The organism is uncultured Mucilaginibacter sp. (assembly GCF_903893715.1).
Lineage (GTDB): Bacteria > Bacteroidota > Bacteroidia > Sphingobacteriales > Sphingobacteriaceae > Mucilaginibacter.
Map to the genome: position 1 here is coordinate 1 of NZ_CAITNG010000086.1, position 49294 is coordinate 49294.

At 45.8% G+C, this 49294-nt stretch carries 45 protein-coding genes and 1 tRNA gene; 22 read left to right on the forward strand and 24 right to left on the reverse strand.

What is annotated here, in order from left to right:
• Positions 1–457: 457 nt before the first annotated feature.
• Positions 458–979, reverse strand: coding sequence for a hypothetical protein (locus tag QZX97_RS09955; RefSeq protein ID WP_295664618.1), 522 nt, complete (start codon positions 977–979; stop codon positions 458–460).
• Positions 954–1559, reverse strand: coding sequence for a hypothetical protein (locus QZX97_RS09960; RefSeq protein WP_295653875.1), 606 nt, complete (start codon positions 1557–1559; stop codon positions 954–956). The genes QZX97_RS09955 and QZX97_RS09960 overlap by 26 nt, the downstream gene beginning before the upstream one ends.
• A 143-nt stretch (positions 1560–1702) precedes the next feature.
• Between QZX97_RS09960 and QZX97_RS09965 the strand changes: the two genes are divergently transcribed.
• Both QZX97_RS09965 and QZX97_RS09970 read left to right on the forward strand, forming a co-directional pair.
• Positions 1703–3259 carry a B12-binding domain-containing radical SAM protein gene (locus QZX97_RS09965; protein WP_295653876.1) on the forward strand — a complete coding sequence of 519 codons (1557 nt, stop codon included), beginning with the start codon at positions 1703–1705 and terminating at the stop codon, positions 3257–3259.
• A 122-nt stretch (positions 3260–3381) separates the two neighbouring features.
• Complete coding sequence (locus QZX97_RS09970; RefSeq protein ID WP_295653878.1) at positions 3382–3855, forward strand: hypothetical protein; 474 nt, start codon at positions 3382–3384, stop codon at positions 3853–3855.
• 335 nt (positions 3856–4190) lie between these two features.
• Here the strand turns inward: QZX97_RS09970 and ilvA are convergent, their stop codons facing one another.
• The 12 genes from ilvA to QZX97_RS10030 form a co-directional block, all read right to left on the reverse strand.
• Positions 4191–5432 (reverse strand): threonine ammonia-lyase IlvA, encoded by a 1242-nt coding sequence (ilvA, locus tag QZX97_RS09975; protein ID WP_295653879.1) that lies wholly within the window; start codon positions 5430–5432, stop codon positions 4191–4193.
• A gap of 62 nt (positions 5433–5494) precedes the next feature.
• Complete coding sequence (gene leuB, locus QZX97_RS09980) at positions 5495–6553, reverse strand: 3-isopropylmalate dehydrogenase (RefSeq protein ID WP_295653882.1); 1059 nt, start codon at positions 6551–6553, stop codon at positions 5495–5497.
• Positions 6554–6662: 109 nt separating this feature from the next.
• On the reverse strand, positions 6663–8180 hold the full coding sequence (locus QZX97_RS09985) for an alpha-isopropylmalate synthase regulatory domain-containing protein (RefSeq protein WP_295653883.1): 1518 nt from the start codon (positions 8178–8180) through the stop codon (positions 6663–6665).
• Positions 8181–8285: 105 nt separating this feature from the next.
• Positions 8286–8882, reverse strand: coding sequence for a 3-isopropylmalate dehydratase small subunit (leuD, locus tag QZX97_RS09990; RefSeq protein WP_295653885.1), 597 nt, complete (start codon positions 8880–8882; stop codon positions 8286–8288).
• A 95-nt stretch (positions 8883–8977) separates the two neighbouring features.
• On the reverse strand, positions 8978–10384 hold the full coding sequence (gene leuC, locus QZX97_RS09995; RefSeq protein ID WP_295653887.1) for a 3-isopropylmalate dehydratase large subunit: 1407 nt from the start codon (positions 10382–10384) through the stop codon (positions 8978–8980).
• A 43-nt stretch (positions 10385–10427) separates the two neighbouring features.
• The gene (locus tag QZX97_RS10000; RefSeq protein WP_295653890.1) at positions 10428–11594 is read right to left on the reverse strand and encodes a 2-isopropylmalate synthase; all 1167 of its coding nucleotides are present in this window, start codon (positions 11592–11594) and stop codon (positions 10428–10430) included.
• Positions 11595–11718: 124 nt separating this feature from the next.
• Positions 11719–12474: a class I SAM-dependent methyltransferase gene (locus QZX97_RS10005; protein ID WP_295653892.1), complete on the reverse strand. Its 756-nt coding sequence runs from the start codon at positions 12472–12474 to the stop codon at positions 11719–11721.
• 123 nt (positions 12475–12597) lie between these two features.
• Positions 12598–13656 (reverse strand): ketol-acid reductoisomerase, encoded by a 1059-nt coding sequence (ilvC, locus tag QZX97_RS10010; protein WP_295653893.1) that lies wholly within the window; start codon positions 13654–13656, stop codon positions 12598–12600.
• Between the two features lie 110 nt (positions 13657–13766).
• Entirely contained in the window at positions 13767–14369 is a 603-nt protein-coding gene (ilvN, locus tag QZX97_RS10015) for an acetolactate synthase small subunit (RefSeq protein ID WP_295653895.1), read from the reverse strand.
• 24 nt (positions 14370–14393) lie between these two features.
• Complete coding sequence (gene ilvB, locus QZX97_RS10020; protein WP_295653898.1) at positions 14394–16130, reverse strand: biosynthetic-type acetolactate synthase large subunit; 1737 nt, start codon at positions 16128–16130, stop codon at positions 14394–14396.
• An 81-nt stretch (positions 16131–16211) separates the two neighbouring features.
• Positions 16212–17921 (reverse strand): dihydroxy-acid dehydratase, encoded by a 1710-nt coding sequence (gene ilvD, locus QZX97_RS10025; protein WP_295653900.1) that lies wholly within the window; start codon positions 17919–17921, stop codon positions 16212–16214.
• Positions 17922–18007: 86 nt separating this feature from the next.
• Complete coding sequence (locus QZX97_RS10030) at positions 18008–18136, reverse strand: hypothetical protein (RefSeq protein WP_295653903.1); 129 nt, start codon at positions 18134–18136, stop codon at positions 18008–18010.
• Positions 18137–18467: 331 nt separating this feature from the next.
• On the opposite strand from QZX97_RS10030, the gene QZX97_RS10035 reads away from it, so the two are divergent.
• Positions 18468–19844, forward strand: a complete 1377-nt coding sequence (locus QZX97_RS10035; protein ID WP_295653905.1) for an alpha/beta hydrolase — start codon at positions 18468–18470, stop codon at positions 19842–19844.
• Between the two features lie 66 nt (positions 19845–19910).
• On the opposite strand, the gene atpC is transcribed toward QZX97_RS10035, so the two are convergent.
• Positions 19911–20159 carry an ATP synthase F1 subunit epsilon gene (atpC, locus tag QZX97_RS10040; RefSeq protein WP_295653908.1) on the reverse strand — a complete coding sequence of 83 codons (249 nt, stop codon included), beginning with the start codon at positions 20157–20159 and terminating at the stop codon, positions 19911–19913.
• 81 nt (positions 20160–20240) lie between these two features.
• Positions 20241–21743 (reverse strand): F0F1 ATP synthase subunit beta, encoded by a 1503-nt coding sequence (atpD, locus tag QZX97_RS10045; RefSeq protein WP_295653911.1) that lies wholly within the window; start codon positions 21741–21743, stop codon positions 20241–20243.
• Positions 21744–21990: 247 nt separating this feature from the next.
• On the opposite strand from atpD, the gene QZX97_RS10050 reads away from it, so the two are divergent.
• Together QZX97_RS10050 and QZX97_RS10055 are read left to right on the forward strand one after the other, a co-directional pair.
• Entirely contained in the window at positions 21991–23214 is a 1224-nt protein-coding gene (locus QZX97_RS10050; RefSeq protein ID WP_295653914.1) for an outer membrane protein transport protein, read from the forward strand.
• A gap of 16 nt (positions 23215–23230) precedes the next feature.
• Complete coding sequence (locus QZX97_RS10055; RefSeq protein ID WP_295653917.1) at positions 23231–24547, forward strand: SGNH/GDSL hydrolase family protein; 1317 nt, start codon at positions 23231–23233, stop codon at positions 24545–24547.
• A 316-nt stretch (positions 24548–24863) separates the two neighbouring features.
• Here QZX97_RS10055 and QZX97_RS10060 read toward each other — a convergent pair whose 3' ends face one another.
• The 3 genes from QZX97_RS10060 to QZX97_RS10070 form a co-directional block, all read right to left on the reverse strand.
• On the reverse strand, positions 24864–25730 hold the full coding sequence (locus QZX97_RS10060; RefSeq protein ID WP_295653919.1) for an alpha/beta fold hydrolase: 867 nt from the start codon (positions 25728–25730) through the stop codon (positions 24864–24866).
• 70 nt (positions 25731–25800) lie between these two features.
• Positions 25801–26214 carry a hypothetical protein gene (locus QZX97_RS10065; protein ID WP_295653922.1) on the reverse strand — a complete coding sequence of 138 codons (414 nt, stop codon included), beginning with the start codon at positions 26212–26214 and terminating at the stop codon, positions 25801–25803.
• Positions 26215–26243: 29 nt separating this feature from the next.
• Positions 26244–27227: an NAD(P)H-quinone oxidoreductase gene (locus tag QZX97_RS10070; protein ID WP_295664619.1), complete on the reverse strand. Its 984-nt coding sequence runs from the start codon at positions 27225–27227 to the stop codon at positions 26244–26246.
• A 439-nt stretch (positions 27228–27666) separates the two neighbouring features.
• Between QZX97_RS10070 and QZX97_RS10075 the strand changes: the two genes are divergently transcribed.
• The 4 genes from QZX97_RS10075 to obgE all read left to right on the forward strand — a co-directional run bounded on the left by QZX97_RS10075 (position 27667) and on the right by obgE (position 30010).
• Positions 27667–28128: a redoxin domain-containing protein gene (locus tag QZX97_RS10075; RefSeq protein WP_295653927.1), complete on the forward strand. Its 462-nt coding sequence runs from the start codon at positions 27667–27669 to the stop codon at positions 28126–28128.
• A 59-nt stretch (positions 28129–28187) separates the two neighbouring features.
• Positions 28188–28261 (forward strand) — tRNA-Arg (locus QZX97_RS10080).
• A 57-nt stretch (positions 28262–28318) separates the two neighbouring features.
• Entirely contained in the window at positions 28319–28891 is a 573-nt protein-coding gene (locus QZX97_RS10085; RefSeq protein WP_295653930.1) for an adenylate kinase, read from the forward strand.
• 114 nt (positions 28892–29005) lie between these two features.
• Complete coding sequence (gene obgE, locus QZX97_RS10090; RefSeq protein WP_295664620.1) at positions 29006–30010, forward strand: GTPase ObgE; 1005 nt, start codon at positions 29006–29008, stop codon at positions 30008–30010.
• Here obgE and QZX97_RS10095 read toward each other — a convergent pair.
• The 3 genes from QZX97_RS10095 to QZX97_RS10105 are packed head-to-tail and all read right to left on the reverse strand — an operon-like array spanning position 30007 to position 32344.
• Entirely contained in the window at positions 30007–31587 is a 1581-nt protein-coding gene (locus tag QZX97_RS10095) for a hypothetical protein (RefSeq protein WP_295664621.1), read from the reverse strand. The two genes, obgE and QZX97_RS10095, sit on opposite strands and share 4 nt — an antisense overlap.
• Before the next feature lie 24 nt (positions 31588–31611).
• Positions 31612–32106 (reverse strand): hypothetical protein, encoded by a 495-nt coding sequence (locus tag QZX97_RS10100; RefSeq protein WP_295664622.1) that lies wholly within the window; start codon positions 32104–32106, stop codon positions 31612–31614.
• A 19-nt stretch (positions 32107–32125) separates the two neighbouring features.
• Positions 32126–32344, reverse strand: coding sequence for a hypothetical protein (locus tag QZX97_RS10105; RefSeq protein WP_295648206.1), 219 nt, complete (start codon positions 32342–32344; stop codon positions 32126–32128).
• On the opposite strand from QZX97_RS10105, the gene QZX97_RS10110 reads away from it, so the two are divergent.
• The 3 genes from QZX97_RS10110 (at position 32315) to QZX97_RS10120 (ending at position 38995) form a co-directional block, all read left to right on the forward strand.
• Positions 32315–34618: a PAS domain S-box protein gene (locus QZX97_RS10110; RefSeq protein WP_295648203.1), complete on the forward strand. Its 2304-nt coding sequence runs from the start codon at positions 32315–32317 to the stop codon at positions 34616–34618. The genes QZX97_RS10105 and QZX97_RS10110 overlap by 30 nt on opposite strands.
• A gap of 220 nt (positions 34619–34838) precedes the next feature.
• Positions 34839–38777: a Pls/PosA family non-ribosomal peptide synthetase gene (locus tag QZX97_RS10115; protein WP_295664623.1), complete on the forward strand. Its 3939-nt coding sequence runs from the start codon at positions 34839–34841 to the stop codon at positions 38775–38777.
• An 80-nt stretch (positions 38778–38857) separates the two neighbouring features.
• Positions 38858–38995, forward strand: a complete 138-nt coding sequence (locus tag QZX97_RS10120; RefSeq protein ID WP_295648199.1) for a hypothetical protein — start codon at positions 38858–38860, stop codon at positions 38993–38995.
• Positions 38996–38997: 2 nt separating this feature from the next.
• On the opposite strand, the gene QZX97_RS10125 is transcribed toward QZX97_RS10120, so the two are convergent.
• On the reverse strand, positions 38998–40593 hold the full coding sequence (locus tag QZX97_RS10125) for a hypothetical protein (RefSeq protein ID WP_295648196.1): 1596 nt from the start codon (positions 40591–40593) through the stop codon (positions 38998–39000).
• 93 nt (positions 40594–40686) lie between these two features.
• On the opposite strand from QZX97_RS10125, the gene gap reads away from it, so the two are divergent.
• The 10 genes from gap to QZX97_RS10175 all read left to right on the forward strand — a co-directional run bounded on the left by gap (position 40687) and on the right by QZX97_RS10175 (position 48501).
• Positions 40687–41682: a type I glyceraldehyde-3-phosphate dehydrogenase gene (gap, locus tag QZX97_RS10130; RefSeq protein ID WP_295648193.1), complete on the forward strand. Its 996-nt coding sequence runs from the start codon at positions 40687–40689 to the stop codon at positions 41680–41682.
• Entirely contained in the window at positions 41679–42113 is a 435-nt protein-coding gene (locus QZX97_RS10135) for a GNAT family N-acetyltransferase (protein ID WP_295648191.1), read from the forward strand. The genes gap and QZX97_RS10135 overlap by 4 nt, the downstream gene beginning before the upstream one ends.
• A gap of 146 nt (positions 42114–42259) precedes the next feature.
• Positions 42260–43450, forward strand: a complete 1191-nt coding sequence (locus QZX97_RS10140) for a phosphoglycerate kinase (protein WP_295648188.1) — start codon at positions 42260–42262, stop codon at positions 43448–43450.
• 76 nt (positions 43451–43526) lie between these two features.
• Positions 43527–43883, forward strand: a complete 357-nt coding sequence (locus QZX97_RS10145) for a DHCW motif cupin fold protein (RefSeq protein ID WP_295648185.1) — start codon at positions 43527–43529, stop codon at positions 43881–43883.
• 39 nt (positions 43884–43922) lie between these two features.
• Complete coding sequence (locus QZX97_RS10150; protein ID WP_295648184.1) at positions 43923–45785, forward strand: CocE/NonD family hydrolase; 1863 nt, start codon at positions 43923–43925, stop codon at positions 45783–45785.
• A 359-nt stretch (positions 45786–46144) separates the two neighbouring features.
• Entirely contained in the window at positions 46145–46561 is a 417-nt protein-coding gene (locus QZX97_RS10155; protein ID WP_295648182.1) for a hypothetical protein, read from the forward strand.
• Between the two features lie 292 nt (positions 46562–46853).
• On the forward strand, positions 46854–47279 hold the full coding sequence (locus QZX97_RS10160) for a hypothetical protein (RefSeq protein WP_295648179.1): 426 nt from the start codon (positions 46854–46856) through the stop codon (positions 47277–47279).
• 234 nt (positions 47280–47513) lie between these two features.
• Positions 47514–47876: a hypothetical protein gene (locus QZX97_RS10165; RefSeq protein WP_295648176.1), complete on the forward strand. Its 363-nt coding sequence runs from the start codon at positions 47514–47516 to the stop codon at positions 47874–47876.
• A 42-nt stretch (positions 47877–47918) separates the two neighbouring features.
• The gene (locus QZX97_RS19095) at positions 47919–48110 is read left to right on the forward strand and encodes a hypothetical protein (protein ID WP_363152308.1); all 192 of its coding nucleotides are present in this window, start codon (positions 47919–47921) and stop codon (positions 48108–48110) included.
• Positions 48091–48501, forward strand: coding sequence for a hypothetical protein (locus QZX97_RS10175; RefSeq protein WP_295648172.1), 411 nt, complete (start codon positions 48091–48093; stop codon positions 48499–48501). The genes QZX97_RS19095 and QZX97_RS10175 overlap by 20 nt, the downstream gene beginning before the upstream one ends.
• 411 nt (positions 48502–48912) lie before the next feature.
• Here QZX97_RS10175 and QZX97_RS10180 read toward each other — a convergent pair.
• A partial coding sequence (locus QZX97_RS10180) for a hypothetical protein (protein ID WP_295664624.1) occupies positions 48913–49294 on the reverse strand: 382 nt, incomplete at its 5' end.

Consider the following 49294-nt stretch of genomic DNA (forward strand, 5'->3'; position numbering starts at 1 on the left):
GAGAAAGAACTTTGGGATGCTATATTGAACCTGTTAGAACCTAAAGTGACACTTGACCCTGTTGTTATAAAAGCTAATGGACCTCAATTTACTACAAAATTAACATGCTTGTAAAAGTTCGTTGCGCAACAGCCACGGCACACGCGCGCCAGCATGGGGTTAGGTCAATACCAACATTTTTGATACACTTGTTCATCTCTCAGTTATTTACGTTTGCTATTTTACACAAAAACAAAGCGGATGATGCCCTGCACCACCCGCATTCAAATTTAATTGCTATTTGACTTAAATGTTATTATTGGTTTTCAATGAGTTAAGCAAATACCAACATTTTTGATACACTACCAAGTTAGTCTATTTTTCTATAAAATTGCCACCAACATTTTTGATGCACTACCCCAGGTTGGAAAGTTTAGTTAATTACCCACAATTTTGAAACGCTCCCCGCTTTGATACATTACAGAGTATTAATACCAATTTTTTTTAATTTATTGTCCAGCGAATGAGTTCTAACAAAAAATATATATTTATTATCTGCTTTTGATGAGGCTTCTATTGTATCTACAACCAAAGTATTGGTAATGCCAAGTTTATTCCTAAATGATGGCATAATTAACTTTTGAATTTTCATATTTAAAAGCGTATTATCAATTTGCTTTTCGTTGAAAATTTCTATACGAACACCATTTAATTCATTTGAAATAAAATAGCAGGAAATAAAGTACACCATATCAAACCTTCGTACATAATCCTGAAATGTATTACCACCATATTCGCTGCCATTACTGTCTTCAAATCCCAAATTAACCCCTTCCTTCTTGCAAACAGTACGAACTGTATCTAAGTTATCGTAGATATCAAATGTAAAAGGGTAGATGCTAATTTGTTTCCTTTCACTTTTACATGAGAAAAACAGTAAACACATACATAAAACAATAGTGATTTTTGCTTTATTATTTGGAACTCGGCCTATCCACAAATAGTTGAAGTGAGTCAAAAATTCTTTGTACATTTTCATTATTGATATCAAAAAGTTTTACTTTCCCAGTTCTCAAATTATCATAATCTTTATCATTCTTATAACCATCAACTGTAGATGTTAAATGCTGAACTAATCCGTTCAAATAATCTGTAAAGCTAATAATATCTTTTGTTACAGTGTTGAAGTCAAATTTCTTACCATATTCCCTACCATAATTATTATTCAATAAATCTATTATGTTGTCTTTTATAAAATCTCCATGCTGGGTATTTATAATCCCATCTGCTTCATGATAATTCCCTGTTGTTTTTGCATCTTCCTCACCATACGCCATAGTGAGCATTGACTGCCATAATTGATGCCTAAACGTATTACCAAATCCCGCTCCAACATCCTTTGTTTTATTTCCTGTTGCATTATGTACTAATTTAGGTAAAGCATTCGGGTCATCTGTTAATTTTATTAATTCTTGGGAAAAAGTGTAGACATGTAGCGCTTCAAAATACCCCGCCCGTTCAGGCGTCCTCGCCTGAACGATTTTGAATATCAGCGTCCACGCTGATATTAATTCTTGCACCAGCTCAAGCGCCGATACAAATAATGATATTTTTAATAACTCAAATCTACCCGATATTATGAATTATATCAGTAAAGCGGTATCTTAGGCTCCAGGTTAGGTAGCCCATTTTATACATAAGGTAAATAAAAAATATCGTTTGCATGAAGATCCTGTTGGTATATCCTGAAATGTATGATTCGTTTTATGCTTTCCGGCATCTCGCTGCTTTAGTAGGTAAAAAAGCGGCATTCCCTCCGCTGGGCTTATTAACCGTTGCGGCCATGTTGCCTCAGGATTGGGAACGAAAGCTTGTCGACCTCAATGTAAAACCCTTAACCGATAAAGACATTGAATGGGCCGATATGGTTTTTCTTTCAGCCATGAACGTGCAGGAGGAATCTGTACGGAAAATTATAGCACAATGTAAGCGTAAAAATGCCACTATTGTTGCCGGCGGCCCTTTGTTTACGCACGAGCATGAGCGCTTTGAAGGCATCGATTATTTTGTTTTGAATGAGGCCGAAATTACGCTCCCGCTATTTCTTGCCGACCTGAGGGTAGGTGAGGCCAAGCCAATCTATAAAACAGCCGAGTTTGCCGATGTAAGCCTCACGCCGCTGCCGCAGATGGACTTGATCAATATGAAGGACTACCTGTACGCCATTATACAGTTTTCGCGCGGCTGCCCTTACCTGTGCGATTTTTGCGATGTAACCACACTGTACGGGCGGAAGCCGCGTACCAAGTCGGCCGAACAGGTTATCGCGGAGTTAGAGCTGATCAATAAAGCCGGCGAAACGCAGAACGTGCTCTTTGCCGATGATAACCTCATTGGTAATAAAAAAATACTGAAGTCGGAATTGCTCCCGGCATTGATCGATTGGCAATACAAAACCAACCCGGGCCTGTATTTTATAACACAACTCACTATTAACCTTGCGGACGATGATGAAATGATGCGGCTGCTGCTTGAGGCTAAATTCAGGAACGTATTTATCGGCATCGAGACCCCGGAGGCAGATAGCTTAAAAGCTTCGCTAAAAAATCAAAACCTGAAGCGCGACATATTGGGCAACATCCATAAGTTGCACCAGGAAGGCTTTACTATTATGGGCGGGTTTATTGTTGGCTTTGATACGGATAAGGAGAATAGCTTTAAAAATATAGTTGATTTTATACAGGAAAGCGGCATCCCGATCCCTATTGTGAATGTATTAAAAGCGCCGCCGGGTACTGCGTTGTTCGACAGGATGAAGCGCGAAAACAGGCTCTCCCGGCATTTTACCTTTTCGGAAGGGGAAACAAACATCATACCCATGATGGGGGCCGAACGTTTAAAAAATGGTTTTTTAGAGGTAGTTTCGAGTATTTATCCTCCCGAACATTCCTATAAAAGGGTTAAAACCTTTCTGAGCATGCACGAGTTTCCCAAAAATGGCGGCGTTAAAACAAAAGAAAAATATACCGCGTTGCAACTATACCATTTTATAAAAGCGATTATAAAACTGGCTGTGTTGGATAAAGACAGCAGGCATTACCGGGATCTGTTGTTGTGGACATATAAAAACAAACGAAACCATCTCTCATTAGCCTTCATGTACGGAATGATGCTTTATCAATTGCGGGAAAACTACAATCAAATTGTGACCACGCTTTCGAAACCGGTTGATGAATACGAATTACACCCTCAAACGCCGCTTTTAGCAGAAGTTGGTTGAGGAGTTGTCTGCAGCGGCCTCCCCTCAGCTTATGGTCGGTGTTATCACCGCACCATGTATAAGTTTTGTGGTACGTTGATAAGACCGGCAGTAGGCTAAAGTTTTAACAAATACTGTTTGATATGAAATTAATCCTGGAAAAATTTAATGTGAAAGTTAAATATTCCATTGAAATGCGAACAAACCTTGAAACTGATGTTTTGAGAAAGAATATTCTGCAAGAGTTAAGGCAACTGGACTATAACATTATCGCTGAATCTGACAGTTTGATTGAGTTTGACAACGACAATGGACGATTACTAAGTTCTCGATTAAAAGATTTTACAAGATTACCCGATTCAAGAATTGATATAGTTAATATAAATGGAACGCGATTCGTTAATATTTCTTATACTATTTCGATAACGGGAGATATCATTGTAATCGCATTTACTTTGTTGGTGGCATCTATATTTACCTATTTTTATTTTATAGGCACTGTACTGTTTTTATTGCAATTATTAGTTAAGGCAATTATGGTAAATGGTTTGGGGATTGAGTTGTTAACTTTGGCTCTCCGTGTGCCCACGCCCGTTCAGGCTTCTCCGCCTGAATGAAGTTGTATCGTTACGTCGATGCTATGATTTTTGCTGTTTCTTCACTTTTGAACTGCTGTTGCTTTTCAATTGTGATACTTGTTTCCGCATTTGAGTTAAGGAAACGTTGGACTTTTTGGAGGTCACTTGCCTGGTCATTTGGTCCATCTCCCGCCCGTTCAGGCGTCCACGCCTGAATGACGATGAATAGCAGCGTCCACGCTGATGTCGGTTTCCGTGAGCGTGGACGCTCACGATCTTTTACAGTTAAGCGTGGACGCTTAACTGGGCGATAGTTCGTCCTAACCTAAAATGTATTAAGCTTTTAGCTTTATGCTTTCAGCTTTTAGCTCACCCTACACCATATACTCAAACAAAGTCAAATCATGGTTCAACTCCTTCACTTCAAACTTATACTCTTCCATACGCGCCATCAGTAAAGGGTAATCCGAAGCGTTTTTGAGTTCGATGCCAACTAAGGCCGGGCCGCTTTCTCGGTTGGTTTTTTTGATAAACTCGAAACGAGTGATATCATCATCGGGGCCTAAAACGTTGGTCACAAACAGTTTGAGCGAGCCGGGCTTTTGCGGGAAACGCACCACAAAGTAATGCTTCAGGCCTTCATACAGCAGCGAACGCTCCTTGATCTCCTGCATGCGCTCAATATCGTTATTGCCGCCGCTGATGATGCAGACCACCTTTTTGCCTTTTATTTTTTCCTTGTAAAAGTCGAGCGCGGAAACTGACAGGGCACCTGCCGGTTCCACCACAATGGCATCTTCGTTATATAGTTTCAGGATGGTGGTACATACCTTACCCTCGGGCACCAAAAGCATATCATCCAGTACGCGGCTGCACAGTTCGTAAGTAAGTGCGCCTACGCGTTTTACGGCGGCACCATCCACAAAGCGGTCAATTTCTTTCAGGGTAACGGGTTCGTGTTTTTCCATGGCCTTCACCATCGATGGCGCGCCCTGCGGCTCAACTCCGGCCAGCAGGATATTTGGATTTTTTGATTTAAGGTAGTCGCCCACCCCGGCAGATAGTCCGCCACCACCAACTGGCATCATCACCACTTCTACGTCGGGCAGGTCTTGCCATATCTCCACACCCACAGTGCCCTGACCTTCAATAATGCGCTCATTATCAAAAGGCGGGATAAAGGTCATGTTATGTGCTTTGGTATAGGCAAGGGCCTCGGCAAGGCAATCGTCAAAAGTATCGCCAACGAGGATGATCTTCACTTTACCCGCGCCAAACATTTCGGTTTGTTTTACCTTTTGGCGGGGGGTGGGTTCGGGCATAAATATCACGCCGAGGGTACCTAAAGCATTGCAGCTAAAAGCCACACCCTGCGCGTGGTTGCCAGCGCTCGCGGCAACAATGCCACGGCCCAACTCTTCGGCACTCAGCTGACTGATCATGTTATAAGCGCCGCGCAGTTTGTACGATCGTACTACCTGCAGGTCTTCGCGCTTAAAGTAAATTTCGCATTGGTATTTTTCCGACAGGCCGGCGTTGTATTCTAGCGGGGTATGTTTAACAACGTGTTTCAATCGCTGCGATGCAGCAATGTAGTGGAGTTTGTCGGCAGTCATGTTTTGTAATTTAAAAGCCGCCACCCGTTCGCGCGGGCGGCGGTTTATCCTTACAAAAGTACTTATATATTTTTAGCCAGCCAATCGCCTACTTCGCTTGTTTTGTAGGCTTTGTTTTTGCCGGCAAGGTCTTCGGTAACAATGCCTTCAGCTAATGATTTGTTTACCACGGTACGTATCAGCTCGGCTTCTTCTTTCAAGCCAAAAGCATCTTCGAACATCATGGCAGCTGATAATACAGTGGCTAATGGGTTAGCGATATCCTTACCTGCCGCCTGCGGGTACGAACCATGTATCGGCTCGAACAGCGAAGTGTGGATACCGATAGAAGCCGAGGGCATCAAACCCATCGAACCTGATATAACAGAAGCCTCATCGGTCAAAATATCGCCAAAAAGGTTTTCGGTAATCAACACATCGTAGCTGTTTGGCCATTGCACCAAACGCATCGCCACGGCATCAACAAACTCGTAAGCTACAGTAACTTCCGGGTAATCCTTTTCCATATCCTGCACAGTTTCGCGCCATAAGCGTGAGGTTTCCAATACGTTGGCTTTATCGACACAGCATAAACGTTTGCCGCGGGTCATCGCCATCTCAAAACCTAATTTAGCCAAACGCTGAACTTCGGCACGTGTATACGTACAGGTATCAAAAGCGGTGTTACCATCATCAAGGCGACCACGTTCACCAAAATAGATACCACCAGTCAATTCACGCAAGATGATCAGGTCAGTACCCTCGATACGTTCGCGCTTTAGCGGAGAATTGTCTATCAACGATGGAAAAGTAAAAGTAGGCCTCACATTCGCGAAAAGGCCCAGTTTCTTACGCATTTTCAGCAAACCCTGCTCCGGGCGAACAGTGGCTTTAGGGTCGTTATCAAAACGCGGATGGCCGATTGCGCCAAACAATACGGCATCAGCAGCCATGCAAACTTCGTGGGTCGAGTCGGGGTAAGGTTCGCCAACGGCATCAATAGCAGCGGCGCCGGTAAGGGCTGCGGTCCATACAATCTCATGGTTAAACTTTTTTGCGACAGCGTTCGAAACTTTAACGGCCTGGTCTATAACCTCGGGGCCAATCCCGTCTCCTGCCAAAAGGGCGATATTCAATTTCATTTTGTTTTTTTGTTTTTGTGATTTCACTGATTATTAGTGATTTCACCGATTTATGTTTCTTTGTTGTTATTCTATTTTTTACGCTTTGCGCTAAGCGCCATGCGCCTTGCTATATTATGTTCAGCATCTTCTGCGTAGCCTTAATAGCACAAACCGTTTGGTCAGAGTCCAGCCCGCGGGTAATAAATTTCTTTTGGTCGGTTTCCCAGGTGATGATGGTTTCGCAAAGTGCGTCGCTGCTGCTGCCCGGTGCTATACGTACCGCATAGTCGATGAGCTTTGGCAAGCGGCGTTTCTTTTTGTTGTACACCTTGGTCAGCGCGTTCATAAAGGCATCAAACTGGCCGTCGCCCTGGGCGTTTTCTTCAAATTCCTCGCCATCTATGGTTACCGAAATGGTTGCCGAAGGGCGCAGACCCATTGCGTTCATCAACACATACGAGCCGACGATAACTTTTTGCTCGTACAGGCTGCTGTCCAGCACGTCGGATATGATGTAGGGCAGGTCTTCCTTGGTTACAGTTTCTTTTCTGTCGCCCAGTTCAATTACCCGTTGGGTAACTTTTTTCAGGTCGGCATCGTTGAGCTTTAAACCCAGTTCCTGCAGGTTTTTTTCGATATTGGCTTTGCCCGATGTTTTGCCGAGTGCATACTCGCGCTTGCGGCCAAAACGCTCGGGGAGCAGGTCGTTAAAGTACAGGTTGTTCTTGTTATCGCCATCGGCGTGTATACCTGCGGTTTGGGTAAACACGTTTTCGCCAACAATAGGTTTATTGGTAGGTATACGTACCCCCGAGAAGGTCTCCACCAGTTTACTTACTTTATAAATAGACGATTCTTTGAGTTTGATATCCACCTCGGGGGCAAAATCTTTTATCACGGCTACCGCGCTGGCCAAGGCGGCGTTACCTGCCCGCTCGCCCATACCGTTAACGGTCAGGTGCAAACCATCAATTCCGGCACGGACAGCTTCTAAAACATTAGCCGTTCCCAGGTCGTAATCATTATGCGCATGGAAATCAAAATGTAGTTTTGGATATTTTGCTTTTATCTCCGACAAATACTTGAACGTTTCCGCAGGCGTCAAAACACCCAGCGTATCGGGCAGTAAGATGCGTTTCACTTTTTGTCCCGAAAGGAAATCAAGATACTGATACACGTACTCCGGCGAGTTGCGCATACCATTGCTCCAATCTTCCAAATAAACATTGGTGCTGATGCCTTTGCTTGCCGCGAGTTTGATAATGTGTTTTATTTCGGCGAAATGCTGCTCCGGTGTTTTCTTCAGCTGGTGCGTCAGGTGGTTCATCGAACCTTTGGTTAACAAATTCTGCAACTTAACACCAGAGTTTACCATCCAATCAATCGATACCCCGTTATCTACAAACGACAGCACTTCGATGCGTTCGGCGTAACCATGCTCATGCGCCCAGGTCAATATCGCTTTAACCGCGCTGAACTCCCCGTCCGACACACGTGCCGAGGCGATCTCCACACGGTCCACGTGCAGTTCTTCCAATAACAATTGAGTAATGGTCAGCTTTTCTGAAACAGAAAACGATACGCCAGAGGTTTGCTCCCCGTCGCGCAGCGTGGTATCCATTATCTCTATTTTCCTTTTTTCCATTGTCCCATAAGGGTGTTTTACACGGTTTAGTGCTAATGTGGTTATAGCCACGAAGGCACAAAGGCACTAATTTTTTGTGTCTTCGTGCCTTTGTGGCAAATAGTCTTAAAGCGGCAATTGCGCCGCAAACTCTTCTATTTCTCCCTTTATGCTTTGCAGGTAATCAATATCATCAAAACCATTGATCATGTTGTCCTTTTTGTACGGACTGATGTCGAATTTCTCGCTCTCGCCGGTTGGTACCAAAGTGATGGTTTGCGCCGGAAGGTTGATCTCCAGTTCAGTTTTAGGGTCGGCATGTATAGCCGCGAATATCTTGTCGGCAAACTCAGGGCTAACTTGTACCGGCAATACGCCAATGTTTAAGCAGTTGTTTTTAAAGATGTCGGCAAAAAAGCTCGATACTACGGCGCGGAAACCGTAATCGTAAACTGCCCAGGCAGCGTGCTCGCGCGATGAGCCCGAGCCAAAGTTTTTACCGCCAAGCAATATTTTACCACTGTATTTCGGGTTGTTCAACACGAAATCGGCCTTAGGGCTGTTATCCGGGTTGTAACGCCAGTCGCGGAAGAGGTTATCGCCAAAGCCAACACGCTCGGTAGCTTTTAAAAAGCGGGCCGGAATGATTTGGTCGGTATCTATGTTTTCTATCGGAAGCGGTACTGCTGTGCTTTGCAATACCGTAAATTTATCGTAAGCCATAATTTCTGTTCTTTTTAATATTTGTCAATAGTCGATGGTCCATAGTCCATGGTGAGATGAATATCCATGGTCTATCGACTATGGTCTATGGACTGTTAAACCAATTCTTCAATTAACGTCCTCGGATCAGTAACCACACCGGTAACGGCAGCCGCGGCGGCAACCAGCGGACTGGCCAGCATGGTGCGTGCACCGGGGCCCTGGCGCCCTTCAAAGTTACGGTTTGAGGTACTTACCGCGTATTTACCTGCGGGAACCTTATCGTCGTTCATGGCCAAACAAGCGGAACAGCCTGGTTGACGCAATACGAAACCGGCTTCGGTCAGGATGTCCAACAAACCTTCTTCTTTTATCTGCGCCTCCACAATATGCGATCCGGGTACTAACCAGGCAGTAACGTTATCGGCTTTGTGTTTGCCTTTTACCAGGGAGGTAAACGCACGGAAATCTTCGATGCGGCCATTGGTACAACTGCCCACAAATACAAAATCAACCGGCTTGCCTATCATGTGATCGCCTTCGGAGAAGCCCATGTATTTTAACGATTTCTCGTAAGTAGCGGCACCGCCTTCCACATCAGCAGCATCAGGAATATCTTTCGAAATGCCCATGCCCATACCCGGGTTGGTACCGTAGGTGATCATCGGTTCAATTTTCGAACCATCAAAAGTCAACTCTTTATCAAAAACAGCATCAGGGTCGCTTTTTAGGGTTTTGTAATAAGCTAAGGCTTTATCCCATGCTTCGCCTTTAGGGCTAAACTCGCGGCCTTTAACATAGTTGATGGTGGTTTCGTCGGGTGCTATCATGCCGCCACGTGCGCCCATCTCGATACTAAGATTACAAACCGTCATACGGCCTTCCATGCTCATGTTTTCGAACACATCGCCCGCGTACTCCACAAAATAACCTGTAGCGCCCGAGGTAGTCAATTGAGAGATAATGAATAGCGCCACATCTTTCGGGGTAACGCCAAAGCCTAATTTACCGTTCACATTGATGCGCATTTTTTTAGGTTTTGGCTGCATGATGCATTGCGTGGCCAAAACCATTTCCACTTCGGATGTGCCGATACCAAAAGCAATGGCACCGAAGGCGCCGTGCGTTGAAGTATGCGAGTCGCCGCAAACAATGGTGGCGCCGGGTTGGGTAATGCCATACTCAGGACCTACCACGTGAACGATTCCATTTTTTTGATGGCCCAAACCCCAATGGCTTATGCCGTATTCATGAGAGTTGGTCTCCAAGGCTTGTAGCTGGTTGGCCGAAAGCGGATCGGCAACGGGTAAATGCTGGTTGATGGTAGGGGTGTTATGATCAGCCGTGGCGAAGGTACGATTGGGGTATAAAACACCAATATTCCTGCTTTTTAAACCTAAAAAGGCTACCGGGCTGGTCACCTCATGTATCAGGTGCCTGTCGATAAAAAGGACATCGGGGCCGCCTTCAATTTTGCGTACCACGTGCTTGTCCCACACTTTATCAAATAATGTTTTGCTCATTTTATTATTGCTGATTGTGTATATGTACTATTCTTTGTGATGATTATGCCATTTGTTTAATGCCGACCATCAGGGCGGTCAAATCGTTATCATCAATATCTAATTTGCTATCGGCCAGTACCAGGAAACGGGTGTAAGCATTGGCCAGCTCTTGTTTATCTAAATTATAACCTAAGCGCTCCAAATGGAACTTTAGGGCATGCCTGCCACTGCGCGCGGTAAGCACGATGGTAGCGCTTGGGAAACCAACGTCTTCAGGACGGATAATTTCATAATTCTCGCGGTTCTTCAGGAAACCATCCTGGTGTATGCCCGAGCTATGCGCAAAAGCATTGCTGCCCACAATGGCTTTATTGGGCTGTACCGGCATGCGCATTTGGGTGCTTACCATGCGGCTCAGTTCGTAAAAGTTTTTAGTGTTGATATTGGTATGGAGGCCTAAAATAGGGTGCGTTTTCAGGATCATCACCACTTCTTCTATCGAAGTGTTACCTGCACGTTCGCCGATACCGTTGATGGTGCCTTCTATTTGGCGGGCACCGTTTTGCAGGCCTAATATCGAGTTGGCGGTGGCCAGGCCGAGGTCGTTATGGCAATGAACCGAGATAATTGCCTTGTCGATATTTTTAACGTTTTCCTTGAGGAATTTTATTTTTTCGCCGTATTGGTCGGGCAGGCAGTAGCCGTTGGTGTCGGGGATATTGACAACGGTGGCGCCTGCCGCGATGACCGCCTCTATCATTTGGGCTAAAAAGCGGATATCCGCACGGCCTGCATCTTCGGCGTAAAATTCTATGTCTTCGACGGATTTCTTCGCGTATTTCACCGCCTCAACGGCGCGCTCCAATATCTCTTCGCGGGTGCTGTTAAACTTGGTTTTGATGTGCATATCCGATGAACCAATGCCCGTATGGATACGCGGATGCTTGGCATAGGCCAAAGCCTCCACAGCGGCATCAATATCGCCTTTGTTGGCACGGGTCAATGCGCAAACAGTTGGGTTTTTAACGGCTTTTGATATCTCCACCACGCTTTGGAAATCGCCCGGGCTCGATACCGGGAAACCGGCTTCAATTATGTCGACGCCCAAAGCTTCCAGTTCGTGGGCTATTTCTATTTTTTCGGGGGTTGTCAATTGGCAGCCCGGTACCTGCTCGCCATCGCGAAGCGTGGTATCAAAAACATAAACGCGGTTTGGATCGTGTAACATAGTTTTTCCTTTAAAATTTTATTTATCGTAAGTGGTTTTTGAGTTGATTAGGTGAGCAGGTGTTTTTACCATCCATTCACTAAATCCACTTAATTAACCATTCACCTCTGCATTAATCAATCATTCACTGCTTCACCGCAATGAAGCGCAATCTTTTATAATCCGAATACCAAATCCCCTTTTTATAATACAACGGGCGCAGTATTTCAGTAATTTCTTTCAGCATTTGCTGTTTTGTATCCGAAGGCACACCTTCGAAATATTGTTCGCCAAACATGGCAATCCATTTTGTTACACTTTGCTCGCCATCCTGCAGGGCAGTAGGACGGTCAAAATGCACGGCGAACGTTACGCGAAAACCATGGCTTTCCAACTCGCTGGTATATTCACCCAGGCTTGGGAAACGCCATATTTCGGTTTCGGCCTGTTTGCTGTAGCCGTGTTTAAGCAGTACCTGTTTGGTAGCTGCTATCAATTGCTGCACATTACCTTTGCCACCCATTTCGGCCACAAAACGACCGCCGGGTTTTAAACTATGGTAAACGCATTTTATCATGGCATCGTGGTTTTTTACCCAATGCAATGCCGCATTGCTGAATACGGCATCAAAAGGCTCAGTAAAACTGAACCTTGATGCATCGGCAACACTAAACGATACTTCGGGATGGCTTTGCTTCGCCTTCTGTATCATTTCGGGCGAGTAATCGATACCTGCCACATCGGCACCCAAATCGGCGATTTGCTGCGTGAGGTAACCGGTACCACAACCCAAATCAAGGATACGCTCGCCGGGTTGTACACCCAGCAATTCCAAAACACTCTCGCCGTATTGGTATACGAAAGCATGTTTTTGGTCATATAGTTCAGCGTTCCATTTCATTGTTTGTTTTCACCGATTTAATTCAATTTCACCGATTTTTTTTTAATAGCGATGGGTTTCAAACCCATCGCTATGGTAATATTGAGCAGCTTTCTGCTTTTAGCTTTAAGCTTCCAGCTTTTTCTATGCTTCTACCGGCTGGTTCTCAGGGCGTAAACTGCGTACAGTTTTGCCTGCCTGCCATAATTCGCTTTCGCGGAGTTCGGCTAATTCGGCATCCAGTTTTACACGATAATCCGGTTGGCTGTTCAGGTCGATAGAACGTTGCGATTCTTTACCTGTGGCAACACTTTTGTACAATTCCTCAAATACCGGTTTAGTAGCATCGCGGAATTTTTTCCACCAATCCAAAGCACCACGTTGCGCGGTGGTTGAGCAATTGGCATACATCCAATCCATGCCATTTTCGGCAACCAAAGGCATTAACGATTGTGTTAATTCTTCAACAGTTTCGTTGAAAGCTTCTGAAGGTGAGTGGCCATTGGCGCGCAATACATCGTACTGTGCGGCAAAAATACCCTGGATACATCCCATCAATGTACCACGTTCGCCGGTTAAATCGCTGTATACTTCTTTTTTAAAGTTGGTTTCGAACAGGTAACCGCTGCCTACAGCAATACCCAAAGCGATAACGCGCTCGAAAGCTTTACCTGTAGCGTCCTGGAAAATGGCGTAGCTTGAATTTAAACCACGACCTTGCAGGAACATACGGCGCAATGAAGTACCCGAACCTTTAGGGGCAACCAAAAATACGTCCACATCGGCAGGAGGCACGATGCCTGTTTGCTCTTTAAAGGTGATACCGAAACCGTGAGAGAAATACAATGCTTTGCCCGGGGTTAGGTGTTTTTTAACGGTTGGCCATAAAGCAATCTGTGCAGCATCGCTTAACAGGTAGCAAATGATGGTTCCTTTTTCTAATGCTTCTTCAATTTCGAAAAGCGTTACGCCCGGTACAAACCCGTCGCGCACTGCCTTATCCCACGATTTTGAATCTTTACGCTGACCAACAATTACGTTGATACCGTTGTCTTTTTGGTTTAACGCCTGACCGGGGCCCTGAACGCCGTATCCGATAACCGCTACAGTTTCATTTTTTAATACTTGCTGCGCTTTAGCTAAAGGGAACTCTTCGCGGGTTACTACATTCTCTTCAGTGCCGCCGAAATTTAGTTTTGCCATTTTGTTTGTTTTTAATTTTTGATTTTACCGATGCTTTTTGATTTCACCGATTATTGTTGTTATTGATTTGATTTATATTGATTACTCTCTTAATTCTTGACTCTTGATTCTCACATCGTAAACACCTTCTGCCCCTGGCCCAGGTATTCGTTTTCCATTACATCCTCACCCGGTTCAAGGCGCTCAAATTCGCGCAGTTTGCGGTTAAAGCCATCGCTGTCTTTAATGATGGCGATGCGGGCGCTGCGAACAAATTCAATCAGTCCGTAGGGTTGAAGGATAGCTACAAGGGCGTCGGTTTCTTCGCGGTGGCCGGTGGTTTCGAATATGGTATAGTCCTTACGGATAACCACAGCACGGGCGCCATTTTCGCGCAACAGGCGCTCAACGCTTACCTTTTCGGCGATGATATCAGTCGATACTTTGTATAGGGCCATTTCCTGCCAAATCACATCGGCATTGGTGTGGTAATATACTTTTAAAACCTCCACCTGTTTTTCTATCTGGCGGCAAACTTTACGCACCACGTCTTCCGTTTCGGTGATGACGATATTGAAACGGTGGATACTGTCGACCTCGGAAGGTGAAGTGTTCAGGCTGTCGATATTTATTTTGCGGCGGGTAAATATAATGGCGATGCGGTTCAGCAAACCGATCTGGTTCTCGGTATATACCGTGATGTTATATTCCTGCTTATCTGTTAATTCACTCATGATCTTTCTTCTTGATTCTTGACTCTATTTCAACCTGATCTCGCTTACACTACATCCCTGTGGTACCATCGGGAATACATTGTTTTCTTTGGTTACCATTACTTCCAACAGGAAAGAACCTTTACAATCCAGCATTTCTTTCAATGCGCCGGGCAGGTCTGCGCGTTCGCTGATGGTTTTACCCGGGATGCCGTACGCACTCGCAAGTGTTACAAAATTCGGGCTCTGGATATCGACAAATGAGTAACGTTTCTCGTTAAACAGCTCCTGCCATTGGCGAACCATGCCGAGGAAACGGTTATTCAAAATAATGATCTTTACGTTGATGCCTGTTTGCATAATGGTGCCCAGTTCCTGGCAGGTCATCTGGAAACCACCATCGCCGATGATGGCGACAACTTCGCGGTCGGGTGTGCCAAACTTAGCGCCGATGGCGGCAGGCAGGGCAAAGCCCATGGTACCTAAACCGCCGCTGGTAACATTGCTGCGGGTTTTATTGAAGATAGCATACCTACAGGCCACCATTTGGTGCTGACCTACGTCGGTAACAATAACTGCCTCGCCTAAAGTCAGGTCGTTTAGTTGTTTGATTACCTCGCCCATGGTCATTTCGCCCGAGGTTGGGTTCAGTTCTTTTTCGATAACGGCTTCAACTTCCTGGCGGGTATAGTCGTTAAACTTGGCCAGCCATGCGGTATGTTGTTTTTCTTCGACCAATGCAGTAAGTAATGGCAAAGTCTCTTTACAATCGCCCCAAACAGGTACGGTCGATTTTACGTTCTTATCGATCTCGGCAGGGTCGATATCCAAATGGACAACCTGGGCTTGTTTGGCGTATTTATCTAAACGGCCGGTTACACGGTCGTCAAAACGCATCCCTATCGCGATGAGTACGTCGCATTCGTTGGTTAATACGTTTGGCCCATAGTTACCATGCATACCCAACATGCCTACATTTAGAGGGTGGCCGGTAGGCAAAGCGCCAGCGCCCAAAACGGTCCATGCGGCGGGGATACCGCTTTTTTCGACAAATGTTTTGAACTCCTGTTCGGCACTGCCCAATATCACACCTTGTCCGAATAAGATAAATGGCTTTTTAGCCTGATTGATCAATGCGGCTGCCTGCTCAACGTAAGAATGCCTAACTACCGGTTTTGGTTTATAACTGCGGATGTGATGGCATGGGGTATACCCTTCAAAATCGAATTTCTGTATCTGGGCGTTTTTGGTGATGTCGATTAATACCGGTCCCGGGCGGCCGCTTTTCGCAATGTAGAACGCTTTGGCGATAGCCTCAGGTATCTCACGTGCATCAGTTACCTGGTAGTTCCATTTGGTAACCGGGGTAGTGATGTTGATGACGTCGGTTTCCTGGAAAGCATCGGTACCTAAAAGGTGCGCGAATACCTGACCGGTGATACATACCAAGGGAGTGCTGTCTATCTGAGCATCGGCCAAGCCGGTGATCAGGTTGGTAGCGCCCGGTCCGCTTGTAGCGAAAACCACGCCCACTTTGCCAGATGAGCGCGCATAGCCCTGACCGGCGTGTATACCACCTTGTTCGTGGCGAACAAGTATGTGTTGCAATTTGTCGTTGTAATCGTAAAGGGCGTCGTATATCGGCATAATGGCACCTCCCGGGTAGCCAAAAATGGTTTCAACGCCTTCTGTTATCAGTGCTTCCAATAATGCCACCGAGCCGGTAACTTCTACAGTTTCCTTCTTCGGGGTTTCCATTGTTATTTCCTGTGTAACTTCCATATTTTTATATTTCGGATATCGAATGTTCGATTTCGGATTTATTTTATTTGTGATTCTCTCTTTGCTTTCAGCTTTCGGCTTTTAGCTCTCATCAGTAACGCAACCCTCTGCGGCGGTGCTTACCGATTTTGCGTATTTGTACAATAATCCTCTGCTGACTCGGAGCGCGGGCTGTTTCCATGCCGCTTTCCTTTTGGCAATTTCTTCGGGACTTATTATCAGGTTGATGGCGTTTGTTGTGGCATCAATAATGATCTTGTCATTATCCTGAACCATACCTATCAAACCGCCATCGAAACTTTCGGGTGTGATGTGGCCTACCACGAAACCGTGTGTGCCACCGCTAAAGCGGCCATCGGTAATCAAAGCTACCGAACTGCCCAAACCCGCGCCAAATATGGCCGAGGTGGGTTTTAGCATTTCGGGCATGCCGGGTGCGCCTTTGGGGCCAACATTTTTAATAACCACTACATCGCCGGCTTTAACTTTACCGCTTTGTATGCCGGCAATCAGTTCAAACTCGCCATCGAATACACGTGCGGGGCCTTCAAAGTGCGTACCTTCTTTGCCGCTTATTTTGGCAACGCTACCACCTTCGGCCAGGTTTCCGTATAATATCTGTAAGTGGCCGGTGGCTTTTATCGGGTTTTCGGAAGGGAAAATGATTTTTTGTGAATCGAAATCCAGTTCCGGAACATCGACCAGGTTCTCGGCAATGGTCTTCCCGGTAACGGTTAAACAAGTTCCATCTATCCAGCCTTTTTTCAACAGGTATTTCATTACAGCAGGTACACCGCCAATATTGTGCAGGTCTTCCATCATGTATTTACCGCTTGGCTTCATATCAGCCAAAACAGGGATACGGTTACTCACCGATTGAAAATCGTCCTGAGTTAATTTAACACCTACACTTTTTGCCATGGCTATCATGTGCAATACCGCGTTGGTTGAGCCGCCAAGTACCATAATGGTAACTATCGCGTTCTCAAATGCCTGGCGGGTCATGATGTCGCTCGGTTTAATATCTTTCTTCAACAATATCTTAATGGCTTTACCTGCCGCTAAGCATTCCGCTTTTTTGTCTTCGCTTAAAGCGGGATTGGAAGAGGAGTAAGGCAAGCTCATGCCCAAAGCCTCGATAGCCGCGGCCATAGTATTGGCGGTATAAATACCACCGCATGCACCGGCGCTTGGGCAGGCATTTTTTATAATGCCCATAAAATCGATATCATCAATTTGTCCGGCTATCTTTTTACCCAAGGCTTCAAAAGCCGATACGATGTTCAAATCTTCACCTTTATAATGGCCCGGTTTGATGGTGCCACCATATACCATGATGGACGGACGGTTTAAACGGCCCATGGCCATAATAGAGCCCGGCATGTTCTTATCGCATCCCGGCAAGGTGATCAATCCATCATAATATTGAGCGCCGCATACGGCTTCTATCGAGTCGGCAATAACGTCGCGGCTCACTAAGCTATAACGCATACCCTCTGTGCCGTTGCTCATGCCATCGCTCACGCCAATGGTATGGAATATCAGGCCCACCAAATCCTCATCCCAAATGCCCTGTTTAACCAGCTTGGCCAAATCGTTCAGGTGCATGTTACAGGTATTGCCATCGTAACCCATACTTGCCACACCCACCTGCGCCTTCTTCATATCCTCGTCGGTTAAGCCAATACCGTAAAGCATGGCCTGCGCGGCAGGTTGGGTAGGGTCTTGTGTGAGTACTTTGCTGTACTTGTTCAGTTCGGTAGCGGCGAGCGTATCGTTAGTTAAACTCATTTTTTTGTTCGGTTGTAGAAATTTGGTAGTATAAAAAAGCGCCTTCAAATTTTTTGTGAGAAGGCGCTTTAGTTTATTATGGTTTATTATTGGTTAAAACGCGTTCTCTTTATTGGCACAGGCACCAGCGCCAGGTTGTTTTGAATACCCAGCAGGCTCAGCAAAAATCCATTGATGACAGAAAAAAATCCTCTCATTTTGCTTATCATTTTCATGGGTTCAGTTTGTTTAAATTGTATAGCTGTAATTTAGGCTGTTTGATTTTAAGTATCAATAGGCCATGTCATTTATTTGTAATTAGTATATAATTTTGATATTTTGTAAATATCAGAATAAGATATTGATATTTTAGTATTTGTAGAATTTATAATTGCGTACCGTATACCAAAGTTAAATTCGGTATACGGTATAGTAAATGTTGTTTTGTGATTTTAGTCATAAATTCTGCTTAAATTTGGCTACTACCGAAAAAAATTTGCATTTTTAGAGAGCAAAGCCTGTTAAACAATCCATGTATTTTTTATTGTAATTTGAAAGTGATTTTACATGAGGAAAATTACCTTAATCCTAATTTTTTCCTTCGTGTTTTGGGGTGGTTTTGCACAAAGCATTGAAGGTACCTGGTACGGCGCGTTGATGACGCCGGGCGGCAAGTTTGTGCTGGTTTTTCATATCAGCAAAGAGAATAACGAATACGCATCGACCATGGACAGCCCGGCGCAAAAACTCGTGGGTGTCCCGATGTTGGGTATATCTTTCGAAAGCAACGTGCTGACTATGGGCGGCCCGGGCGGTGTTTTTATTTACAAAGGCAAATATAAGCCGGATAGTAATAAAGTGAGTGGTACTTTTAGCCAGGGCGGACTGGCTTTGCCCATGACGCTTACCCGCGATTCGGCCAATACCCAGGTAAGGCGGCCGCAGGACCCGAAGGATTTTCCATATATAAGGGAAGAAGTAACGATAACGAATGCCAAAGCGGGTGTTCAGCTTGCCGGCACATTAACCATGCCCCGCAATAAGAAAGCTGAAAAAATAGTGGTATTGGTTACCGGGTCGGGCCCGGAGAACAGGGATGAGGAAATGTTTGACCATCGCCCTTTTTTGGTTTTGTCCGACTGGCTGACCAGAAACGGGATAGCCGTGCTGAGATGTGATGACCGGGGCGTTGGCAGTTCGACCGGTGATTTTGCAAGCGCAACCACTTATGATTTTGCGGATGACGCCGAAGCGATAGTTAGTTATATTAAAACGCGCCCCGACCTTAAGGGGATGAAGGTAGGGCTGATAGGACATAGTGAGGGCGGTGTGATGGTATCAATAGCGGCATCGAGGAATAGTAATATAGATTTTGTGGTATTGCTTGCCGGGCCGGGCGTTCCATTGAAGCAAATTCTGCGCGAGGGTACCGCATTGTCGGCAAGTGAGAGCGCTGCCGCGATGGTAGACAAAGTATATGCCTATATAATAAAGAACCCCGGCTTAAGCGCCGCTGACATAGACAAAGGCATAGAGGCGCTGGTTTATAAAGAAGCCGCGAAATCGGCAGATGGTTTGGTACTGGGCATGCAACCCAAAACATTGAGCGATATTTACAAAGGACAGAATTATTCGGGTACCTGGTTCCGGAAGTATGTGGCATTGGAGCCAACACAATTTATATCGAAACTGCAATGCCCCGTTTTGGCCATTAACGGCACATTGGATATGGTAGTGCGCTGCGATGAAAATTTGAAAGCCATTGAAGGCGCTTTACAAGCAGGCGGTAACAAGCATTTTGAAATAGCACCCATGACAGACCTGAACCACTTTTTTCAAAAAACAACGGCCGGGCCCATTGTGCCTTACGAGAAAATAGACGAAACCTTTAACCCGGCGGCCTTAAAAAAGGTGAGCGATTGGATAAATGGGTTAAAATTTTAATTGTAGAAAATTAGAAACAAAAAAGGCATCTTAATTAAGATGCCTTTTTTGATGAAAAAGAATAACTTATTTGGCTGTTGCCGATTCGGCTAAAACCATTACATTGTTGTTCAACACTTCAACAACACCGCCTTTTACCAAAAAAACTTCTTCTTTGGCGCCTGTACGTACAATCACTTTGCCATCTTCCATTGTCGAGATGATAGGCGCGTGGTTGTTCAATATCTCGAACGAACCCATAGTACCCGGTACGGTTACCGAACGCACTTCGCCTTCGTATATCTTTTTATCGGGTGTTAATATTTCTAAATTCATTTTTTTGCGTATTGCGTAGTGGGTATTGCGTAGTGCGATATGAGAAGTTCAGTCTCAATACGTAATACGCATATCTCAATACTAATTGTTCGCTTCAGCCAATAACTTTTTACCTTTCTCAATAGCATCTTCAATGCTGCCTACCAGGTTGAACGCTGCCTCAGGATATTCATCTACTTCGCCATCCATAATCATGTTGAAACCTTTGATGGTATCTTTAATGTCAACCAACACACCTTTTAAACCGGTGAACTGCTCGGCAACGTGGAAAGGTTGTGATAAGAAACGTTGAACACGGCGTGCGCGCGATACTACCAATTTATCTTCTTCAGATAGCTCGTCCATACCTAAGATGGCGATGATATCCTGTAGCTCTTTGTAACGTTGCAAGGTTTCTTTAACACGTTGAGCGGTGTTGTAGTGCTCATCGCCTAAAACCACAGGGTTCAAAATACGCGAAGTTGAATCCAAAGGATCCACCGCAGGGTAGATACCCAACTCGGCAATTTTACGTGATAATACAGTAGTAGCATCCAAGTGGGCAAATGTTGTTGCCGGTGCAGGGTCGGTCAAGTCATCCGCAGGTACGTAAACGGCCTGTACTGATGTAATTGAGCCGCGTTTTGTTGAGGTGATACGTTCCTGCATCAAGCCCATTTCGGTGGCCAGTGTTGGCTGGTAACCTACCGCCGATGGCATACGACCTAACAAAGCCGATACTTCGGCACCCGCCTGGGTAAAACGGAAGATGTTATCAACGAAGAAAAGGATGTCTTTACCCTGGCCTTCGCCTTCGCCATCACGGTAATATTCGGCAACAGTTAAACCTGAAAGGGCCACACGTGCACGTGCACCGGGAGGCTCGTTCATTTGGCCAAACACCAATGTTGCTTTCGATTCTTTTAATTTTTCTTTATCAACAACGCTCAAATCCCAGCCGCCTTCTTCCATCGAATGTTTGAAAGCGTCGCCGTAGTTAATTACGTTCGATTCGATAAACTCACGCAGCAAGTCATTTCCTTCGCGGGTACGCTCACCTACACCGGCAAATACCGACAGACCGGCATAAGCTTTAGCAATGTTGTTTACCAGTTCCATGATCAATACGGTTTTACCAACACCGGCACCACCGAACAAACCAATTTTACCACCTTTTACGTAAGGCTCCAACAGGTCGATAACTTTGATACCTGTAAAAAGCACTTCAGTTTCGGTTGAAAGCTGGTCGAATTTTGGGGGCAGGTTGTGGATTGGATAACCGTTTGAGTTATCTATCGTATCTATACCATCAATAGCTTCGCCAACCACATTGAACAAGCGGCCTTTGATTTGATCGCCAACCGGCATTTTAATGGCCGATTGCGTATCTAAAACCGGCATCCCGCGCAATAAACCGTCGGTCGAGTCCATCGCGATGGCGCGAACACGGTCTTCGCCTAAGTGTTGTTGAACTTCGAGGATAATTTTTTGGCCGTTTTCTTTAGTGATCTCTAAAGCGTCGTAAATTTTAGGGAGATGGGCATCTGCAAAACTCACGTCAACTACCGGGCCGATAATCTGAGCTATTTTTCCAATGTTTGGCATACTATTGAGCTTATTCTGTTGTTTTAAATATTGTACAGTAACGTGGTGTTAACCATGCCCTGTTTCGGGTTGCAAAAATAAGCTTTTGTACCGATAATCAAACACTTCGATAAAAGAATTTGTTACCGTTTAAAATTTAAGGTTTGACCCTAAAAAATATTTAAAAAATTACTATGTTAGCATAGTAATTTTTATTATGTTTGCATACCAATTACCTTTTACTGGATAAAACCAAAAAAAACCAATTATGAGAAAATTACTACTACTGGCCTTAGTGGTATTGCCTTTTTTAGGTATGTCACAAGGCTTCCAGGTCAATTTGCACGGAGAAAAGCAGATTGGTATGGGCCACACAGGCACAGGCTTGTTGCAGGACGGTGCATCTGTTCTGTTTAACCCCGGCGCGGTAGCCATGCTGCCCGAAAACTACATTCAGGGAGGTATAAACCCTTTGTTTTTTGAGTCATCGTTTTTAGCAGCGGGCTCAAGCCAACAAGAAAACACATCGAACCAGGTAGCTACACCCTTTAATATTTATGGTGTATGGGGGCCAAAGCACTCCAACCTTAAATTTGGCATGGGTATTTATACACCTTTTGGCGGCTTAACCAACTGGGGCAATACCTGGAGCGGCAAATACGTGTTGGAAAGCCTCAACCTGAAGGCCATCTACTTTCAACCAACCATAAGCTACAAATTGTGCGACGCCATCAGCGTGGGTGCAGGCTTTGTTTACGATTACGGCAGCGTTGATTTGACCCAGGCTATACCATTGGCCAACTCAAACGGACAAGATGGCCAAGCTGAATTAAAAGGCAGCGGGCACGGTACCGGTTATAACGTGGGCGTATTCATTAAAGCAAGTAGTAAACTGACTTTCGGTATAGATTACCGCTCGCAGGTTACCACCACCATCAGCAATGCACCGGCTACTTTTACAGTTCCGGCTTCGTTGGCAACAAGTTTCCCATCGCCTAATACATTTACTTCATCTATTCCACTGCCGGCTACCAGTTCTTTGGGTATTGGCTACTCGCCAAGTAAAGACTGGACCGTTGCTTTTGACTTTAACTGGGTAATGTGGTCGGTTTATAAAACTTTGGAGTTTGATTACGGAACCACTACACCGGCATTGCAAAACACCGTATCGGCACGTAACTATCAGGATGCATACGATTTTAGGGCAGGCGCGCAGTATCAGGCCGATGCCAAAACCTTTATCCGTTTTGGTGGCGGTTATGCCACAACAGCAGTTAAGGATGGTTATGTAACACCCGAGGCACCCGATGCCAACCGCGTTTACGGAACTGTTGGCATAGGCATAAAAGCGATGAAAAACCTGGATATCGACGCAGCGTTTGAATTTGAGCATTTAATGAGCCGTACGCAAACTAACCTGCAGAGCAACCTGTCGGGTACCTTCCAAACCAACGTATATATACCGGGCGTATCATTGGCCTATCACTGGTAACATAAATTAGATGAACATGAAGAACTTTAAAAATTACTTATATATACTGGCGGCATCGGTGCTTTTTGCAGCTTGCAAGCCGGTTATCACTACGCCAACCGCTACATCAGGGTCGGCAAACTTTACACGCTACATAGCGGTAGGTAACTCGTTAACCGCAGGTTATGCCGATGGTGGTTTATACCTGGCAGGGCAATTAAACTCGTATCCCAGCATTATCGCGCAGCAAATGCAGATAGTTGGCGCGGGCAGCTTTACGCAGCCCTTGTTTAGCCCAAGCCAGGCCAGTGGTACAGGTTACCAAAAGCTGACCGGTTTTGATGCGAGCGGCAACCCACAACTAACCGCAGTTGCGGCAACAGCCGTAAGGGGTACCATTACCTTACCGGGATTAGGCACCATACCATTGTTTACCAAGTATACCGGAGCTTTAGAGAACTATGGTGTACCGGGCATTAAGCTGAACGACATTGATAACCCGGCTTATGGTAACGGCAACCCGTACTACGAGCGTTTGTTGCCTGGCAACTCGCCAACCAATACCACACAGTACCTTGATTTTATTACAGCGCAACCATTTACCTTTTTTACTAACTGGTTGGGTAATAACGATGCCTTGGCCTATGCTACCAGCGGCGGCGCCGGCGATGTGCTAACCGATGTAGGTACCTTTAGCAGTAAATACACTACCTTGATAAGCAGGTTAACCGCCAACGGCCAAAAAGGCGCCTGCGCCACTATACCCGACGTAACTACCATACCTTATTTTAATACGGTAACGTATGCTGCTATTTTAGCCGGGGTGCAAAAATCGATTCCAAGTATTCAGAATATTTATATTTTGGCTGCTGATCCAATCGGCACTAATTATGCATACCGACCAGCTACCGCGAGCGACTTATTTGTTTTAACCTTCCCTACCAGCCTTATCGGTTCAACTACTGCAGGTGTTGGTACATACCCTTACGGTTTAGACCCGCGTAACCCTATCGAGTCTAAATATGTGTTGGATGCCAATGAAATTGCTTTGGTTAGAAGCCATGTGGCATCTTTTAATAACACCATTAAATCGGTGGCATCATCAAAAGGGCTGGCAGTGTTTGATGCGTTTACCTTCCTGTCAAATATTAAAGCCAATGGCTATTTGATAAACGGTTTGAGTTTAAACTCCAACTATATCAGCGGGGGCATATTTTCGCTGGATGGGGTGCATTTAACCCCGCGTGGTTATGCCATTGTGGCCAATCAGTTTATTACGGCTATCAATAACCAATATGGTTCGAACATACCGCTGGCCAATGTTTCGGCTTACAATGGTGTGATGTTCCCATAACAAGAGTTTGTTTGATTTGATATAAAGTTTGATTGAGTGAGAGCCGCCCTGTCCCGATAGCTATCGGGATATTGGGGCGGTTTTTTTTGTTCAATCATTCCACAGTTCGGAATATGGAATCCCTTTCAGCTTACTGTCTTTTATTAATAGAGCTTCCTTGTATCCCCGTTTTAGCGATTTAAATTCGTATGTATTAAGGTCATCATCCGAATGCATATAGATATCGCCACCTGCATTTGTAACAAGTGAAGAAATAGTTGATATAACTTCTGAGTTATTGTCAGGAAGGTGAATAGTTAGCGTTATCATAATGGTACTATTGGTCCAAAAACTGTAACACCTTTTTCATCAGCGATACCCGTTTGTTGCTGAAAGGATGGTCGGTATCCCAAACCTGGTAATCGAAGTAGGTTTTGTGGCCTGTTTTTATCGCATCGGCAATGGGTTTGTTGCGGGTATGCTCGTCGAGCATCACAATTTGTTTGTTGGCGAGGGCTTTGCCGTCGTTGGTTAAATCGTAAAATGATGGATTGGTCATTACCGCGCCAAACAGTTCGGCACCCGTAGTGTTCAATACAAAAGATGGTTCATTATCGTTTGCTTTGATGATGTTTTCGAGCTCCTGTGCATTTTTGGCTGCTTTTACCTCCCCATAAATATTCCAGGTGGATAAGGCGAAACCTTTTTTAACTCCAGGCAATTGTTGCAGGGCCTTTAAGCATATCCAGCCGCCCATGCTATGCCCAAAGAGTGCCATGTTAGCGGTATCGATTTGCAGCGCATCGGCATTTTTTTTGCAGTAAGCTACAGCATTTACCACGTCCTCCACACAGTTTTTAAAGCTGAACTTGCCGGGACTGCCCCAGGAGCCGCGGTAATCGAAATAGATAACGTTCCAACCGTGGGCGCGTACCACTTGTGCCAGGTCGAGGTTTTTTTCGTTGCCGGGGTAGCCGTGCAGCATCAACAGAGTAGGGTGTTTTTGTTTGCCGTTGGGTGTATACATAAAACCCTGTAAGGTGCTGCCGGCCGATGGGATGATCAGTTCTTTAAAACCGGCATGCGCGTTTTTGTCCCAGGTGAGGTTATGCAGTACGATAACGTCCTTGTCAGACTGACAAAAAGCTGTTTTAAATATTAGAATTCCAACAATTGTAAGCAATAAACGCAGGTTTTTTTTCATGAGAAATAATTGTTATTAAACATTAGCTATTCAGAAAACGGTAATACTAAGTTTGAATTTATTTGGATAATTATCGAGTGAATTTGAAGCTTAATAAAAAAAACATCCAAATCAGTAAAATGCTAACGATACTTACCCAAAAGTATCGTTGCTTTTTATCCGAATTAAAATCATCAAATTCGGCAAAGTACGCTACATATTTACTGTTCTTGAATAAAAGAAAATAGTTAAATAAAAAAGCTGGCAATATTATAGTACCTAAAAACAATGCACCGTTGGTTTGATTTTTAAATGACCAATCACTTAGTGACTCATGGAAAAATAACTGGCAAACATTGAATAGCGCCCAATCTATATTCATGACTAAAATTCCCATAAAGGACCCTGCATGAATAGTAGGGTTTGTGAAAGATTGGTTTTTTAAAAATCGATAGACAGAGTAGTGTAAGACATTCCAATACCAAACAAAGTTTCTTGATTTCATGAGGCAATTTATCGATTTTTTATTTGGCGTCAATCACCAAAAGTCAGTACGATTTTACCAATGTGTTCGCTGCTTTCCATCAGGCGGTGTGCACCGGCCACATCCCCGAAAGGGAAAGTTTTATAAAGCACAGGCTTTATTTGGCCCGATGCCAACAGCGGCCATATGTGTTGCTCCAAATTTCGGGCGATAGTGCTTTTAAAGGCCGTATCGCGCACACGCAAAGCCGAGCCGGTAATGGTGAGGCGCTTATGCGTAATGAGGTTGAGGTCGATTGTCGCATCTTTGCCTTTGAGTGCGCTTATCACCACCAGGCGCCCATCGTAGCCTAATGATTTGATATTGTCGGGGGTATAATCGCCGCCAACCATATCGAGAATCACGTTGACACCTTTGCTGCCGGTCAGTAGTTTGATGGCATCCCTAAAGTTTTCGGTTTTATAGTTGATGGCTTTTGTGGCGCCCAACTGTTCGCAAAACTTGCATTTCTCGTCGCTGCCTGCGGTAATATATACCGTGCTGCCCAAAGCTTTTGCCATTTGTATGGCCGCCACGCCGATGCCACTGGTGCCGCCGTGCACTAATAATGTTTCGCCGGGCAGTAGTTTAGCGCGGTCGAACACGTTGCTCCACACCGTAAAATAAGTTTCGGGCAGGGATGCTGCTTCGGCTAAGGAGAGGTTTTCGGGTATGGGCAGGCACTGGCCTTCGGGAATGGTACAATACTCCGCATAGCCGCCACCACTTACCAGTCCGCAAACTTTATCGCCAATGTGCCAACGTTCAACGCCTTCGCCAAGGGCGGTGATGGTGCCGGCTATTTCCAGTCCCGGAATATCCGATGCTCCCGGCGGGGGCGGGTAAATGCCTTTGCGTTGAGCGATGTCGGGGCGGTTAATGCCCGCGGCTGCTACTTTTATGAGTACTTCGCCGGCCGCTGGTTGGGGTGTGGGGCATTGGCCTATTTCGAAAACTTCGGGACCGCCGGGTTGGGGGATGATGATGGCTTTCATGGTGTGGGTGATAACAGGTCAAGTATAGCTAATGTTTGGCAATTAATAGCAATAAGATGACGCTGAGATAAGGGCAAAAATCCGTACTTTTGTATGGGTGAAAGGTGAGTGGTGGACAGTGAAAAGTTCTTTAAAATGTAAATTAAATACCCATGAGATCGGCAATCGGGTCTATGGGTGTGATATTATCAAAATGGCAATGTTACATCCTTTTTTTACGCAAAATACCCATAATTGCCCATGGGTATTGGCCAAACAGGGGTGTAGTATTGCAAAAATTGCAAACGGGTACCCATAATTGGAAAGAAAAATAAAATTTTAAACACCCATAAATACCCATAACACGTGTCGCCCGAAAAGGGCACTTTATTTTAAAATCAGTGTAATCAAAATTAATCGTTGTAATCAAACCCTAATCAGTATAATCAAAAATATAAATATGTCAGTAAAAATCGGCGAGGCCGCACCACAGTTTATTTTAGTATCCAACGAGTTAAAGTCGGTTAGTTTGGCCGATTACAAAGGCAAAAAGGTAGTTATCCATTTCTTCCCGATGGCGTTTACAGGTACCTGTACCACCCAGCTATGTACCATGCGCGACAGTTTTGGTTATTACGAAGGACTGAACGCGCAAATATTGGGTATATCAGTAGATTCGCCGTTTACCCTGAAAAAGTTTGCCGAAGAAAACGATTACCAGTTTCCGTTGTTATCAGACTTTAACAAAGAGGTATCAAAGGCATATGGCGCTTTTTATGAGGAGTTTGTATTCGGTTTAAAGGGGGTATCGAAGCGTGCAGCCTTTGTTTTGGATGAAGAACAAAAAGTAATTTACGCCGAAGTGCTGGATGTGGCTACAGATTTGCCTGATTTTGAAGCCATTGCAAACGTTGTAAAGTAATTTATAATTTTTTTTAACAGATTGAAAAGAAATCCTATTTTTGCAGTCCGTTAAAAAATGCATTCGTAGCTCAATTGGATAGAGCGTCTGACTACGGATCAGAAGGTTAGGGGTTCGACTCCCTTCGAGTGCACACATTTAAAGTCTTTCTGCCCCCTGACAGAGAGACTTTTTAAATTTTATCACAAGGATGCTGAATTTAGTACTGTTTGGTCCGCCCGGAGCAGGGAAAGGAACACAATCTCAAAAGCTGATAGAAAAGTATCAGTTGGTTCATCTTTCAACCGGCGATATCCTACGTGGTGAAATAACGCAAGGCACCGAGCTTGGTCTTGAAGCCAAAAAGCTGATGGACAACGGAATATTGGTTCCGGATGAGGTTGTTATCGGGATGATCAGCAATAAACTGGATGCGAACAAGGAAGCCAATGGCTTTATTTTCGATGGTTTCCCACGCACAGTGGCACAAGCCGAAGCATTGGATGGTTTGCTGGCATCAAAAAAGGAAGCCATATCGGTAATGATAGCTTTAGAGGTAAACGATGACGAACTGGAGCACCGGTTGTTATTAAGGGGAAAAGAATCGGGCAGGCCCGATGATGCCAACCCTGAGGTTATCCGCAAGCGCATCCACGAATACAACAGCAAAACAGCGCCGGTAGCGCAATTTTACAAAAGCCAGCACAAGTTTAAAAGCATAAACGGCATAGGCAGTGTTGATGATATATTCCACGCGGTGTGTGGGGTGATTGATGCGCTGTAGCGTGCGTTACAAACGCAGAACCATATTAAGCGCTCGTTGCAAACGAGCGCAATACTTCTAAGAAAATCCGAAAACGTCCCGATAGCTATCGGGATGACTTCCGAATTCATATATATGTCCCAAGGTTCAAATTTTGTTGATTATGTGATGATATGTTGCCGCTCGGGACATGGCGGTGGCGGCTCGTCGCATTTGCATCGAGATATCCTGACCTCGAAAGGTGGCCCCGATGGCGGCGATGGCGGACGTGGCGGCGATATCATCGTGGTGGGCAACGCCCAATTATGGACCTTACTGCACTTAAAATACCGCAAGCACATTATTGCCGGCGATGGCGAATCGGGCGGCAGTTCGTTACGTACCGGCAAAAGCGGTCGCGACGAGATACTCGAAGTACCTTTGGGCACCATAGCCAAAGATGCCGAAACAGGCGAAACGCTGTTTGAGATAACGCAAGATGGCGAAACCCGTATACTGACCAAAGGCGGTCGCGGTGGTTTGGGTAACTGGCATTTCCGTTCGGCAACGCAGCAAACGCCCCGGTTTGCTCAAACAGGCGAACCCGGAATTGAAGAATGGAATATATTAGAGCTGAAAGTATTGGCCGATGTGGGCCTGGTAGGCTTTCCTAATGCCGGGAAATCTACGTTGCTATCCGTTGTATCAGCAGCCAAACCCGAGATTGCCGATTACGCTTTTACCACTTTGGTGCCCAATCTGGGTATTGTGGCCTATCGTAACAACAAGTCGTTTGTAATGGCCGATATACCGGGTATCATCGAAGGCGCATCGCAGGGAAAAGGCTTGGGATTCAGGTTTTTGAGGCATATCGAACGCAACTCGGTACTGTTGTTTATGATCCCCGCCGACACCAACCGCAGCATTGTTGAAGAATACAATATTTTGCTGCACGAACTCACCGAATATAACCCCGAGCTTACCCATAAGCCCCGCGTGCTGGCCATTACCAAAGCCGATATGCTGGATGATGAACTACAAGCCGAAATGAGCAGGGAATTGCCAAAAGGGATACAAACTGTATTTATCTCATCGGTTGCCCAAAAGGGCTTAACGGAGCTGAAAGATTTGCTTTGGAGGGAAATTAACCAACCGGCCTAATTAATGGCAGTATATAGCCGGTAGTCTTTATCGAGCGGTTTTACCTCGAAGTGGTGGTAGTTTACAAAGCTTTTGCAAATACCCCTGGCTGTACCGTTCTTTTCATAGCTTACCGGCATCAGGATGTAGATAATGCCTCCATTTCCGGCGTACTTTAGCTCGGCAAACTCCTGGCTACTCATATCTTCAATATCGAGTGTAATGATGCGGTTGTGCGGCAGTTCGATAGCGATATCGGGACTGGGTATCACAAAGATGGCCTGGTTGGTGTGCTGCGCATCGAGTGAGGACAATTCATCCAACGTAGATTGCAAATAAGCCTGTTGCGAAAGGCCCGAAATACCATGAGAGGCATGCCGGTTATAGTTGTACTCGGTTTTAAAGGTCTTGAACTCCCAGCAAATAAAAGCTATCCAAACGATGCCGAACGCTATGCGCGATATTTTGGCTTTGCTTACCAGGTAAACTATGCCCGGGATGGCCAATAAGCCAATGATGCGGTAATGCCTGCCCTCGAAGGATACCGCGGCCTGCTTTAAATAAAGGTAGGTGAAAAATACGTTGCCTATTACATAAAAAGCGATGAGCGCGATGGCGTATCTGCGTTCCGGTACATACCGGTACACGGCTATCACCAAGGCAAGCGCAGATAAGGCAATTACCATAAGGATAACGGTTGTCCATTGATAGGAAAACATGGCGCCATCGGGGTGGTAAATAAAGCCGTTGAACAGCTCGTCTAACGATAAGCCGGCCAGCAAAGGCGAGGCCAGCGGAAAGCTGAAGGTTTCGGGTTTTATGAGCAAAGGCCCTCCTGCGTTCGACGGGTTTTGACCCTTTGACAGGTAGAAGAGGTAAATAATAACAAGAGCGCTAATAAATGGGATAGCAAGGAGCACACCGTTCTTTAACCATTTCAGGATATCTTTTTGACCGAAGGAAACATTTATCCAGATACAGGCAACGCCGGCAGCGTACATCCATAAAGCGGATGATTTAGCAAAAAAGCCGACCAACCCGGTACACAATACAAACAATAAAGCCTGCCAGTTGAGTTTACTGACGCCAAAGCATCCGTATAAAAACCAGCCGGCAAAGGCAAATAGCAAAGTTTCGCCGCCGGTGTAAAATATGTGGGGCAGGATAAAGAAGTTTTGACTGGCGATGAATGCCATGCTGATAGCCGAAATCCATGGTGTAAAGCCAAGGCGTTTGAACAATTGGTAATAACCTGCTAGCCCTAAAACCGAACAAAGAGACACGGTAAGCGCTACCGCTTTGCCCGTATTGAGCCACAATATGGTTTTTAGAAAGTAGGGCATAAGGTATTGACCCGGCGACCACCACGACAGGAAGTCGGCATCGTCAAGAGCGATATTATCGGGGTTGGGGCTTAACAACAGGTTAAAAGGGTGCCCTTGTTGCATGCACCGCATTACCTGAAAGCCCCAGCTTGGGTCGGGGAAGGGGCTGGGCGGCACGATGAATATCAGGATACCAAGCACCAGGGTAACCAGGCCGGTAATGAGGATAACGATGCGGTAAGGCTTGTTTTTTAAGGATAACGACGCGTTCATTTGAGCGCTAATTTAGCAAAATAACTATTGCCTGCGTTCTGCTTTATCCCACGCGGCGCTTTGCGTTTTTTTGAAGTATCGGATAATACCTGCTAATACTGCATAGTTCATCACACAGAAGTAATAGGGGATAAAGAGTATTTTGATGCGCAGCTCGCGTTTCTCCATAATAAACCCTAAAAAGGCCATCAGGTAAAACAGTACCTGTGCAACCAACAACAATTGATAGAAGGCTTCGCCTTGCAAGGCGATAAACACATTGAGAACAAAGGCCAGGATGAGGAAGAAAGGTGTAACTGTCCAGCGTAATACACGATGGCTTACGTATTGGAAGCAAAGTATGCTGGAAAAAGGATTAAGCAGGCTTTTTAGGCGGATGATGGATTGGATACCTCCGGCTGCAATCCTCACTTTGCGTTTTAATTCCTCGGAAACATTGGCCGAGGCTGTTTCGGTTGCATAGGCTTTTGGCTCGTAAATGATACGGTAGCCTTGTTTGGCTATGAGCATCGATATCATAAAATCGTCGAGGATGGTATCAGGGTAAAACCGGCTTGTACAAATGGGTACGCACGCTGAACAATTCGCCGGCGGCACCTACAACCGAGTACAGTTCTGAGTCCCATTTTTTGAGTGCCGACTCGTATTTCCAGTAAAAGCCTTCACCTGCAGAGCTGGCATCATCCAGGATATTACAGAACGTAAGCAGGAGGAAGAACGCCAGCGGGTGATATTCGAACGCTCTACCGATGCGCATTTATTAATAGACGATACCGGCATTATAGATTGCAACAACGCAGCGTTGCGTATGCTGGGTTGCAAGAACAAAACCGATTTAATTGGCCTTAATCCTTCGAAGTTTTCGCCCGAGTTTCAACCTGACGGGCGCAGGTCGGCCGAAAAAGCAGCCGAAATAAACCAGCAGGTTTATAAAAAAGGCTATCAGCAATTTGAGTGGCTGCACAGCCGTATGGATGGCAGTAATATTATGGTTGAGGTAACAATGAACCCCGTTACTATCAATAACAAAGCAGCTTTGCTTATTGTATGGCACGATATTACCCTACAAAAGCAGGCTGTTGAGAAACTAAAAAGCAGCGAGGCTCTTTTACGCGATACGCAACAACTTACTCACAGCGGCAGCTGGGAAATGGATATGCTTACCGGCAAAAACTATTGGTCGGCCGAGGCCTTCCGTATTTTTGGTTTGGAGCCTAAAGGGCATGGGCCAGGTACCGAGGAGTTTGATAGAATGATCCATCCCGATGACAGGGAAAAGTATCTGGATTCGATAAGAAGTGCTTTAAAAGGTGGCGAAGCATCTAATTTCGATTTACGCATCATTAGGGCAAACGGCGAGGTAAGACACATACAAGCCATTGGCAAACCTTTTTATAACGAGCATAACCAGGTAATAAAATTGCACGGTGCCATTATTGATATCACCAAACACAAAGAAGCCGAAGAGGACATCCGCGCAAAACAAGAGCAATTAAAATCGTTCATCGAGTTTTCGCCGGCAGCTATCGCTGTATTTGATAAGGATATGCGGTATATAGCCGCAAGTAACATTTGGAAACGGGATTATAAACTTGAACGTAAAAACATTATCGGGATTTGCCATTACGACATATTCCCCGAATCATCACATCGATGGAAAGAATTTCATCAGCGTGGTTTTGCCGGTGAGGTGTTGAGCAACCCCGAAGATAGCTATGTGCGTAAAAACGGAAGGGTACAATGGTTTAGATGGGAGATACGGCCCTGGTATGAAAAAGATAATGAGATAGGTGGCATCATTATGTTTACCGAAACCATTACCGAACGCAAAGAGGCTGAACAAGCGTTGGTAAAGGCGAAGGAGCAGGCTGAAAACGCGGCGCAGGCCAAAACGCAGTTCCTCTCTACCATGAGCCACGAGATACGTAAACCCATGAACGCCGTGATTGGGTTTACACATTTATTGTTGCAAAACCCGCGCGAAGACCAGATTGAATATCTGAAAATCTTAAAATTCTCGGGCGAAAACCTGTTGGTGCTGATCAATGATATACTCGATTTTAGTAAAATAGAAGCCGGTAAGTTGGAATTTGAAGATGTTGATTTTAGTGTAAAAGATTTGGTGCGCAATACACGGTTGGCATTGATACAGCGGGCCAACGAAAAAGGCATACAGGTGAAGTTAATGATTGACGAAGACCTGCCAGACGCCGTTATTGGCGAACCGGTTAGGTTAGGGCAAATACTCACAAACCTAATCAGCAACGCCATTAAATTTACAAACGTAGGTAAAGTAACTATTGCGGCTTCTCTTTTAAGCCAGGATGCAGATAGTACGACAATTAGTTTTGAGGTTATGGATACCGGCATCGGTATCCCTGCCGATAAACAGGAATCCGTTTTCGAAAGCTTTACCCAAGCCAGTTCGGACACGACGCGGAAATATGGCGGAACAGGGCTTGGTCTCACCATTACCAAGCGTTTGCTCGAAATGCAGGGCAGCCAAATAAAACTGCAAAGCGAGCCGGGCAAAGGATCGACGTTTTACTTTGACCTGAAGTTAAAAAAGAGCGATTTGAAACTCGGGTCCGACGCGGGATCAGACAAACCTGTTGTTACCAAAAGCTTGAAAGGCACCCGTATTTTATTGGCCGAAGACAACCAGATTAACGTGCTTTTGGCCAAACAGTTTTTAAAACAATGGGACGTAGAATGCGACGTGGCCGAAAACGGTGTAATAGCTGTGCAATTGGCAAAAACCAATAATTACGACATGATACTAATGGATTTGCAGATGCCGCAAATGGATGGTTATTCAGCAGCTGAAGAAATACGTAAACTGGAGCCTGTTGAAATTTATTCAAAGCTACCTATCATCGCGCTAACAGCGTCAGCTATGCTCGACAATAAGGACCGTGCTTTTGTTGTGGGAATGGACGATTATGTGAGCAAACCATTTAATCCGGACGACCTATACCGAAAAATAGCCCACTACCGGCAACTATCCCTTAGTCGAGCAGTTTCAAAATAAGTTCGATTGTAGGTGAGGTCCCAATTGCCCTTATTGTAACTTATTGGTTATTATTTCCAAACATTAAACCTGAAGTATTGTTAAAATGTCATACCGACACACATTGTTAATCGTAACATTTTAAACAATTAACAAAGTGATGCCAAAGTATTGTTAATATTGTGCTTTGCGATAAGCAAGTTCGATATTTGATTAAACCTGATACTACAACCATTTATATATGAGCCTGATCAGTATTGTTAACGGTGCTGAACGTCCTGATTTTTTGCTTAACGAAACTTTGGCCGACATATTTACCGCATCGGCACAAACGTTTCCCGATAAAACCGCCCTGATTTTCGAGAGCGAATCTATAACCTATGCAGAACTTGATACCTGGACGAATGCGATTGCTGCCTTCCTCTCAAAAAAAGGTATAAAGCGGGGCAGTAAGGTGGGTGTATGGTGGCAGCGCGGCCTTGAGTTGCATGCTGCTATTTTGGGGATAGTAAAAGCCGGTGCAGCTTATGTTCCGGTCGACCGCGAAATGCCTGCCGAACGGGTTGAAACGGTGATGAAAGAAGTTGGTGCCGATGCCTGTTTTAGCAGGGCCCAGTTAAATGTAAACTGCAAAATAATACGCGTACCCGCTCGCGGCGACAATTACGACAAAGTTGTTCACCATCACGGGCCAAAACCGGATGATTGCGCTTATGTATTGTATACTTCAGGCAGTACGGGCACACCAAAAGGCATACCGATAGGGCACAGGCAAATATGCCATTTGGTACGGTCGGAGCAAAGCGTTTTACAGATACAAGCTACAGACAGGGTTTATCAGGGCTTTTCAGTGTCCTTTGATATGTGGTGCGAAGAGACCTGGATAAGCTATTTTGCAGGGGCAACCATTTGGGTGGCCAACAATACAACTTCAAAAGTAATCGACGAATTGGCCGGTGTATTGCGCGAGCAAAAAATTACGGTATTGCACGCCGTGCCAAGCCTTTTGGCGGTGATGGACGATGACGATCTGCAGTTGCGAATAGTGAATGCCGGTGGCGAAGCCTGCACACGCAAGGTGTTGGATCGTTGGGCAAAACCCGGTCGCGCTTTTTACAACAGTTACGGCCCTACTGAAACTACCGTTACGGCCACCATGGGGATACTCCATCCCGGCGACCCGATAATGATAGGCGACCCTTTGCCCAATTACAACCTGGCCGTGGTTGATGAGCAATTGAACGTGGTACCCCGTGGCGAGCGTGGTGAACTGGTGATAAGCGGCCCCGGATTATCAAGCGGCTATGTAAAACTGCCCGAGCTGACGAAACAGAAATTTGTGCCTAAGCCGGCATCTTTAGCCTATATGCATGGCGATATGATATACCGATCGGGCGATGCAGCCATTATTAATATAGATGGTACTGTTGACGTTCAGGGCCGTTTTGACGATCAGATAAAACTGCGTGGATATAGAATTGAGTTGGGCGAAATAGAAGCAAAGCTGAACGGTATCATGGGGATAAAATCAGCAGCCGTAGCGGTTAAGAAAGACATTAACGACCAGGATCAATTGGTAGGTTATGTAGTTACTGTCGACGATACAGAAATTGAGGAAATACTGTTGCGGACCGAATTGGCTAAGGTATTACCAACCTATATGGTGCCAGGTGCCATTATGCGGATGGCGGAGATGCCACGCATGCCGAGCGGTAAAATTAACCGTAAAGCTTTACCCGTTCCCGATGTGATGAATATCAGGAGCGCTGGCGATCCCGATGACGTGTTGGATATGAATGCGCCTATGCGCGATAGGTTTCTCGCCATCCTCAACAAAATATTCCCTAACAAATCAATCGACTTTTCGATGGATTTTTTTGACGACCTTGGGGGCCATTCATTGTTGGCAACAGCCTTGGTTTCGCGCTTGCGTAGGGATGCCGGGATGCCTTATGCGTCGTTAAAGGATATATACGTTAACCGGCCACTGAGTAACCTTGTTGAAAATTGGGAAGGCCGCGTCAAATCGAAAAAGAAAGAACGCGTGTTCCATAAAGTGAACCAATGGCAATATTATGCTTGTTGGATGGCACAAACGCTTTCTCTGGGAATAATTTACGGATTGTTTGCTGTCGAGATATTTTCGCCATACCTGGGTTACTATTATATGGAGCAAGAGCACGACAGTATGCTGACAGGTATCCTGGTAGCAATCGCATTGTTCCTCCTTATCGCCCCTGTATACACCGTCGCCACCATCGCTTTGAAATGGCTTTTGCTGGGCAAAATGAAAGAAGGCGATCACCCCTTATGGGGATGGTTTTACTTCAGGTGGTGGTTTGTTAAAACCATGCAAGGCTTAGTGCCGGTGCAGTTTGCAACCGGAACACCAGTGTATCCGCTTTACCTGCGTTGGATGGGTGTTAAAGTTGCTGCCGATGCGCAACTAAGTTCGTTATCTATCGGCGCCGAAGACCTGGTTTCTATTGGCAGCGACGTAAGCATCAGCTCGGCAGTAATGCTTAACAATGCTTTTGTTGAGGATGGGATGCTCAAATTACGGAGCATACACTTAGGCGACCACGCATACATTGGCAGTAGCGCCGTTATATCAGGCGGGGCAGTAATGGAAGAATGGAGTGAGCTGCAGGATTTGAGCCATTTACCTGCAGGCAAAACCATTAAGCCCGGCGAAATATGGCAGGGCAGCCCGGCTCAACTGAAAGAAACCAAGAAAATTGAAGATTTACCGCAGCCTTTGCCGGTATCCCGGCAGATGCGCCGAAAATATGCGGCTATATTTGCCGTGTTGGTTTTTCTGGTACCCTTTATCGTCCTGTTACCACTTATCCCGACAATTATAGCGGTAAATTATCTGGATAACCAAGCCGACGATTACGACTTTACATATATATGGGTGGTGCCTTTTTTAGCTGCGCTATATATTGTGATGTTTGCCTTCGAAACCATTGTGCTGACGCGCCTGTTACAACGCCACATAAAACCGGGTAAATACCCGATATACAGTCCTATTTACGTGCGCAAATGGTTCGCCGACCAACTCATGAGTTTGTGCTTAATCGTATTGCACCCAATTTATGCCACGGTATTTGTATCAGCATTTTTCAGGTTGCTTGGCGCGAAAATAGGCAAGAACACCGAAGTGTCTACAGCCAGCAGCGTAACACACCCATTGTTGGAAATTGGCGACGGCTGTTTTATAGCCGATGCCGTGACCTTAGGCGAAGCCGACGTACGCGGCCAACAACTGATACTGGACCATACAATCATTAACAGCAGTAGTTTTGTGGGCAACAGCGCGCTCATCCCGCAAGGTTATAATTTGCCGGGGAATATGCTTATCGGCGTACTGTCAACCCCTCCAAGCGTACAACAGATGGAAGATACAGGTGCCAAAGATTGGTTTGGCTCGCCTGCAATCGCCATGCCGCGCCGCCAGGAGAGTACCGTTTACCCGCCCGAATTGACCATTACACCTCCATTTTGGCGGAAGCTGGTACGTGGAGTTGTCGAGTTTATCCGCATCATACTTCCCGAGACAGCCATCATTTGCTTTACCATCTTCTTTATCGCTTTTACGGTCGATCTGGTGGTTAATGAACCAATGTGGAAGATTGCTGTTATGTTCCCTGTATATTACTTAGGTATAATGGGCATACCATCATTTTTGCTGGTAGTGCTGTTAAAATGGGCCTTTATAGGTAAGTATAAACCGCGCCAAAAGCCTATGTGGACATGGATGGTTTGGCGCAGTGAAGCCATTACGTCAACCTACGAGGCGCTTGCGGTTCCTTTCCTGCTCGACTTTTTGCGTGGCACGCCCTGGTTACCTTTGGCTTTACGCTTATTGGGGGTGAAAACCGGCAAACGGGTATGGCTCAATACTACCGATTTTACCGAACACGATATGATATCGATTGGTGATGACAGCGCCCTGAACGAAGACTGCGGACCGCAAACCCACTTGTTTGAAGACAGGGTAATGAAAATAGGTCCGGTTAAAATAGGTGCCCGCAGCAGCATCGCTCCCCGTACCATTATTTTGTATGATAGCGACATCGGTAACGATACCAATATCGATGCCCTTTCGTTAGTGATGAAAGGGGAGACCTTGTCGCCCGGAACGGATTGGATCGGTAGCCCGGTTAAACCGGCCTGATAATATAGCATTAGATGTTGCAAGGAGCAACGATTTGGACTACATTTGAATATTAGTAGTTACCTTATAAAAAAACAAGTATGGGAAAGCCAAAAAAAAGCGACTTCTTAAAGTCGGCTCAAAAAGGGGAGTTCAATAATCAACCGGGTAAAAGCGGCCAGGTAAGTTCAAAAGCTAACTTTGTAACCAAATCAAATCCGGCAAGGAAAAAAGGATAAGCTTATAAACCTTCTACAAATACAGGTGTCTCAGTTACCGCTATGGTGGTTTTGCCATTTATGGTCTTTAGTGTATGGCTATCCATTTGGATTGGACCGGGCTTTAGTTCATGTACAACTGCGTTCTTGCTGCTTCCCAAATCTAATCGGTAGCTAACAGTCCTGCCCTTTTCATCAGGTACCATCAAAACGTACATCTTCTTTGTGCCAAGGTCATATTCATCCACTAAAGGGTCTTGGCTGATGGTTCGTTTATAGCTATAGTTGCCCATCAGTTTGGTTACCTGCAAAATATAGTCGGCAGATGGGCGACGCTTTAGCGTGCTGCCATCCACCAATCCCGATGTGCCATATTGTACCCCGCTGCTATTATCGTCAAACAATTGGTAATAAAACAACCGCTTGATGCCATGTCGGTTGAACAGTAGGGCATCCCGTAACAGCCAATCGGCTTGTGTGGTGAGTGCCGATTTATCGCCTATTGCAATTGCCCTTTGCGGGCTTTTAGGGTGGATATCATAACCGGTCTCGGTTACCCATACTTCAGGGTGTTGCGGTAGTGATTGAGACAGCTTGACAAAATCATCGGCTACCTTGCCCGCATCGCTCAACTCAGGCGCAATGCCCCGTGTAGCCTGCTTATCCGAATGTTGTTGGCTGTCGTTAGGGTAGTAATGGAAGTTGATCACATCAAAACATAGGTCAACGCTGCCATCGCGTTTGTAACCACGGTGTTCTTTACACCAGGCAATCATGTCGGCAACATACTTTACATCGGCTTTAGCCAAACCACCCATCACCACTTGCATGGTTGGGTCGGCGGTTTTAACCCCCGCGTTTTTGCCCATCCTACCTTTGTCGCCATCATAAAAGGCCGACATATTGGCCGCGTATTCTTCGGCACTTTGTTGCGCCTGTTTGCCCTTCCACCATTTATCGCGCTCGTTATCGCACTCAATGTAATGAACAAGGCCCATTCCCATTTTTGGCTCATTCACCGGATCGCCTGTCCATCGTGGTTTGGTGCTTACGCTTACCAGCTTAGGGTCTACAGTTTTGTTATAGCCATATCTGGCTACAAATTGAAATGCGGCTTTGGCTTGTGAAATATATGATGCCGGGTCGTCGCGGTCCCAACCATAGGGTAGGGGCGCATTCTCATTGTCGCGCTGGTTTACCGGGTAGGTATCAACCAACCATTGCGGGCAGGTTTTCAGGCAAGTCAATACCATGATGCTGTCATCTTTGCAACGCTGGTACATGGCATCGTAGTTCCAACTACCGTCGCCGGCCGGATTAAAAGTGTAGCTGCCTTGTTTGGGCTCAATTTTACTCCAATCCAGATAATGCCGTATGCCGCTAAAGGTTTTGATGATGTCCATTTTGGGCTCGTAGGGTTTGCTCACATCGTTCAGGTTGTTGGGGTCTTGTAAAATGTTCCACTCGTAACAGTTGATGCCGAATATGTTTTTGATCGGATTGGGTACTACCGGATGCACGGCAACAAGGTTTTCGGCATGTAATAAGCCAAAATGCCGGCGCAAAAAACCGATAACCACAATAACAATCAAGCAACATATATAGAGCAGTTTCCTCATCGTAATAAATATACAAATTTTACAATAGCATACCATAGGCAACGCCGTTACAAACATATTCTTTATAAATTTGCCCCCCTCAATTATATACAAATGAATATAGCGATAAACGGTTTTGGCAGGATTGGCAGGATGTTCCTTCGTGCGGTGCTCGAAAACCCGCGGGTTAAGGTCATTGCCATAAACGACCTGACCGATACTGAAACCCTCGCGCATTTGTTTAAGTATGATTCGGTGCACGGCCCTTTCAAAGGAACGGTCGAACATGATGCCGAACACCTCATTATCAACAAGCACTGCATACGCGTTATTGCGGAAAAAGAGCCCGTATCACTTCCGTGGAAAGCTATGGATATCGATCTGGTGATCGAATCCACTGGGAAATTCACTTCCCGTCAGGGTGCCGCGCAACATATAACTGCTGGTGCTAAACAGGTCATCATCTCTGCCCCATCTTCAGACAAGGACGTGCCCACTGTGGTGTTGGGCGTAAACGACGGTATGATCGATCTCTCATCGCCCGTCTTATCTAATGCATCCTGTACCACCAATAATGTAGCGACTATGGTGAAAGTATTGGATGATAACTGGGGCATCGTCGACGGTTACATCACCACCGTACACTCCATGACCGGCGACCAAAACCTGCATGACGCTCCGCATAAAGACCTGCGCCGCGCACGTGCCGCTTCAGCGTCCATCATACCAACAACCACCGGCGCTGCAAAAGCCATTACCAATATCTTCCCCCATTTAAATGGCCGCTTGGGTGGTGCCGGTATACGCGTGCCCGTGTTGAATGGCTCGCTGACCGATTTTACCTGCAGTCTCAAAACTACACCCACTGTCGACGAGATCAACGCGGCTTTTAAAAAAGCTACCCTTAACGGGATGAAAGACATCCTGGAATATACCGAGGACCCAATAGTGTCGGTCGATATTTTGGATAACCCGCACAGTTGTATATTCGATTCCAAACTCACATCGGTTGTTGGCGGACTGGTAAAAGTAGTAGGCTGGTATGATAATGAAACCGGCTATTCCAATCGCCTGGCCGATTTGGTAAACAAAATCAGCTTACTCACATGATTAAATTTATACCTGCCGAAGCGGTAACCAGCGTCCGCAATATCGTGCTCCGCGAAGGGAAAATGCGTCCGGGGCAACCCCATTGGCCAACCGACGATTTGGAAGGCGCTTTCCATCTTGGCTACTTTGTTGGCGATGAACTGGCCTGCGTCGCCTCATTCCACCCCGAAAGCTATGCCGACTTTACCGGTACTGGTTACCAACTGCGCGGCATGGCTACTCTCGAAACCTATCGCGGCAAAGGTTTTGGCAACCAGTTGCTCAACTTTGGCATCGTTTATCTGCGCGGGCAAAAGGCCAATTACCTGTGGTGCAACGCCCGCAAAAAGGCACTCAGGTTTTACGAAAGCATTGGTTTCGAAATCATATCCGACGAGTTTGACGTGCCCGGCATTGGCCCACATCACGTAATGTATCTTAAAATCCAATAAACAAGGGCCCGCAGTTACTGTAGACGTGACTCAAGTCACCATTGGAATTGAAATTCATCATAAACGGCTCCTACTTTCAAATTATAATTCCATAATTAGTATTTATTTCGGAATTTGGCGCGAAATAATTCAATTGGACCCCATCAATGAAAACAATAGACCTAATCAGTTTCGCCGGACACAAAGCCCTCATCAGGGTTGATTTTAACGTACCGCTCGATGAAGACTTCAACATAACCGACGATAACCGTATAACAGCGGCCTTACCAACCATCAATAAAATATTGAAGGATGGCGGCTCTGTCATCCTCATGTCGCACTTAGGCAGGCCAAAAGATGGCCCTACCAACAAATACTCGCTCAAACACATTGTTCCTCACCTGGCCGACCTGTTAGGCCAGAAAGTTGAATTTGCCGACGATTGCATCGGTCAGCAAGCTATCGACGAGGCTAAAGCCTTACAGCCCGGCGAGGTATTACTCCTCGAAAACCTCCGCTTTTACAAAGAAGAGGAGAAAGGCGACGTAGCCTTTGCCGAAAAACTATCCAAACTGGGCGATGTTTATGTGAACGATGCCTTTGGTACTGCCCACCGTGCTCATGCCTCAACTTCCATCATCGCACAGTTCTTCCCCCATGCCAAATACTTTGGTTACCTGATGGCAGGCGAATTGGCCAATGCCGAAAAGATACTGAACCATGCCGACAAGCCTTTTACTGCTATTATGGGTGGTTCCAAGGTTTCCGACAAGATATTGCTCATCGAACGCCTGCTCGACAAGGTGGATAACCTCATCATCGGCGGTGGCATGGCTTATACCTTTGCCAAAGCTGCAGGCGGTACCATTGGCAAATCATTGGTAGAGCTGGATAAGCTCGACCTGGCTACCTCGTTAGTACAAAAGGCTAAAGACAAAGGTGTGAAGCTTTATCTGCCAATCGATACCATCATTGCCGACAGCTTCTCCAACGAAGCCAAAACCGAAGTTGCCCCAACAAATGCTATTAAAGATGATTGGATGGGTTTGGATATCGGCCCCGAAACAATCAAAGCTTTCAGCGCCGTAATTGAGTCATCAAAAACCATCCTTTGGAACGGCCCGATGGGCGTGTTCGAAATGGAGTCGTTTCTTATCGGCACCAAAGCCATTGCAAATGCTGTGGTAAAAGCAACCCAAAACGGTGCTTTCTCGTTAATCGGTGGTGGCGATTCGGCAGCTGCGGTGGCTAAATTCGGCCTGACCGATGACGTAAGCTACGTATCAACCGGTGGCGGCGCATTGCTTGAATATATGGAAGGTAAAGAACTGCCGGGCGTAAAAGCCATTAACGATTAAGGCTTTCTATGCGTTATATATTTGAGGCTATCCCAAAAAGGTAGCCTCTTTTGTTTAAACATCAAACCCTGTTAAAATGGATCCTTACAACATCCCATTCCAAACCGTCAACTGGTCATCCATTCCCAAAACAGAGCATACAGGCGATACCGGTATTGCCCACTGGCAAACCATCCAATTTCCCGGCTTGCGCATTCGCCTTGTGGAATACTCTGCCGGTTACATTGCCGACCATTGGTGCCAAAAAGGCCACGTACTGCATTGCCTCGAAGGCGAATTTGTATCCGAACTCAGCGACGGCCAAACCTTCACCCTCGCCAAAGGCGATACCTATGTCGTGTCCGATGAGATGAGCAGCCACCACTCCGTCTCTACGAACGGGGTCAAGCTCTTTATCGTCGATGGCGACTTTTTGAAACACGTTACCGGATAAGCCTCTTTTTTGCTACATTAGCGGGTAAACATTTCAACTATGCGTAAACTACTGACCCTATTGATCATTTTTGCGGGCTTCTCTGCTTTCGCCCAGCAAGGCTTCATGGCGCCCGACGCCCAGTACATTAAAGACAACTATGTCAAGTTCGAGTACCAGATACCCATGCGCGATGGCAAAAAGCTCTTTACCTCGGTATATGTCCCTAAAGACAAGTCGAAGGAATACCCCATCATGATGGACCGCACGCCCTACAGCGTTGCCCCATACGGCGCTGGCTACAAAACCAGCCTCGGTCCGTCATCGCTGTTTGTGCACGATGGCTACATCTTTGTTTACCAGGACGTGCGCGGCCGCTTCATGAGCGAAGGCATCTTCGAGGAAATGACCCCCGAAAAAGATACCAAGCCCGGCAGCACCGTTACCGACGAAGGCTCTGATACCTACGACACCATCGACTGGCTCATCAAAAACATACCCGGCAACAATGGCAAGGTAGGGGTGTGGGGCATATCATACCCCGGCTTCTTTACCACCGCCTCGCTGCTGAGCCGTCATCCGGCATTGGCTTGCGCATCGCCGCAGGCACCCATGGCCGACCTTTGGCGCGATGACGGCTGGCATAACGGCGCGTTCTTCCTCGTGGCCAACTTTAGTTTCTATCCCGGCTTTACCAATCGCCAGGACGGTACACCCACACAGCGCCGCGGCGGCCGTTTTGTGGCCGGTACCGAAGACGGCTACAAGTTCTATATGGACCTTGGCCCGGTGCGCAACACCAACGACAAGTTCTATAAAGACACCATCCGCCTTTGGAATGAAATGCTCGATCACCCCGATTACGACCAGCATTGGAAAGACCGTAACGTGCTGACCCATCTTACCGATATCAAAACCCCTGTTCTGGTTACCGGCGGCTGGTACGATGCCGAAGACCTATATGGTGCCATCAATACCTATAAAACCATCGCAAGGAACAACCCGCAAACCCCGGTTTACTTTTGCATGGGCCCTTGGGTGCACGGCGGCTGGTCGCGCGGCGATGGCGACCATTTGGGCGATGTCGACTTCGGTCAGAAAGTTGGCCCTTATTACCGCGAGAACATTGAGTTCAGGTTCTTCAGCCATTACCTCAAAGGCACCGATATGGACCTGCCCACTGCCTCCATGTTCGAAACAGGCACCAACCAGTGGAAGAGCTACAAGACCTGGCCACCGGTTGAAGCAGCCGAAAAGAACCTCTACTTCCTTCCGGGAGGCAAACTTTCCTTTGAAGTGCCAAAATCCGTTGGCACCTTCGACGAGTTCATATCCGACCCCAACAAACCCGTTCCCTTTTGGAATGGCATTGATATGGACATGAAACGCGAGTACATGACTGCCGACCAGCGCTTCGCCTCCACCCGCCCCGATGTGCTTACCTATCAAACCGAGGTGCTTGACCACGATGTTACCCTTGCGGGGAATATTTGGGCCAACCTTAAAGTATCAACCACCGGTACCGATGCCGACTTCATGGTCAAGGTCATCGACGTATATCCCGACTCTGCAAAGAACAACCAATGGACGGCTCCCGGCGTTTTTATGGGTGGCTATCAGCAAATGGTACGCAGTGAGGCCATGCGTGGCAAGTACCGGGTAAATATCAGCAAGCCTGTTCCTTTCATCCCCGGTAAGGTAAGCCCGGTAAACTTCGAGCTGCAGGATGTGCTGCACACCTTTAAAAAGGGCCACCGTATTATGGTACAGGTGCAAAGCACCATGTTCCCGCTTGTGGACCGTAACCCGCAAACCTTCGTCAACATTATGAAAGCCACCGAGGCCGATTTTAAAAAGGCCACACATCGCGTGTATACGTCGGCTACCCAGGCCAGCTATTTAAAAGTGCGCGTTATACAATAATATTGCCCGGGCCGTTGCTCTAAACGGCCCGGGTTTGTCATGTTTTTCGTGTTTTAGTTCCTTCTAAACATTCATTTTACGGCGGGCTTATTCCTATTGAATATCCACTTTTGTGGAAAAAATGTTTAAATGTGGAAAAATACCCGTCATTTTATTTTTTATTAGTAAATATCTTTCCTTTTTGTTTTGCTGAAAAACCTTGTTTTTAACACGGAAAACGCATTTTTTTTCAATCACTGATTTTTATACCTGTGTGATTCAATAGCATTTTGAATTTTTTTTACAAAACATGAAACAAAACAAAAACCATCACCGTAAAAGGAACTAAATAAGTACCCTCAATAAAATTTAAACATAAAATGAAAACACTAAAACTATCTATCACATCAGTACTTGTACTGTTTAGCGTATTGACCGCATCAACGGCTTTCGCTAAACTACCACCGGTCGACTTGAGCATTGCACCTGTTAACCTGTCTGTTGACGCGCCTACATATGGTAACACAACCGTAGGTACCGTTAATACTAACATTTCGCCTTACATTACCGGCAACACTTCGCAAATGGCCAACGCAAGCGGTAGCTCGATGGACAGTTTCGTAAATGGTCAGTACTATAACTTTTTTGGCTTTTGGTTCCAATACAACAACGGTAACTGGACCTATGCCCCAAACTATCCTATCAACTCGGGCCTTATCTTTTTATTGATAGCCGGTGTAGCCATAGGCGTTAAGGTAATCTCCAAACAAAACAAAAAACTTAAGCTATCTGTTTGATAATTTGAGTATTCGTTAGCTTTAGTTCTTTTCATCAATTATACGAGGGCGGACCATGTGGTCTGCCCTTGCTTTTTTTGCGTTTTTCTTCTATTTAATGTAAAAAATTCCAAAAAGTAGAAAATCATAAATCACCCACTTTTTTTTAAATGCCCTTAATTGCTTATTAAGGGCATTTTTTTATGATTATTGCCCCCGTGCCAAAACAGGCATGCCAATTGTAATTACCTGTATCAAAACAGTGTAATTAAAAAACAAAACCCGTTGGGGCAATCAATAAACAATCATCATCATGAAAAATTTAAAACTATCCATCGCATCAGTACTTGTAATCCTAAGCTTGTTCACTGCATCATCGGCCATGGCTAAATTGCCCCCGGTTGATTTAAGCATTGCACCTGTAAACTTATCTGTAGGTGCGCCTACTTACGGTAACGCTACTGTTGGCGACGTCGGCACAAATGTAGTTTCTCCTTATATCACAGGTAACACATCGCAAATGGCAAATGCTTCAGGCTCATCATTAAACGCAGGTTACGTTAATGGGCAATACTATAACATTTTTGGCTTATGGTTCGAATACAACAATGGTACTTTTACCTATGCCCCCAATTACCCTATCAACTCGGGCCTTATCTTTTTAATGATTGCCGCTATTGCTATCGGCATCAAGGTTCTGCTCAACCAAAACAAAAAACTCAAACCGCAATTTTCTTAAATTGAACATAATAATTTGGTGATTTATGGAAGGGCGAACTATCATGGTTCGTCCTTTTTTTTGTCTTAATTATTGCAACTCCAATATCCATTATAACGTAAAATAATATGCCACATATAGTTTATACAGCTTTAAATGCCAACACTCAAATATTTTTCCTATTTTTAACGTTAAATTATCATTTATTTAAAATGATGACCCCCTAAATAATTTAAGCATTAAAGCATACCCACTATGTTAGCGCAAACCTATTTAACCAAATGGAACCAGGTACCCAAAGCCGTAAGGCAGTTTTTGCTTAGGGGCCTCATTGTGCTGGTTGCCTGGAAAGTGCTTTACCTCTGCTTTTTAGCCCCGGCCCGCATACTCGACGGACCGCTTACCTACAGCGTGGGCGCCATGAGCGCCTCCGCCTTAAACTGGACTACCGGCTCACATGATTATACCTCCGTAGCCAACGCGCGCGATTATTCAACCCTAAACGAATCGGGCACCATACACCAGCAAACCATCATGTTCCAGGGCCAGCCCGTAGGCAACGTTGAAGATGCCTGCAACGGCCTCGAATTGATAGTGTTGTACGTCGCTTTCCTTTGACTGCTCCCATCAACCTTAAACCGCCGCGTTTGGTACACCGTATTGGGTGTTATAGCCATCTACATCGTTAACGTGGCCCGCTGTGCGGGGATATCCTACCTCATCATTTACTACCCGCAATATTCCGAGTTTGCCCATCACTATATTTTCGCATTTGTGGTCTATGCATTTATCATAACTTTGTGGCTGTTCTATTCAAACAAAGTAACCCTCCATGTCAAAGCCGATCAATAAACGCGTATACATCATCGCGGGTTTTGCCGCCATCGTATTGGTTTACTCGCTTTACAACGTCTTCCTGGTCGATGTAAGCTATTATAACGACATCCCCCGCAAGGTTCGCCATTTAACCCGTTTCGTTTCGGTGCTCATGGTATATGGTATCGGCATTTACACCCTCAAAAAATATATGGAAGGCTGGGTCATTAGCCTGTGGAATGTTATTTACCTGGTGGCCACCCTGTTGCTCATCATCATTGGTGTGTACGACTGGAGTGTGGGCGGCGCCTCATCCCAAATACGCGACGTAGCCAACACCCTGCAGGAGTTTTTGATATCGCCCCTGCTGTTCATCGTCATCTTCATCATTCACGATAAGCTGCTGCCCAAAAAACCTGCTGCTTAGTTCAATATAATTAATAATTAAACCCGTTCATAAATATTCCTCGAGCCCATCTATTACTACAAAAGGGGTCTAAGCGTATGAATATTTTCGCGGTCATTATTCGTTCAGCACTACATGAGCAAAGTTATATCGCAATAGGAACTCTTGACTCCTGACTCTCGGCTCTTGACTCAGTCTTCGCACGGGGGGAAAATGTAGGGATCTTTTCCCCATCAACATCAACCTGCAACTTTTCACTGCTACCGCTACTTTGCTGCGGGGGGGAAAAAGTAAGAATTTTTTCATCGCTCAAATCCTGGTTCAATTCTATAGAGTTCCCCTCTTGAGAGAGCCTGTCCCGACCTTCATTCGGGAGGCGGAGGGGTGTGTCCTTCACGGCGACAGGTAGCCCGCTATCACTATCCGCCACAGCTATTTCAGACTCAGCCCGCCTGCCGGACAGGCAGGAACTCCCGACTTCACACTCAGGGCTTCCATCCTCCACATCACCCACGCCGTTGTTGGTGTCCCGATAGCTATCGGGATCACCAACAACCGAAAAAACCCCGTCATCATCAGAACTCTGACCGCCGTCCTCCAACTTCTGACCTCCGACATCTGACTTCCGTCCTCCGACTTCTCAACCACAGTCTCCCCCATATACCAACCCGCAGCCCTCATCTTGTCCCCATCACGCTCCAGCAATTGTGCATACAATTCGTCGCTTACCTCTTGGGTAAAAGCCGCACTGGGCCGGGTTTGCCCGTGCTCCGCTTCAAAAGCAATATCTTCAGCCGTTTCCGTCCGGTCAACC

What these genes read in the sequence shown, in the direction of transcription:
- QZX97_RS09965 (WP_295653876.1), top strand. Translation starts at nt 1,703, where the DNA reads ATGAAGATCCTGTTGGTATATCCTGAAATGTATGATTCGTTTTATGCT.
- QZX97_RS09970 (WP_295653878.1), top strand. Translation starts at nt 3,382, where the DNA reads ATGAAATTAATCCTGGAAAAATTTAATGTGAAAGTTAAATATTCCATT.
- ilvA (WP_295653879.1), bottom strand. Translation starts at nt 5,432, where the DNA reads ATGACTGCCGACAAACTCCACTACATTGCTGCATCGCAGCGATTGAAA.
- leuB (WP_295653882.1), bottom strand. Translation starts at nt 6,553, where the DNA reads ATGAAATTGAATATCGCCCTTTTGGCAGGAGACGGGATTGGCCCCGAG.
- QZX97_RS09985 (WP_295653883.1), bottom strand. Translation starts at nt 8,180, where the DNA reads ATGGAAAAAAGGAAAATAGAGATAATGGATACCACGCTGCGCGACGGG.
- leuD (WP_295653885.1), bottom strand. Translation starts at nt 8,882, where the DNA reads ATGGCTTACGATAAATTTACGGTATTGCAAAGCACAGCAGTACCGCTT.
- leuC (WP_295653887.1), bottom strand. Translation starts at nt 10,384, where the DNA reads ATGAGCAAAACATTATTTGATAAAGTGTGGGACAAGCACGTGGTACGC.
- QZX97_RS10000 (WP_295653890.1), bottom strand. Translation starts at nt 11,594, where the DNA reads ATGTTACACGATCCAAACCGCGTTTATGTTTTTGATACCACGCTTCGC.
- QZX97_RS10005 (WP_295653892.1), bottom strand. Translation starts at nt 12,474, where the DNA reads ATGAAATGGAACGCTGAACTATATGACCAAAAACATGCTTTCGTATAC.
- ilvC (WP_295653893.1), bottom strand. Translation starts at nt 13,656, where the DNA reads ATGGCAAAACTAAATTTCGGCGGCACTGAAGAGAATGTAGTAACCCGC.
- ilvN (WP_295653895.1), bottom strand. Translation starts at nt 14,369, where the DNA reads ATGAGTGAATTAACAGATAAGCAGGAATATAACATCACGGTATATACC.
- ilvB (WP_295653898.1), bottom strand. Translation starts at nt 16,130, where the DNA reads ATGGAAGTTACACAGGAAATAACAATGGAAACCCCGAAGAAGGAAACT.
- ilvD (WP_295653900.1), bottom strand. Translation starts at nt 17,921, where the DNA reads ATGAGTTTAACTAACGATACGCTCGCCGCTACCGAACTGAACAAGTAC.
- QZX97_RS10030 (WP_295653903.1), bottom strand. Translation starts at nt 18,136, where the DNA reads ATGAAAATGATAAGCAAAATGAGAGGATTTTTTTCTGTCATCAATGGA.
- QZX97_RS10035 (WP_295653905.1), top strand. Translation starts at nt 18,468, where the DNA reads ATGAGGAAAATTACCTTAATCCTAATTTTTTCCTTCGTGTTTTGGGGT.
- atpC (WP_295653908.1), bottom strand. Translation starts at nt 20,159, where the DNA reads ATGAATTTAGAAATATTAACACCCGATAAAAAGATATACGAAGGCGAA.
- atpD (WP_295653911.1), bottom strand. Translation starts at nt 21,743, where the DNA reads ATGCCAAACATTGGAAAAATAGCTCAGATTATCGGCCCGGTAGTTGAC.
- QZX97_RS10050 (WP_295653914.1), top strand. Translation starts at nt 21,991, where the DNA reads ATGAGAAAATTACTACTACTGGCCTTAGTGGTATTGCCTTTTTTAGGT.
- QZX97_RS10055 (WP_295653917.1), top strand. Translation starts at nt 23,231, where the DNA reads ATGAAGAACTTTAAAAATTACTTATATATACTGGCGGCATCGGTGCTT.
- QZX97_RS10060 (WP_295653919.1), bottom strand. Translation starts at nt 25,730, where the DNA reads ATGAAAAAAAACCTGCGTTTATTGCTTACAATTGTTGGAATTCTAATA.
- QZX97_RS10065 (WP_295653922.1), bottom strand. Translation starts at nt 26,214, where the DNA reads ATGAAATCAAGAAACTTTGTTTGGTATTGGAATGTCTTACACTACTCT.
- QZX97_RS10070 (WP_295664619.1), bottom strand. Translation starts at nt 27,227, where the DNA reads ATGAAAGCCATCATCATCCCCCAACCCGGCGGTCCCGAAGTTTTCGAA.
- QZX97_RS10075 (WP_295653927.1), top strand. Translation starts at nt 27,667, where the DNA reads ATGTCAGTAAAAATCGGCGAGGCCGCACCACAGTTTATTTTAGTATCC.
- QZX97_RS10085 (WP_295653930.1), top strand. Translation starts at nt 28,319, where the DNA reads ATGCTGAATTTAGTACTGTTTGGTCCGCCCGGAGCAGGGAAAGGAACA.
- obgE (WP_295664620.1), top strand. Translation starts at nt 29,006, where the DNA reads ATGTCCCAAGGTTCAAATTTTGTTGATTATGTGATGATATGTTGCCGC.
- QZX97_RS10095 (WP_295664621.1), bottom strand. Translation starts at nt 31,587, where the DNA reads ATGAACGCGTCGTTATCCTTAAAAAACAAGCCTTACCGCATCGTTATC.
- QZX97_RS10100 (WP_295664622.1), bottom strand. Translation starts at nt 32,106, where the DNA reads ATGATATCGATGCTCATAGCCAAACAAGGCTACCGTATCATTTACGAG.
- QZX97_RS10105 (WP_295648206.1), bottom strand. Translation starts at nt 32,344, where the DNA reads ATGCGCATCGGTAGAGCGTTCGAATATCACCCGCTGGCGTTCTTCCTC.
- QZX97_RS10115 (WP_295664623.1), top strand. Translation starts at nt 34,839, where the DNA reads ATGAGCCTGATCAGTATTGTTAACGGTGCTGAACGTCCTGATTTTTTG.
- QZX97_RS10120 (WP_295648199.1), top strand. Translation starts at nt 38,858, where the DNA reads ATGGGAAAGCCAAAAAAAAGCGACTTCTTAAAGTCGGCTCAAAAAGGG.
- QZX97_RS10125 (WP_295648196.1), bottom strand. Translation starts at nt 40,593, where the DNA reads ATGAGGAAACTGCTCTATATATGTTGCTTGATTGTTATTGTGGTTATC.
- gap (WP_295648193.1), top strand. Translation starts at nt 40,687, where the DNA reads ATGAATATAGCGATAAACGGTTTTGGCAGGATTGGCAGGATGTTCCTT.
- QZX97_RS10135 (WP_295648191.1), top strand. Translation starts at nt 41,679, where the DNA reads ATGATTAAATTTATACCTGCCGAAGCGGTAACCAGCGTCCGCAATATC.
- QZX97_RS10140 (WP_295648188.1), top strand. Translation starts at nt 42,260, where the DNA reads ATGAAAACAATAGACCTAATCAGTTTCGCCGGACACAAAGCCCTCATC.
- QZX97_RS10145 (WP_295648185.1), top strand. Translation starts at nt 43,527, where the DNA reads ATGGATCCTTACAACATCCCATTCCAAACCGTCAACTGGTCATCCATT.
- QZX97_RS10150 (WP_295648184.1), top strand. Translation starts at nt 43,923, where the DNA reads ATGCGTAAACTACTGACCCTATTGATCATTTTTGCGGGCTTCTCTGCT.
- QZX97_RS10155 (WP_295648182.1), top strand. Translation starts at nt 46,145, where the DNA reads ATGAAAACACTAAAACTATCTATCACATCAGTACTTGTACTGTTTAGC.
- QZX97_RS10160 (WP_295648179.1), top strand. Translation starts at nt 46,854, where the DNA reads ATGAAAAATTTAAAACTATCCATCGCATCAGTACTTGTAATCCTAAGC.
- QZX97_RS10165 (WP_295648176.1), top strand. Translation starts at nt 47,514, where the DNA reads ATGTTAGCGCAAACCTATTTAACCAAATGGAACCAGGTACCCAAAGCC.
- QZX97_RS10175 (WP_295648172.1), top strand. Translation starts at nt 48,091, where the DNA reads ATGTCAAAGCCGATCAATAAACGCGTATACATCATCGCGGGTTTTGCC.